Source organism: Stenotrophomonas sp. 10L48 (assembly GCF_056395105.1).
The window spans coordinates 1-57276 of record NZ_JBFTIX010000013.1 but is presented as its reverse complement, the minus strand read 5'-3'; the positions used below and the strand labels follow the sequence as shown (position 1 = coordinate 57276).

48 protein-coding genes (1 of these 48 only partly in view) are annotated in these 57276 nt (G+C 66.8%); 35 read left to right on the top strand and 13 right to left on the bottom strand.

Annotated elements, in window-relative coordinates:
* On the bottom strand, window positions 1-17 hold the 5' end (the start) of the coding sequence (locus AC1DCU_RS18510; RefSeq protein ID WP_442251979.1) for a penicillin-binding protein 1A. The gene continues 2410 nt to the left of window position 1, outside the view; the window shows 17 of its 2427 coding nt (coding positions 1-17); the start codon lies at window positions 15-17; its stop codon lies beyond the left edge, outside the window.
* A gap of 217 nt (window positions 18-234) precedes the next feature.
* Here AC1DCU_RS18510 and AC1DCU_RS18505 point away from each other — a divergent pair, with 217 nt between their 5' ends.
* The 13 genes from AC1DCU_RS18505 (at window position 235) to tkt (ending at window position 16187) form a co-directional block, all read left to right on the top strand.
* Complete coding sequence (locus tag AC1DCU_RS18505) at window positions 235-1293, top strand: pilus assembly protein PilM (RefSeq protein WP_032951624.1); 1059 nt, start codon at window positions 235-237, stop codon at window positions 1291-1293.
* Entirely contained in the window at window positions 1293-2174 is an 882-nt protein-coding gene (locus AC1DCU_RS18500; protein WP_442251981.1) for a PilN domain-containing protein, read from the top strand. Before AC1DCU_RS18505 ends, AC1DCU_RS18500 begins: the two co-directional genes overlap by 1 nt.
* A complete protein-coding gene (locus tag AC1DCU_RS18495) occupies window positions 2171-2827 on the top strand; it encodes a type IV pilus inner membrane component PilO (protein ID WP_025874231.1) in 657 nt (218 codons plus the stop codon). Before AC1DCU_RS18500 ends, AC1DCU_RS18495 begins: the two co-directional genes overlap by 4 nt.
* Before the next feature lie 26 nt (window positions 2828-2853).
* Complete coding sequence (locus tag AC1DCU_RS18490; RefSeq protein WP_051501657.1) at window positions 2854-3360, top strand: pilus assembly protein PilP; 507 nt, start codon at window positions 2854-2856, stop codon at window positions 3358-3360.
* Between the two features lie 21 nt (window positions 3361-3381).
* A complete protein-coding gene (locus AC1DCU_RS18485) occupies window positions 3382-5361 on the top strand; it encodes a type IV pilus secretin PilQ (RefSeq protein WP_478014244.1) in 1980 nt (659 codons plus the stop codon).
* 177 nt (window positions 5362-5538) lie between these two features.
* Entirely contained in the window at window positions 5539-6564 is a 1026-nt protein-coding gene (locus tag AC1DCU_RS18480) for an AAA family ATPase (RefSeq protein WP_032977204.1), read from the top strand.
* Window positions 6565-6572: 8 nt separating this feature from the next.
* Window positions 6573-7502, top strand: a complete 930-nt coding sequence (locus AC1DCU_RS18475; protein WP_442251983.1) for a DUF58 domain-containing protein — start codon at window positions 6573-6575, stop codon at window positions 7500-7502.
* A complete protein-coding gene (locus AC1DCU_RS18470; RefSeq protein ID WP_059064957.1) occupies window positions 7499-7948 on the top strand; it encodes a DUF4381 family protein in 450 nt (149 codons plus the stop codon). The genes AC1DCU_RS18475 and AC1DCU_RS18470 overlap by 4 nt, the downstream gene beginning before the upstream one ends.
* Complete coding sequence (locus AC1DCU_RS18465; RefSeq protein WP_059064955.1) at window positions 7945-8949, top strand: vWA domain-containing protein; 1005 nt, start codon at window positions 7945-7947, stop codon at window positions 8947-8949. The genes AC1DCU_RS18470 and AC1DCU_RS18465 overlap by 4 nt, the downstream gene beginning before the upstream one ends.
* Window positions 8946-10898 (top strand): tetratricopeptide repeat protein, encoded by a 1953-nt coding sequence (locus tag AC1DCU_RS18460; protein WP_442251984.1) that lies wholly within the window; start codon window positions 8946-8948, stop codon window positions 10896-10898. Before AC1DCU_RS18465 ends, AC1DCU_RS18460 begins: the two co-directional genes overlap by 4 nt.
* On the top strand, window positions 10895-12595 hold the full coding sequence (locus AC1DCU_RS18455) for a BatD family protein (protein WP_442251985.1): 1701 nt from the start codon (window positions 10895-10897) through the stop codon (window positions 12593-12595). The genes AC1DCU_RS18460 and AC1DCU_RS18455 overlap by 4 nt, the downstream gene beginning before the upstream one ends.
* A gap of 57 nt (window positions 12596-12652) precedes the next feature.
* Window positions 12653-13987, top strand: coding sequence for a dicarboxylate/amino acid:cation symporter (locus AC1DCU_RS18450; RefSeq protein ID WP_033831880.1), 1335 nt, complete (start codon window positions 12653-12655; stop codon window positions 13985-13987).
* A 202-nt stretch (window positions 13988-14189) separates the two neighbouring features.
* Window positions 14190-16187 carry a transketolase gene (gene tkt / locus AC1DCU_RS18445; protein WP_442251986.1) on the top strand — a complete coding sequence of 666 codons (1998 nt, stop codon included), beginning with the start codon at window positions 14190-14192 and terminating at the stop codon, window positions 16185-16187.
* A gap of 111 nt (window positions 16188-16298) precedes the next feature.
* On the opposite strand, the gene AC1DCU_RS18440 is transcribed toward tkt, so the two are convergent.
* From AC1DCU_RS18440 to AC1DCU_RS18430, 3 genes are read right to left on the bottom strand one after another with little or no spacing between them, the layout of a single operon-like run.
* The gene (locus AC1DCU_RS18440) at window positions 16299-16922 is read right to left on the bottom strand and encodes an NADAR family protein (protein WP_442251987.1); all 624 of its coding nucleotides are present in this window, start codon (window positions 16920-16922) and stop codon (window positions 16299-16301) included.
* A 24-nt stretch (window positions 16923-16946) separates the two neighbouring features.
* A complete protein-coding gene (locus AC1DCU_RS18435; protein WP_442251988.1) occupies window positions 16947-18899 on the bottom strand; it encodes an acetyl-CoA hydrolase/transferase C-terminal domain-containing protein in 1953 nt (650 codons plus the stop codon).
* A 32-nt stretch (window positions 18900-18931) separates the two neighbouring features.
* The gene (locus AC1DCU_RS18430) at window positions 18932-19489 is read right to left on the bottom strand and encodes a flavin reductase family protein (RefSeq protein ID WP_025874245.1); all 558 of its coding nucleotides are present in this window, start codon (window positions 19487-19489) and stop codon (window positions 18932-18934) included.
* A 117-nt stretch (window positions 19490-19606) separates the two neighbouring features.
* On the opposite strand from AC1DCU_RS18430, the gene AC1DCU_RS18425 reads away from it, so the two are divergent.
* From AC1DCU_RS18425 to AC1DCU_RS18415, 3 genes are read left to right on the top strand one after another with little or no spacing between them, the layout of a single operon-like run.
* Window positions 19607-19972 carry a BlaI/MecI/CopY family transcriptional regulator gene (locus AC1DCU_RS18425; RefSeq protein WP_025874246.1) on the top strand — a complete coding sequence of 122 codons (366 nt, stop codon included), beginning with the start codon at window positions 19607-19609 and terminating at the stop codon, window positions 19970-19972.
* A complete protein-coding gene (locus tag AC1DCU_RS18420) occupies window positions 19965-21179 on the top strand; it encodes a M56 family metallopeptidase (protein WP_478013633.1) in 1215 nt (404 codons plus the stop codon). Before AC1DCU_RS18425 ends, AC1DCU_RS18420 begins: the two co-directional genes overlap by 8 nt.
* On the top strand, window positions 21179-21739 hold the full coding sequence (locus AC1DCU_RS18415) for a hypothetical protein (protein WP_032977185.1): 561 nt from the start codon (window positions 21179-21181) through the stop codon (window positions 21737-21739). Before AC1DCU_RS18420 ends, AC1DCU_RS18415 begins: the two co-directional genes overlap by 1 nt.
* 41 nt (window positions 21740-21780) lie before the next feature.
* Here AC1DCU_RS18415 and AC1DCU_RS18410 read toward each other — a convergent pair whose 3' ends face one another.
* From AC1DCU_RS18410 to AC1DCU_RS18400, 3 genes are all read right to left on the bottom strand, one after another.
* Window positions 21781-22581, bottom strand: coding sequence for an MBL fold metallo-hydrolase (locus AC1DCU_RS18410; protein ID WP_442251990.1), 801 nt, complete (start codon window positions 22579-22581; stop codon window positions 21781-21783).
* Window positions 22582-22591: 10 nt separating this feature from the next.
* Window positions 22592-23410, bottom strand: coding sequence for a S1/P1 nuclease (locus AC1DCU_RS18405; RefSeq protein ID WP_442251991.1), 819 nt, complete (start codon window positions 23408-23410; stop codon window positions 22592-22594).
* Between the two features lie 543 nt (window positions 23411-23953).
* Window positions 23954-24583 carry an OmpW/AlkL family protein gene (locus AC1DCU_RS18400; protein WP_442251992.1) on the bottom strand — a complete coding sequence of 210 codons (630 nt, stop codon included), beginning with the start codon at window positions 24581-24583 and terminating at the stop codon, window positions 23954-23956.
* A 193-nt stretch (window positions 24584-24776) separates the two neighbouring features.
* Here AC1DCU_RS18400 and gap point away from each other — a divergent pair, with 193 nt between their 5' ends.
* The 8 genes from gap (at window position 24777) to AC1DCU_RS18360 (ending at window position 36530) form a co-directional block, all read left to right on the top strand.
* A complete protein-coding gene (gap, locus tag AC1DCU_RS18395; RefSeq protein ID WP_025874252.1) occupies window positions 24777-25781 on the top strand; it encodes a type I glyceraldehyde-3-phosphate dehydrogenase in 1005 nt (334 codons plus the stop codon).
* A gap of 127 nt (window positions 25782-25908) precedes the next feature.
* Entirely contained in the window at window positions 25909-28593 is a 2685-nt protein-coding gene (locus AC1DCU_RS18390) for a DUF2339 domain-containing protein (RefSeq protein WP_442251993.1), read from the top strand.
* The gene (locus AC1DCU_RS18385; protein ID WP_025874254.1) at window positions 28590-29966 is read left to right on the top strand and encodes a DUF3999 domain-containing protein; all 1377 of its coding nucleotides are present in this window, start codon (window positions 28590-28592) and stop codon (window positions 29964-29966) included. The genes AC1DCU_RS18390 and AC1DCU_RS18385 overlap by 4 nt, the downstream gene beginning before the upstream one ends.
* Before the next feature lie 624 nt (window positions 29967-30590).
* Window positions 30591-31766, top strand: coding sequence for a phosphoglycerate kinase (locus tag AC1DCU_RS18380; RefSeq protein ID WP_032975202.1), 1176 nt, complete (start codon window positions 30591-30593; stop codon window positions 31764-31766).
* Window positions 31763-32431, top strand: coding sequence for an HAD hydrolase-like protein (locus tag AC1DCU_RS18375; protein ID WP_051584904.1), 669 nt, complete (start codon window positions 31763-31765; stop codon window positions 32429-32431). Before AC1DCU_RS18380 ends, AC1DCU_RS18375 begins: the two co-directional genes overlap by 4 nt.
* Before the next feature lie 181 nt (window positions 32432-32612).
* On the top strand, window positions 32613-34079 hold the full coding sequence (gene pyk / locus AC1DCU_RS18370) for a pyruvate kinase (protein ID WP_032975201.1): 1467 nt from the start codon (window positions 32613-32615) through the stop codon (window positions 34077-34079).
* Window positions 34080-34277: 198 nt separating this feature from the next.
* Entirely contained in the window at window positions 34278-35282 is a 1005-nt protein-coding gene (locus AC1DCU_RS18365) for a class I fructose-bisphosphate aldolase (RefSeq protein WP_025874258.1), read from the top strand.
* 135 nt (window positions 35283-35417) lie between these two features.
* Window positions 35418-36530: an ABC transporter substrate-binding protein gene (locus tag AC1DCU_RS18360; RefSeq protein WP_312963262.1), complete on the top strand. Its 1113-nt coding sequence runs from the start codon at window positions 35418-35420 to the stop codon at window positions 36528-36530.
* 72 nt (window positions 36531-36602) lie between these two features.
* On the opposite strand, the gene AC1DCU_RS18355 is transcribed toward AC1DCU_RS18360, so the two are convergent.
* Both AC1DCU_RS18355 and cysK read right to left on the bottom strand, forming a co-directional pair.
* Entirely contained in the window at window positions 36603-37199 is a 597-nt protein-coding gene (locus AC1DCU_RS18355; RefSeq protein ID WP_025874259.1) for an O-acetyl-ADP-ribose deacetylase, read from the bottom strand.
* Window positions 37200-37520: 321 nt separating this feature from the next.
* A complete protein-coding gene (gene cysK, locus AC1DCU_RS18350; protein WP_032975199.1) occupies window positions 37521-38480 on the bottom strand; it encodes a cysteine synthase A in 960 nt (319 codons plus the stop codon).
* A gap of 208 nt (window positions 38481-38688) precedes the next feature.
* Here cysK and AC1DCU_RS18345 point away from each other — a divergent pair, with 208 nt between their 5' ends.
* From AC1DCU_RS18345 to AC1DCU_RS18300, 10 genes are all read left to right on the top strand, one after another.
* Window positions 38689-39672, top strand: a complete 984-nt coding sequence (locus AC1DCU_RS18345; protein ID WP_301910080.1) for a LysR family transcriptional regulator — start codon at window positions 38689-38691, stop codon at window positions 39670-39672.
* 610 nt (window positions 39673-40282) lie between these two features.
* Window positions 40283-40735 carry a DUF2946 family protein gene (locus AC1DCU_RS18340; protein WP_425513378.1) on the top strand — a complete coding sequence of 151 codons (453 nt, stop codon included), beginning with the start codon at window positions 40283-40285 and terminating at the stop codon, window positions 40733-40735.
* Window positions 40736-40807: 72 nt separating this feature from the next.
* Window positions 40808-42871, top strand: a complete 2064-nt coding sequence (locus AC1DCU_RS18335) for a TonB-dependent copper receptor (RefSeq protein WP_442252266.1) — start codon at window positions 40808-40810, stop codon at window positions 42869-42871.
* A gap of 317 nt (window positions 42872-43188) precedes the next feature.
* Window positions 43189-44295 carry an efflux RND transporter periplasmic adaptor subunit gene (locus AC1DCU_RS18330; RefSeq protein WP_025874264.1) on the top strand — a complete coding sequence of 369 codons (1107 nt, stop codon included), beginning with the start codon at window positions 43189-43191 and terminating at the stop codon, window positions 44293-44295.
* Window positions 44292-47417 (top strand): efflux RND transporter permease subunit, encoded by a 3126-nt coding sequence (locus AC1DCU_RS18325; protein ID WP_025874265.1) that lies wholly within the window; start codon window positions 44292-44294, stop codon window positions 47415-47417. The genes AC1DCU_RS18330 and AC1DCU_RS18325 overlap by 4 nt, the downstream gene beginning before the upstream one ends.
* A complete protein-coding gene (locus AC1DCU_RS18320) occupies window positions 47410-47949 on the top strand; it encodes a GNAT family N-acetyltransferase (RefSeq protein WP_025874266.1) in 540 nt (179 codons plus the stop codon). The genes AC1DCU_RS18325 and AC1DCU_RS18320 overlap by 8 nt, the downstream gene beginning before the upstream one ends.
* A gap of 234 nt (window positions 47950-48183) precedes the next feature.
* Window positions 48184-49701 carry an alanine/glycine:cation symporter family protein gene (locus tag AC1DCU_RS18315; protein WP_025874267.1) on the top strand — a complete coding sequence of 506 codons (1518 nt, stop codon included), beginning with the start codon at window positions 48184-48186 and terminating at the stop codon, window positions 49699-49701.
* Window positions 49694-50527, top strand: a complete 834-nt coding sequence (locus AC1DCU_RS18310) for a TrmH family RNA methyltransferase (RefSeq protein WP_025874268.1) — start codon at window positions 49694-49696, stop codon at window positions 50525-50527. Before AC1DCU_RS18315 ends, AC1DCU_RS18310 begins: the two co-directional genes overlap by 8 nt.
* A gap of 209 nt (window positions 50528-50736) precedes the next feature.
* A complete protein-coding gene (locus AC1DCU_RS18305) occupies window positions 50737-51729 on the top strand; it encodes a hypothetical protein (RefSeq protein ID WP_154880996.1) in 993 nt (330 codons plus the stop codon).
* 13 nt (window positions 51730-51742) lie between these two features.
* Window positions 51743-53194 carry an alanine/glycine:cation symporter family protein gene (locus tag AC1DCU_RS18300; protein WP_025874270.1) on the top strand — a complete coding sequence of 484 codons (1452 nt, stop codon included), beginning with the start codon at window positions 51743-51745 and terminating at the stop codon, window positions 53192-53194.
* A 78-nt stretch (window positions 53195-53272) separates the two neighbouring features.
* On the opposite strand, the gene AC1DCU_RS18295 is transcribed toward AC1DCU_RS18300, so the two are convergent.
* The 4 genes from AC1DCU_RS18295 to AC1DCU_RS18280 form a co-directional block, all read right to left on the bottom strand.
* Complete coding sequence (locus AC1DCU_RS18295) at window positions 53273-54694, bottom strand: M28 family peptidase (RefSeq protein ID WP_442252268.1); 1422 nt, start codon at window positions 54692-54694, stop codon at window positions 53273-53275.
* Window positions 54695-54918: 224 nt separating this feature from the next.
* Window positions 54919-55323, bottom strand: coding sequence for a large-conductance mechanosensitive channel protein MscL (gene mscL / locus AC1DCU_RS18290; protein ID WP_025874272.1), 405 nt, complete (start codon window positions 55321-55323; stop codon window positions 54919-54921).
* A 56-nt stretch (window positions 55324-55379) separates the two neighbouring features.
* Window positions 55380-56096, bottom strand: coding sequence for a fumarylacetoacetate hydrolase family protein (locus AC1DCU_RS18285; RefSeq protein ID WP_132824343.1), 717 nt, complete (start codon window positions 56094-56096; stop codon window positions 55380-55382).
* A gap of 70 nt (window positions 56097-56166) precedes the next feature.
* Complete coding sequence (locus tag AC1DCU_RS18280; RefSeq protein WP_442252270.1) at window positions 56167-56448, bottom strand: hypothetical protein; 282 nt, start codon at window positions 56446-56448, stop codon at window positions 56167-56169.
* 178 nt (window positions 56449-56626) lie between these two features.
* Between AC1DCU_RS18280 and AC1DCU_RS18275 the strand changes: the two genes are divergently transcribed.
* Complete coding sequence (locus tag AC1DCU_RS18275) at window positions 56627-56962, top strand: Rieske (2Fe-2S) protein (RefSeq protein ID WP_049469607.1); 336 nt, start codon at window positions 56627-56629, stop codon at window positions 56960-56962.
* Window positions 56963-57276: the final 314 nt, after the last annotated feature.

Sequence of the window (57276 nt, the reverse complement as noted above, 5' to 3'; positions counted from 1 at the left end):
CGGCGGAGACGGGTCATCGGTGTCAGATTCCGATTGCGAATTTCGTGGTCGCAGAGTATAGATTACGCAAGGTGGCGGCTGGGGCCGGCACTGGGGAGTGCAAGGGGACGCCAGGGGCTGCGTGTTCATCCTGTGAGGGATGTCACAGCAGGGCGGTTGCCATTTGCTAAGAATACGTTATTAATGCGCGGACGCAGCTCTTGCGTCCAAGTGCCCGTCGGCAGGGGAGAAACCGTGGGGCTCATCCCAAAAAGTCAGTCGCCGCTCATTGGCGTCGACATCAGTTCGACTGCGGTAAAGCTGTTGCAGCTTTCCCGCAGCGGCAACCGTTTCCGTGTGGAACATTATGCCGTGGAACCGCTGCCGCCGAATGCGGTGGTGGAGAAGAACATCGTCGAAGTGGAGGCCGTGGGAGAGGCCATCCGCCGGGCGATGAACCGTTCCGGCAGCAAGGCCAAGCTGGCCGCTGCGGCCGTGGCCGGTTCGGCGGTGATCACCAAGGTGATCCCGATGCCGGCCGACCTGGACGAGAACGACATGGAAGCCCAGATCGAGCTGGAAGCGGTCAACTACATTCCGTACCCGATCGAGGAAGTGAACCTGGACTTCGAGGTGATCGGGGCGATCCCGAACAACCCGGAAATGGTCCAGGTGCTGCTGGCGGCCTCGCGTTCGGAAAACGTCGAGCTGCGCCAGTCCGCACTGGAACTGGGCGGCCTGCAGGCCAAGGTGATGGACGTGGAGGCCTTCGCGGTCGAGAACGCCTTCGCCCTGGTGGCCAGCGAGCTGCCGGTGTCGGCCGAGGGCGTGGTTGCGCTGGTCGATATCGGCGCCACCATGACCACCCTCAACGTGCTGCGTGGTGGCCGTAGCCTGTACAGCCGCGAACAGGTGTTCGGCGGCAAGCAGCTGACCGACGAGATCATGCGCCGCTATGGCCTGAGCTACGAGGAAGCCGGTCTGGCCAAGCGCCAGGGCGGGCTGCCGGAAAGCTACGAGATGGAAGTGCTGGAACCGTTCAAGGAAGCCACGGTCCAGCAGATCAGCCGCCTGCTGCAGTTCTTCTACGCCGGCAGCGAGTTCAACCGCGTCGATCACATCGTGTTGGCTGGCGGCTGTGCTGCCCTTGCAGGCCTGCCGGAGATGGTCGAGGAACAGCTGGGCGTACCGACCGTGGTCGCCAACCCGCTGGCACAGATGACCCTGGGGCCGAAGGTGCAGGCGCACGCGCTGGCCCAGGATGCCCCCGCGCTGATGATCGCGACCGGTCTGGCGCTGAGGAGCTTTGACTGATGGCACGCATCAATCTATTGCCCTGGCGCGCCGAACGGCGCAAGCAGCGCCAGCGCGAGTTCGGCATCATGCTGGGCATGGCCGCCCTGGGTGGCCTGCTGCTGTCGCTGTTGATCTGGTTCTACTACGACATGCAGGTCAGCGGGCAGAATGACCGCAATGCTTACCTGCAGACCGAGATCGACAAGGTCAAGGAGCAGAACAAGGAAATCGACCGCCTCGACGAGCAGAAGAATCGACTGCTGGCCCGCAAGGCGGTGATCGAACAGCTGCAGGCCAAGCGTTCGCAGATGGTCCACCTGTTCGATGCGCTGGTCCGCACCATCCCCGATGGCGTGGTGCTCACCGCTCTGCAGCAGGAAGGCGACGTGCTGACCCTGGAGGGCCGCACCCAGTCCAACGCCCGTGTCTCGGCGTACATGCGCAATCTCGAAGTTTCCGGCTGGATGACCAATCCGGAGCTGGCGATCATCGAGGCGCGTGAGCCGGACAAGGACAAGGACGGGCGCGCGACCGGCCCGGTGGCTGACATCAAGGCATTGCCGTACGTGTTCAAGGTCAAGGTCAAGCTGCCTGCGCAGAGCGAGGAAGCAGGCGCCACGCCGGGCCTGAACCCGGATGGCAGTGTGGCCGGCACCACGCCGGCGGCACCGACGGTCGCACCGCTCAGCGCCGGGCCGGACGCCGCCGCACCGGCTGCTGCCGCACCGGCGTCGGGATCGACTCCGGCACCGGCAGCCGCGCCTGCAACTGCTCCGGCACAGGCCCCAGCACCGGCGGCAACGCCTGCGCCGGCCGCACCCGCACCCAAGCCTGAGGGCAGCCGCCTGGCGCAGCCTCCGCAGGCCTTCCACGCCCCGATGCAGGGGGATCGCGCATGAGCAAGAAAGTCGACATCAAGAACCTGGACTTCAACGACATCGGCAATTGGCCGAGGAACGCGAAGATCGTGTTCTGCTCGCTGATCGCTCTGGTGATCATGTTCGTGCTCTGGATGCTGCTGATCAGCGGCAAGCGCGAGGAGCTGGCGGGCCTGGAATCGCGGGAAACCGAGCTGCGTGCCGAGTTCACCAAGGAACAGGAACGCGCGGTCAATCTGGAGCCGTTGAAGCAGCAGCTGGCACAGATGGAGCAGGTGCTGCAGCAGATGCTGCGGCAGCTGCCCAGCAAGACCGAAATGCCGGACCTGATCATCGACATCTCGCAGACCGCGTTGTCCAGCGGCCTGGCCAACGAGCTGTTCGAGCCCGAACAGGAGCAGATCAAGGAGTTCTACGCCGAGAAGCCGATCAAGCTGCGGATGGTGGGCAGTTACCATCAGTTCGGCGCCTTCGTCAGCGGCGTGGCCTCGTTGCCGCGGGTGGTGATCCTGACCATGCACGACATCAACCTCAAGCCGAAGGACAAGACCGGCGGCAACATCCGCGCCGGTGCGCTGGAACTGTCAGGCACGGTCAAGACCTACCGTTACCTGGATGAGGCCGAGGTTGCCGAACAGCAGAAGGCTGAAGCGGGCAAGGAGGAAAAGAAGTGATCGGTTCCTTCATTGCACGTGGCGGGATGGTGCTGACGGTGCTGCTGCTGGCCGCCTGCGGCCGCGGCGTAAGCAGCACGCCGGGTGATGCACCCAATCTGGAAAAGTGGGTCGAGAGCGAGCGTGCGCGACCGGCGCAGCCGCTGGAGCCGCTGCCGGTGATGCAGCAGTTCGAGACCTTCGAATACTCCGCGCAGGGCATGCGCGATCCGTTTACCGATGCCTGGACCAACCCGCAGCAGGGGAATGGGGGACTGCGGCCAGATCCGAACCGGCGCAAGGAGCCGATGGAAGGCTTCCCGCTGGACGCGCTGGACATGGTCGGCACCATCGGAACAGGCGCCGGCACTGTGGCGCTGGTGATGGGGCCGGACAAGGTGACCTATCGGGTGCGTCCCGGTGGTTACCTGGGGCAGAGCGACGGGCGGGTCACCGCGGTCTTTGAAGACCGCGTGGAGCTGATCGAACTGGTGCCGGATGGCGCGGGTGGCTGGCTGGAACGTCCAGCAACGCTCGCGCTGGAAGATCAATGATCGTTTACTGGGGATAGCACGATGACCTTTCACCAAGCCAAGGGGCTGCGTCCCATCCGGCGCTCTACCTTGAACCGCATCAGCGCGCTGGGAGTCGCGTTGATGCTGGCCTGCGCTCCGGCGCTGGCCGCCGCACCGTCGGAAAAGCCGACCGGCACGGCGCTGGCCGCCACGCCGGCCGCTGCACCGGCAGGCCTGTCGGTCGCACGCATCGATTTCAAGCGTGGCGATGACGGCGCTGGCCGCCTGATCCTGCAGTTCGACGGCCAGGGCGCCATGCCCGACCTGCGCAGCCAGGGCAACAGCGTGGTTGTCGATGTCGGCAACGCACGCCTGCCGGCCAACCTGCAGAAGCCGATGAACGTCACCGACTTCGCCACCCCGGTGCAGCGCATCGACGCCAAGCCGTCCGGGGCCGGCACCCAGCTGGTGCTGAGCACGGGCGGTCCGGTCGAGTCGCTGGCCTACCAGAGTGGCAACGAGTATGTGGTGGAGATCAGCCCGCGGCAGGCCCAGGCCGCCGTTGGCGCAGTCACTGCCGGCAGCGTGACCCAGGCCGCCAAGGGCGTGCCGCAGCGCGGCTACGCCGGCAAGCCGGTGACCTTCAACTTCCAGGACGTGCCGGTGCGCACCGTGCTGCAGTTGATTRCCGAAGAGTCGAATCTGAACGTGGTGGCCTCCGACTCGGTGCAGGGCAATGTGACCCTGCGTCTGGTCAACGTGCCGTGGGACCAGGCGCTGGATATCGTGCTGCGTGCCAAGGGCCTGGACAAGCGTCGTGACGGCAGCGTGGTGTGGGTTGCGCCGCAGTCCGAGCTGGCCAAGTTCGAGCAGGAGAAGGAAGACGCGCGCATCGCGATCGAGAACCGCGAAGACCTGGTGACCGACTACGTCCAGATCAACTACCACAGCGCCACGCAGATCTTCAAAGCGCTGACCGAAGCCAAGGGAATCGGCGGTGGTGGTGGTGGTGGTGGCGGTGGCGGTGGCGGTGGTGGCAGTTCGCAGGAAGAAAGTGGCTTCCTCTCGGGACGCGGTCGCATCGTCGCCGACGAGCGCACCAACACGCTGATGATCAGCGACATTCCGAAGAAGATCGCGCGCATGCGCGAGTTGATCAGTGTCATCGACCGCCCGGTCGACCAGGTATTGATCGAAGCACGCATCGTCATCGCCACCGACACGTTCGCGCGCGAACTGGGTGCCAAGTTCGGCATCAGTGGCAGCCGTGACAACGTGTACTTCAGCGGCGACCTTGAGGCCAATCGGAAGACCCGCGAATCGCAGGTGGACACCGCCAGCACCAACGCCAAGGCTGAGCGCGATTGGATCGCCGGTGGCCGCGTGGGCCCGCCGCCGGTGTCGGTCGGTTCGGCCATCACCCGCGGCCTGAACTGGAACCTGCCGGTGGCAACGGCCAGCAATCCTGGTTCGCTGGCGCTGTCGATCCTCAATGCCGGCTATCTGCTTGACGTGGAATTGTCCGCCATGCAGGAAGAGTCGCGTGGTGAAGTGATTTCCAACCCGCGGGTGGTGACCACCAATCAGCGCGAAGCGCTGATCAAACAGGGCAAGGAAATCGGCTATGTCACCATCAGTGGCGGCGGCGCTGGCGGTGTAGCCACCCCGAACGTCCAGTTCAAGGAAGTGGTGCTGGAACTGAAGGTCACCCCGACCATCACCAACGACAACCGCGTGTTCCTCAACATGGCGGTGAAGAAGGACGAGGTCGATCAGCTGATCCAGCTGCAGGGCTACGGTACCGTGCCGTCCATCAACCGTCGCGAGGTCAATACCGCCGTGCTGGTGGAAGATGGCCAGACCGTGGTGATCGGTGGCGTGTATGAATTCACCGACCGCAACAGTGTCAGCAAGGTGCCGTTCCTGGGCGATGTGCCGTTCCTGGGCAATCTGTTCAAGAAGCGTGGTCGCAACAAGGACAAGGCCGAACTGCTGGTGTTCGTGACCCCGAAGGTCCTGCGCGTGGCCCGCCAGAACTGAGGCATCACATCTGTTGTATCCGACCGGGGCCGCCACGTGCGGCCCCGCGTCGTTTGCGCGGGAGGCCCGGTTGATCGGTCATGCGTGGAGGCTGTTCAGCCGTTCTTGATGCCAGCAGCCGGACGGCCTGCGATGATGTGGGGAACCCGAGCCATCCCGCGCCGGTCAAAGGCCCCCATGAACCTGCCTCCGCCGATGCCCGAATCCATTTCTCCGCCGCCTGCCCCCGTCACCTCGCGCCTGCATGCGGCCTTCAGCGATCTGCGCGATGCACTGTCGGCCGAGATCGTCGGCCAGGCGGCGCTGGTCGAACGCCTGCTCATTGCCTTGCTGGCCGATGGCCACCTGCTGGTGGAAGGTGCCCCGGGCCTGGCCAAGACCACGGCCATCCGGGCCTTGGCGGCGCGGCTGGAAGCAGACTTCGCGCGTGTGCAGTTCACCCCGGACCTGCTGCCTTCGGACCTGACCGGTACCGAGATCTGGCGCCCACAGGAAGGCCGTTTCGAATTCGTGCCGGGGCCGATCTTCCACCCGATCCTGCTGGCCGATGAAATCAACCGTGCGCCGGCCAAAGTGCAGTCCGCGCTGCTGGAAGCGATGGGCGAGCGCCAGGTCACCGTCGGTCGCCACACCTATGCGCTGCCGTCGCTGTTCCTGGTGATGGCCACGCAGAATCCGATCGAGCAGGAAGGCACCTTCCCGCTGCCGGAAGCGCAGCTGGATCGTTTCCTGATGCACGTACGCATTGGTTATCCGGACCAGGCGGCCGAGTCGGAGATTCTGCGGCTGGCCCGCGAGCGCGCCCGCGGCGCGCTTGGCGAGGCCGCAGCGACGCCGGAAAAACTGCCGATGCAGGATGTCTTCGATGCGCGCCGCGAGGTGCTGGAGCTCCACATGGCCCCCGCGCTGGAGCGCTATCTGATCGAGCTGGTACTGGCATCGCGTGATCCCTCGCGCTACGACGCCTCGTTGGCGCGCCGCATCGCGTGGGGCGCCAGCCCGCGTGGCTCCATCGCACTGGAGCGGTGCGCACGGGCGCGGGCGTGGTTGGCCGGGCGTGATTTCGTCACTCCCGACGACGTGCGTGCCGTGGCGGCCGATGTGCTGCGCCACCGGGTACTGCCCAGCTATGAAGCCATCGCCGAAGGCTGGGATGGTGAGCGCCTGGTGCAGGAACTGCTGGCCCGGGTACCGGCGCCCTGAGCGCGCGCATGACCGGCACGACCAACGGACCTGCTCCGGTTACCAGCGAAGGCGATGGCCTGCGACCGCAACTGGCCGAGCTGGTGGCATTGCGCCGCCTGGCACAGCGTCCGCCGCCGCCTCGTCGTGGGCGCGCGGGCAGCGCCGGGCAAGCGCCTTCGCCGCTGCGCGGACGCGGCATGGAATATGCAGAATCGCGCGAATACGTGGCGGGCGACGACGCGCGCCACATCGACTGGCGCGTCACCGCGCGCACCGGGCGCACGCACACCAAATTGTTCCAGGCAGAACGCGAACGGGTCACCCTGATCGTTGCCGATACTTCACCTGCGCTGTACTTCGGTACCCGCGTGCGCTTCAAGTCGGTGCAGGCAGCACGCGCTGGCGCGGTTGCGGCATGGTCCGCACAGCGCCGCGGCGACCGCATCGGTGCATTGCGCGGTAGTGATCGCGAGGCGCCGATCGCGCCGGCCGGCGGTGCCCGCGGCGTACTGCGCGTACTCGATGCACTCACGCGCTGGTACGCGCAGCCACCTGCCGATGACCTTGGCCTGGAACGCGCGCTGGACCATGCCGGTCGGGTGCTGCGCCCCGGCGCCCGGATGCTGGTACTGGCCGATCCGCAGCAGGCGATCCGGATTCCGCCGGCGCGCTGGAGCGCGTTGGCCCAGCACCATGACCTGAGTCTGCTGCTGCTGGTCGATCCGCTTGAGTTGCAGCCGCCAACGGCGCCCCTGCAGTTTCTCGCCGCGCAGAAGCGCATCGGCCTGGACCTGCGCCGCAGCGACGTGCAGGCGCACTGGCAGGCGCATTTCGTTGAACCCCTGCAGCAGCTGCGCAGCCAGCTTGCCGCGCGTCGCGTCGATGTGCAGGTGCTGTCCACCGATGCGGCAAGCGATGCCTGGCTGGCGCCGGCACCGACGGAGGTGCCGGCATGAGTGCCTCCCTGCCACTGCGCGACGTGCAGTTGCCGCCCTCGCCAGCGTGGTGGCCCCCCGCACCTGGCTGGCTGATGCTGATCGCATTGGTTCTGCTGTTGCTGGCCATCGTTGCTGCGGTGGCATGGCGTCGTCGTCGCCGCCGCCAGCAGTGGATGCGCGTGTTCGATAGGGAGATTGCGGCAGTGAACGGCGCGCCGTCGGAACTGGCAGCCATCGCCAGCCTGCTGCGGCGTGCGGCGCGTCAGGCACGCCCCGGTAGCGAAGCCCTGCGCGATGACGCGTGGTGGCAGTACGTCGATCCCAAGGACACCCTGTCGCTCGCGCAGCGCAACCTGCTGGCCGAGGGGGCGTATCGTCCAAGCGTGGATGCCGCTGCCGTGGCCGACGTGCGCGCGTGGGCGCGGGCACGCTACCTGGCGTTGCTGCAGGAGCGCCGCCGATGAGCGCGCTTGCAGCTTACTGGCCGTGGCCGGATCTGCAGCTGGCCTGGCCGCTGGCACTGCTGGCACTGCCGTTGCCGATCCTGATGCTGGCATGGAAGCGGCGGGCCGATCCGGGCGCTGCGTTGCGCGTGCCCTACGCCGCTGCCGAACTGGAAGCACTGGCTGGCGGCGGTCGTGTCGGCGTTTCCTGGCTGCGCAGCGGCTTGCTGTGGCTGGGCTGGCTGGCGCTGTGCCTGGCGATGGCGCGACCACAGCAACTGGGTGAGGCGATCACCCCGCCGCAGGAGGGCCGGCAGATGATGCTGGCGATGGACGTGTCCGGCAGCATGAGCGAGCCGGACATGGTGCTCGGTGCGCAGGCGGTGGAGCGCTTGACCGCAGCCAAGGCGGTGCTGGCCGATTTCCTGGACCGTCGTGCCGGCGATCGCGTCGGCCTGCTGGTGTTCGGTGATCGTGCCTACACACTTACACCGTTGACTGCGGATCTGTCCAGCGTGCGCGATCAACTGCGCGACAGCGTGGTTGGCCTTGCCGGGCGCGAGACGGCCATTGGTGACGCCATCGCGCTGGCGGTCAAACGCCTGCGCAATCAGCCCGAAGGGCAGCGTGTACTGATCCTGCTGACCGACGGCGTCAGCAACGCCGGTGTGCTGGAACCCCTGCGCGCAGCCGAGCTGGCACGTGCCGAAGGGGTGCGCGTGCACACCGTGGCGTTTGGCAGCGACGGTAGTGCGCGGTTCTTCGGCATTCCCGTGGCCGCCGACCGCGATCCGGTGGATGAGGCAACGCTGCGCAGGATCGCCGAGATGACCGGCGGCCGCTTCTTCCGTGCGCGTGACACCGACCAGCTGGCTGGCATCTATGCCGAACTGGACAGGCTGGAGCCAATCGCAGCGAAGGGACCGGCACTGCGTCCGCGCAACGAGCGCTATGCATGGCCACTGGCCGTCGCCTTGCTGCTGGGCGCATTGGCGTGGGCCTGGCCGGAACGTCGCCGATGAACGCCACTTTCCTGAAGATGCCCGACTGGAGCGCGTTCGAGTGGAGCACGTTCGATTGGAGCGCGCTGCATTTCCTGCGCCCGGATTGGTTGTGGATGCTGGCGGCACTGCCGTTGATCGTCGCGGTGGCCATCTACCGGCAACGGCGCAGCGACGCGTGGCGGCAGGCGGTCGACGCCCATCTGCTGTCGCAGCTCCTGGCGGGCGAGGGCAAGCGACGCACGCGCCTGCCATGGGCATTGCTGCTGGGCTGGACCCTGGCGGCACTGGCGATGGCTGGCCCCAGCTGGAGGCAGCAGGCGCAGCCGATCTATCAGGCCAGTGCGCCGTTGGTGGTGGTGCTGGATCTCTCCAGCCGTATCACCGCGACCGACCTGCCACCCTCGCGCCTGCTGCAGGCGCGGGCAAAGATCGGTGCTCTGCTGCGCGCCCGTCAAGGCGGACAGGTGGGTCTGGTGGTGTATGCCGAAGATGCCTATACCGTGGCGCCGTTGACCGACGACGCTGCCAACGTGGCGCTGTACCTGGACGCGCTGTCGCCGGAGGTGATGCCGCGTGATGGACAGCGCGCCGACCGTGGCATCGACTGGGCGGTCAGGTTGCTGCGGCAGACCGGTGCCCTGCGCGGCCAGATCCTCCTGGTCAGCGACCAGGCTGACAGCGAAGCGGCGCTTGCCGCAGCGCAGGCGCGTGGCCTCGGCCTGCAGGTGTCGGTGCTGGGCCTGGGCACACCATCCGGCGCCGCTTATCGCGATGGTCAAGGCCAGATCGCACAGGCCGCGCTGGATGAAACCAGCCTGCGCGCCGTCGCCACCGCAGGTGGCGGGCGTTACCAGCGCATCGCCAGCGATGATCGCGACCTGAAGGCATTGGACGTACTTGATGCCAGCGACGGCGGTGCGTTGCAGCGGCCCGGGCAGGCCCGGCAGTGGCAGGACGAAGGCTATTGGTTGTTGCCGCCGGTGATGCTGCTGGCACTGCTGGCGTTCCGTCGCCGCGCGGTGCTGGCGGCGGTGCTGGCCGTGGGTCTTCTGCCCTTGAGCGGGCAGTTGCAGGCACAGCCGCGCGCGCCCATGGCTGCGCCGACAGCGGGCACGATGTGGGAACGAGCCGACCAGCGTGAGCATGCACGCCTGGCCGAGGGTGTGCAGGCGTACCGTCAAGGTGATTTCGCCACTGCCCGCAAGCAGTTCGAAGGCATCGACAGCGATGCGGGCTGGTACAACCTCGGCAACGTGCTTGCCCGCCAGGGCGACTACGACGGTGCCATCGCCGCCTACGACAAGGCCTTGGCGCGCCACCCGCAGATGGCCGACGCCGTCGCCAACCGTGCGGTGGTCGACGCCGCGCGCAAGCGCAAGTCGTCGTCGAACAACAGCCAGGGGCAGGGTAAGGGGCAGCAGAAGCCGCAGCAGGGACAGCAGCAGAACCAGCAGGGCCAGCAAGGCCAACAAGGCCAACAAGGTCAGCAAGGTCAGCAGAATCAGCAGCAGGGCCAGCAAGGCCAGCAAGGTCAGCAGAATCAGCAGAATCAGCAGAATCAGCAGAATCAGCAGAATCAGCAGAATCAGCAGAATCAGCAGAATCAGCAGCAGGGCCAGCAAGGCCAACAAGGCCAGCAGGAACCGCAGGGCCAGAAGGGCCAGCAGAACCCGGCATCTGCAGGTTCCGGCCAGCAGGGGGCGAAGCAGGAGCCGCAGGCAGCCGACGCGCAGGCCCAGGCGCAGGCCGATGCCCAGCAGCGCCAGCGCATGCAGCAGGCCCTGCAGCAGGCGCGCGCCGGCGAAGCCGGCAAGGCAGCAGTGCGCGGCGATGGCGGTACACCGCAACAGCGCGAGGAGCAGCAGGCCGTGGAGGCGTGGATGCGGCGTGTGCCGGATGATCCGGGGGCACTGCTGCGGGCCAAGTTCCAGTTGGAAAACGAACGTAGAAAGAGGGAAGGGCGATGACAGGCATGGCGAGCAGGCAAATCCGGTGGCCTCTGCCTGTGCTGGCGATGCTGCTGCTGTGGCTGCCGATGGTGGCCATGGCGCAGACGCGCGCCTGGCTGGAGCAGGACAGCATCGCCGCCGGTGATGCGGTCACCCTGCACATCGAGACCGACCAGGGCGCGCCAGACTATGCACCGTTGAATGCCGATTTCGTGCTCAGTGCGCAGAGCAGCAACCGCCAGGTGCAGTGGAGCAATGGCGGCGTCCAGCAGCGCAACCTCTATACGGTTGCGTTGACGCCGCGCCGCACCGGTACGCTGCAGGTGCCTTCATTACAGGTAGGCGCAGCACGCACGGTGCCCTTGGTGCTGCAGGTAAGTGATGCCGTGGTGGCCACCCCGCAGAGCAATGCCACCGCCTTCATCGAAACCGAGGTGGATGACCCGACGCCCTACGTGCAGCAGAGCGTGGGCGTGGTGGTCAGGCTGTACTTCGCCTCGCAGCTGGCGTCGGGCGAACTGGTGCTCGACACACCCAGTGGCGCTTCGCTGCAGCGGGTGGGGGAGGATCGCAGCGACGTGCGCCAGGTCAACGGCCGTCGCTACAACGTGGTCGAACGTCGCTTCCTGCTGATCCCCGAGCGCAGCGGGGCGTTGCGCCTGCCGGGCGCGCGCTTCACCGGCCGCAGTGCAGGTGGATTCTTCGATGACTTCTTCGGGAGCGGTGGCGATGGCCGCATGAATGCCGTCGGTGCCGAACGCACGCTGCAGGTGCAGGCGCAACCGGCTCAGGCCGTGCAGCCGTGGCTGCCCCTGCACAGCCTGCAATTGCGCTACACCGCTGCACCCAGCAGTGCGCGCACGGGCGAAGCGGCCACCGTGATGGTCGAAGCGATCGCCAACGGCGCTACCCGGGCCCAGTTCACCGATCTGCCCGTGCCCGACCTCGGCGACGCCGCACAGGTGTTCGCCGAACCTGCCCAGTACGAGGAGACCTTCAACGGCAGCACGCCACGCCTGAAGATCACCCGTCGCTACTCGATCGTGCCGCGGCAGGTTGGATCCCTGCGCGTGCCGGGGCCGCGCGTGGCCTGGTGGAACGTGGACAGTGGCAGTGCCCAGCAGGCCAGCCTGCCGGATCTGGAACTGGCCGTGGCCGCAGGCCGGGCCGGCGCGCCGGCGGCACAACCGATCGATACCGATGCCGCGTTGCCGGGAGACGCCGCACCCGCCGCTGCATCCTCTCTTGCACCCACCGCAGCAGGTCCCCGGCCGTGGCCGTGGATGGCGGCCGCCGCAGGCCTGGCGCTGCTATGGCTGTTGACCCTGGCATGGGGATGGCGACGTGGCCGCCGTGCCGTCGTCCACACCCGTCCGGTTCCCCGGCCAGGAGCCAGTGCCCCTGCAACGTCCTCGCGTGCCAGCGTGGCCGAGTTGCGCCGGGCGATCGATGGCGAGGGCTTTGACCAGGTAGAGGCGCTGCTGTGTTCGATGGCCGGCGTGGAACGCCTGGAACAGGTGATCGAGCGCCTGGCCGATCCGGCCCAGCGGCAGACTCTGCAGGCGTTGCAGCAGGCGCGCTGGGGTGGGATGGGGGATGTCAGCGCGTTGCGGGCCCGCCTGCGCGAAAGCTTCCGTGACGGACCGCACTGGTCGGCCGCCGCCGGCGCCGTCGACACTGGGCTGCCGCCGCTGTATCCACCGCGGCAACCCTGAACCGGCGCGGCTTGCGCGCTTTGTTAGAGTAGATTCATTTTTCGAGGAATCCCGCGCATGACAGCAGCTGCTGCCGACAAGAAGAAGTTGCCCCTGCATTGGAAGATGGGCATCGGCTTTGCGATCGGCCTGGTCCTGGGACTGATCGTGCATGCCCTGGGCGGCAGCGTCGACGGCCTGCAGACCGGTGCCAAGTGGGTAATGGACTACGTCACCACCCCGGCGTCGGGCCTGTTCCTCAACCTGATCTTCATGCTGATCGTGCCGCTGATCTTCTCGGCGCTGATCATGGGCGTGTCGGAGATGGGCGACATCCGCGCCCTTGGCCGCATCGGCTGGAAGACGCTGGCCTACACCGTGCTGCTGTCCGGCATCGCGGTGGGTATCGGCCTGGTGCTGGTCAACCTGCTCAAGCCCGGTGCCGGCGTCGACCCGCAGGTGGCCGCGCTGATGCTGTCGGAGAATGCCGAGCGCAGCAAGGAAATCGTTGCTGGCATCCATGGCACGCCGAAGGGCATGGACATGCTGCTGTCGATCGTGCCGAGCAACGTGCTGCAGGCCGCCTCCGACAATGGCGCGATCCTGTCGCTGATGTTCTTCGCGCTGATGTTCGGCATCGGCATGGTGCTGACCGACGAGGCCAAAGTCGCCCCGCTGCGTCGCGCCATCGAAGGCGTGTTTGAGATCTCGATGACCCTGATCAACCTGGTCATCCGCCTGGCGCCGTATGCAGTGGCCTGCTTCATGTTCAACCTGGCCGCGCTGTTCGGTTTCGATCTGATCATCCGCCTGGGTGCGTATGTGGGCGTGGTGGTGCTGGCGTTGGGCCTGCACATGGTGGTGACCTACGGCACCGCGGTATGGCTGTCGGGCCGTTCACCGCTGGCGTTCTTCCGCCAGACCCAGGAGGCCACGGTGATGGCCTTCTCCACCGCCTCCAGCAACGCCACCCTGCCGACCGCGCTGCGCGTGGCCGACCAGATGGGCCTGCCGCAGCGCGTGTCGCGCTTCGTGCTGACCGTGGGCGCCACCGCCAACCAGAACGGCACGGCGCTGTTCGAGGGCGTGACGGTGATCTTCCTGGCCCAGTTCTTCGGTGTCGACCTGAGCATCGGCCAGCAGGTCATGGTGATGGCGGTCTGCATCCTTGGTGGTATCGGTACGGCCGGTGTGCCGTCCGGCTCGCTGCCGGTGGTGGCGATGATCTGTGCGATGGTCGGCGTCAATCCGCTGGGCATCGGCCTGATCCTGGGCGTGAACCACTTCCTGGACATGTGCCGCACCGCGCTGAACGTGACCGGCGACCTGGCCCTGACCACGCTGGTGGCGAAGGGCGAAGCGCCGGACACTCCGGCCGAGGCCGCTGCCGCCGCGGCCCGTCTGGACAACTGACCCAGTCAATGCCTGATCGGGGTCGGATCCCTTTCCGCAGGAAGGGGCTCCGACCCCTCTTCATATGCGGAATCCAGCGCAGATCACGACGTTGCCGGCCAACGGCCGGCACTAATGCCCTGGTCAACCTGACCCTGCCGGGCGTCTGTGGGACAATAGGCCGCCCGCAGTTCCGCGGCCGCCTCCCGATTCCGACAGAACCATGACGCAGCCTACCCGTCGCCAGTTGGCCAACGCCATCCGCTTCCTCGCCGCCGATGCGGTTGAAACCGCAAAGTCCGGCCATCCCGGCATGCCCATGGGCATGGCCGACATCGCCGAAGTCCTCTGGAACGACTACCACCGTCACAACCCGAACAACCCGCAGTGGTTCAACCGCGACCGCTTCGTGCTGTCCAACGGCCACGGCTCGATGCTGCAGTACGCGCTGTTGCACCTGAGCGGGTATGACCTGCCGATCGAGCAGCTGAAGGCATTCCGCCAGCTGGGCAGCCACACCGCTGGCCATCCGGAGCGTCACGAGACCCCGGGCGTGGAGACCACCACCGGTCCGCTGGGCCAGGGTTTCGCCAACGCCGTCGGTTTTGCCTTGGCCGAGAAGCTGCTGGCACAGCGCTTCAACCGCCCGGAGCTGGAAATCGTCGACCACCGCACCTGGGTGTTCATGGGCGATGGCTGCCTGATGGAAGGCATTTCCCACGAAGCCGCCTCGCTGGCCGGCACCTGGGGCCTGCACAAGCTGGTCTGCTTCTGGGATGACAACCACATCTCCATCGACGGCAACACCGAAGGCTGGTTCACCGACAACACCCCGGAGCGTTTCGAGGCCTATGGCTGGAACGTGGTCCGTGGCGTCGATGGCCATGATCCGGAGAGCATCAAGGCCGGTATCGAAGCGGCCCTGTCGCAGGACGGCAAGCCGACCCTGATCTGCTGCCGCACCACCATTGGTTTCGGCTCGCCGAACAAGTCCGGCAAGGAATCCAGCCACGGCGCACCGCTGGGCAAGGACGAACTGGAAGCCACCCGCAAGGCGCTGGACTGGAACTACGGTCCGTTCGAGATTCCCGAAGAGATCTACGCCGGCTGGCGTGCCGGCGGTACCGGCACCCTGCGTCAGGCCGAGTGGGAGCAGCAGTTCGACAAGTACGCTGCGCAGTACCCGGCCGAAGCCGCTGAACTGACCCGTCGCTCACATGGCGATCTGCCGGCCGACTTCATCGCAAAGGCCGACGCCTACATCGCCCAGGTTGCCGCCGAAGGCCAGACCATTGCCTCGCGCAAGGCGTCGCAGCTGGCCATCGAGGCGTTCGCGCCGCTGCTGCCGGAAATCGTGGGCGGTTCGGCTGACCTGGCGCACTCGAACCTGACCCTGTGGAAGGGCAGCAAGTCCGTCGCCACCGACGATGCCAATGCCAACTACGTGTACTACGGTGTGCGTGAGTTCGGCATGACCGCGATCGCCAATGGCCTGGCCCTGCACGGTGGTTTCATCCCGTTCGACGCCACCTTCCTGGTGTTCAGCGATTACGCCCGCAATGCCGTGCGCATGAGCGCGCTGATCCCGGCCCACGCCATCCACGTCTACACCCACGACTCGATCGGCCTGGGCGAAGACGGCCCGACCCACCAGCCGGTGGAGCATCTGGCCTCGCTGCGCTACATCCCGAACAATGACGTGTGGCGCCCGTGCGATGCCGTCGAGTCGGCCGTGAGCTGGAAGACTGCGATCACCCGTCAGGACGGCCCGAGCTGCCTGGTGTTCAGCCGCCAGAACCTGCCGCACCAGCCGCGCGACGCTGAGCAGATCGCACAGATCGAGCGCGGTGGTTACGTGCTGGCCGATGCTGCCGGCACTCCGGACGTGATCCTGATCGCCACCGGTTCGGAAGTCTCGCTGGCGACCGAAGCGAAGGCGCAGCTGGATGCGGCCGGCCTGAAGACCCGCGTGGTCTCGATGCCGTCCACCGATGTGTTCCTGCGCCAGGATGCGGCCTACCGCGAATCGGTGCTGCCGAACGCCGTGCGCAAGCGCGTGGCCATCGAAGCTGGCGTCACCGGCTTCTGGCGCCAGTTCGTCGGCCTGGATGGTGCAGTGATCGGTATCGACACCTTCGGTGCCTCGGCCCCGGCCGACAAGCTGTACCAGCACTTCGGCATCACCACCGCGCATGTGGTGGAAGCAGCCAAGGCGCTGTAAGTCCCGCTGCAATGGAAATAGGGAAAAGGCCGGCGAAAGCCGGCCTTTTCCTTGCCGGTCGATCCGTTTCGCCCGCCGTGCCCGTAGATCCACGCCACGCGTGGATGCGCGTTACATCGTGTCCCGCACTTCCATCAGCGCAAACCCCAGCAGATTCAATCCGCGCCACCGCGCCGGGTTGTGCGCATCGGCGTGATCCTTGGCCAGGCCGATTCCCCAGATAAAATCCACCGGACTGGCTTCCACCAGAACCTGGTCTGCCGTGGCGCGCAGAAAATCACCCAGCGCCGCATTCTGCGAGAACTTGGCCCGATTGCCTTCGACCACCAGGGCGTAGCGCGCCTGCGCCCAGAGAGCCTCGTCGAAGCCGTCGATCTTCCGGCCCAGCGCTTTCACCTTGTCAGGCGTGCGGCTGGCGAGAACCTGTTCGAGGATGTCGGTGGCACCAAACAGTCGCGCTTTGCCGGCCATCATGAAGTGCTCGGCAGTGGGGTAGTGCACGCCGTCGATGTTGAAACCTGCGTCGTACCACTGGCTGAAACACGACGCCGCCACGCCCATGCGCGGCGGCTGGTGGCCCCAGAAGCACAGATAACGCAGGTGCTCGCCATCGGCTTGGCGGCGTTGCAGGTCATGCAGGAAACGGGAATCGTCGTTCATCGGTACAGGATAGCGCGCCGCGCCAATGCGGTAGGTGCCAACCTTGGTTGGCACTGATCGTTGTCCGCCGGGCATGGCCCGGCGCTACCCTCCGCGCGATCACGCGGTGCGCGCCAGGGCCAGCCTCAACAAGCGTGCATTGAGCCGTTCGCCGAAGTCCTTGGGCGACTGCAGTTCCATCCGCTGCAGATACACCGCGTCACCATCACCTGCAGGCTGCCACAGCGCGTCCCACACGGTACGCAGCTTGCTGCCGCGCGTCTGTGTATTGGCCTTCAGCCAGCCCAGTGCCTTCACCAGTACCTGTTCGATCTCGGTGAAGTCGCTGCCCAACGGGTAATCGGGCAGGGTGCCATCGTTGCGGAACGGCACCAGCGCCGCCGCCAGCGCCTGGGGTGTGTTGCGCTGCTGCCGCTGCGCATCAGGTTGCGCCGTGGCGGCCAGCTTGCGTGCCGAAAAGGCCTGCTGCAGCAGGGCGCCCTGGAACGGTGCTTCGGTGATGGCCGTCATCGCGTGCACGCAGTCGTCGTCGGTCAGGCCACGCACGTCGGCGATGCCGTACTCGTTGAGATAGATGTCACGCAGGTGGCGCGGAATGGTCGTGTGCCCGTAGTTCCAGCGCACATTGGATTCGCGCTGGCCGCGGTCATCACGGGCAGCGCGGAACATCAGCACACTGCGCGCTTCCGGCAGGGCGTGCGCCATCGCCACGAAGTTGTACTGGCCACCCACGCCGGAAACCACACGGCCATCCTCCAGCGCGTCGGATACCGCCGCGCCCAGCGCGGTGGCCATCATGCAGGAATTGAAGAAGCGGGCGTGACGGCGCTGCAGGCGCTCCAGCGTTTCGTTGCCACCGTACAGCTGGTTGATCTCGCTGATGCGGCGCATGCCGATCGCCCGGCATTCGTCCTCGGGCAGGGTGCGCAGCCATTCGTAGAATTCGGATGAGCCCAGGTAGAACGCGCCGTGCAGGTATTCGCCCTCGGCCTCCAGCGTGGCATGGTCGATGGACAGCGTGCTGCCGTTCTCGATGCGCTGCATCAGTGCCAGATCGTCATGCACCTTGCGCTTGATCACACCGGTCTGCACCAGCCGGCGGAAGCCCTCGTTGAGCATTTCGCTGCAGCCGTACAGGCCGATCTCGAACGGGTCCAGTCCGCCGATCTCCTGTACCAGCGGATGGCTGGCCAGTTGCGGATCCAGCGCGTTCAACACGCGGCGGTAGCGTGCGTTGTCGGTGTGGCGCAGTACCAATGCGTGGCTGAGTGCATCGGCCAGGGTGCCGATGCCGATCTGCAGGGTGCCACCGTCGCGCACCAGGGTGCTGGCATACAGGCCGATGGCGTAGTCGGCGTCGGCCACCGGTTGCCGTGGCAGGCCGAACAACGCCGGATACGGCGCTGGCGGGGTGATGACCAGATCGAAGAAGGACACGTCCACCGTGGCCGTGCCGCCCAGATAGGGCAGCTGCGGATCGATCTCGGCGACCAGCAGCGGGCGCGGCAGGCCGCGTGCGGTCATCGCGTCCAGCGTGTCCTGGGTGATGTCGTTGTTGCAGGACAGCGAAAGGCGTCGGTCGTCCGGGCGCATCGCCACTTTCTGCACGATCACCTGCGGCGCGCGCTGCGCTACCGCGTCGGCAGCGTGGGTGTAGTTGAGGCTGGTGTAGCTGGATTGCGCCTGTCGCGAACCGAGCAGGGCACCGGACTGCATGTAGAACTCTTCCACCCGCACGTGTGCCGGCAGCGCGTCGCGGGCGATTGCATCGGCGTAGGCCAGGCGCGGGAAGTCTTCACCGAAATGGCGGGCCGCGAACGGCGCCAGGAAACGCGCTTCCAGGCCGTTGCCCTTTGCCTGCGGCGGGTTCAGTGACAGTGCGGTATACAGCTGCAGCGGCCGCGACGGGTCCTGTTCGACGCGCGCATACAGGGCGTTGAGCAGGCGGTGTGGTTTACCCAGCGCCAGCGGCGCACCGATCCGCAGCGGCCCATCCACGCGCGCAAACAGCCAGTCAACGGCGGCGTCGAGGTCGGTGAGGTGTTCGGTCATCCGGGGCGGTCCTGCTTGGGGGAGTGCTGGCATTACAGCATGTCGGGCTTGAACCGCCGTCGACGCGAGACTTCGGCGCCGGACACCATGAATTGCCCATCACCCCGGTAATGCACCGTGCGCGGCAGCTTTGGGCGAGGCGCAACATGGGCGCGCACGATTTCCCAGATGAACAGGTTGCTCGATTCGACCTGACTGTCGTCATGCAGGCGGCACTCGAAGCTGGAATGGCACTGGCCCACCAGCGGTGCCCCCACCTCCCGCGCAGGCATCGCATCCAGGCCGAACCGTTCGAACTTGTCCACGTCACGGCCGCTGCAGTTGCCGATATCGACCACCGTGTCCAGCAGCTCCACGCCCGGGATGTTGATCACGCATTCGCCGCTGCTGCGGGCCAGGCTGAAGCTATGGTTCTCGTTCCACAGGTAGGTGGCCACCAGCGAGGGCGAGAAGCCCATCACCATGTGCCAGCCCATCGTCATCAGGTTGCGCTGGCCTTGCCAGGCGGTGCTGACCAGCACGATCGGACCGGGTTCGAGGAAGCGCCGGGCCTGCTCAACCGGGAAGTCACGTTTGCGCAAGGGCTTCATGCCGATACCTGCGGTGGAGGCCCCCATGCTGGCGCAGGCGTGATGAATTACCGGTCGAGGGGTTGACAGTCGATTCGATTACGCGCGTAATCGAATCGTCGATTACGGATGTAAACCATGACCCCTATCAGCGAAGCTGAAGCCGTTGTGATGGAGGTGCTGTGGCAGCAGGCACCGCGCAGCGCCGACGAGGTGGTGGCCGCACTGGCGCACCGCGACTGGGCTGAGCCGACCATCAAGACCCTGCTCAACCGCCTGCTGACCAAGAGCGCGATCGCCGCCGAGCGCGATGGCCGGCGCTACCTGTACCGGCCGCTGCTGCAGCGCCAGGCCTGGGTGGAGGCGCAGAGCCAGGACTTCATCGGCCGTGTCTTCGAAGGGCGCGTGGCACCGCTGGTCGCGCACTTCAGCGAACGCGGCCAGCTCAGCGCACAGGACATCGCCGAACTGAAGAAGCTGATCCAGGAGCTGGACCATGAATGAGCTGCTCGACGGACTGTGGCAGGCCAGCTTGTGGCTGGCGGTGGGCGTGGTCCTGCTGGCGGTGACGCGGGCGTTGCTGGTGCGATTGGGCGGCGCCGGGCTGGCCTACCGCAGCTGGTGGCTGCTGCCCCTGCTGTTGGCCACGCTGTTGATTCCCCTGCCACAGGTCGCGCTGTTGCAGCATGTGCCGACCTTGCCGCTGAAGGTCGTGCCGGAAGCAGTGGAGGGCCTGCCTGCGTCATCTCTGCAATGGCCCTCGCTGCTGTTGGTGGTGTGGGCGCTGGGCGCGGGCGTCTGCCTGTTGCGCGACCTGCGCGCACAGCGCCGCTTCGAACGCGGCATGGGCGCCCTGCAGGCACGCGCCGATGGCAGCTGGCAGGCCAGTGGCGATCCCGGGCTGCCGGCGCTGGTGGGCCTGTGGCGGCCGCGCATCGTGGTCGGCCCCGATTTCGACCAGCAGTTCACTGCACAGGAGCAGGCGCTGATCCTGCAGCACGAGCACAGCCATCGTCGCAATGGCGATCACTGGGCCAACGGCGTATTGCTGCTGATGCGCGCGGTGTTCTGGTTCCATCCGCTGCTGCCATGGGCCGCACGCCGCTTCCTGCGTGACCAGGAACTGGCCTGCGACGCCCGCACCATTGCCCCGCAGCCTGCGCTGCGCGGCCTCTACGCCAGCACGCTGCTGAAGGCGCAGCTGGTCCATCCGGTTGCGCCGGCGGTATGCCACTGGCGCAGCCAGCCTGTGTTGAAGGAGCGTATCGCCATGTTGAAGCTGTCCAAGCGGAAGGCATTGCCGTGGGTGTCGGGGCAGGTGCTGGTGGTCGGGTTGTGCCTGGGGATGGGGGCGGTGGCGTGGGCCAGCCAGTGTGGAGCAATGGCGGCCGGCCCAACCGTGGCCGTCATGGATCGCGAGATCCGGGTCGACAGGATGCCACCACCGAGCTACCCGAAGAGCGCGTTCGAGCAGAGCCAGACAGGCGTGGTGGTGCTCCGCGTCGACGTTGATGCGCAGGGTGCTGTCAGCGATGTGCGTGTAGTGAGCGCCACCAATCCGGGCGTGTTCGAAGCGGTATCGATTGCAGCAGCGCGAAGCTGGACCTATCGCCCGGCGCTGAAGAACGGCAAGCCGGTGGCGGGCGCTGTACGCATTCCGATCACCTTCGCCATGGATGAGAGCGACGAAGTGACGGAGACCGCCAGGTGATGCGCATCGCGCTGCTGTTGGCAGTGGGGATGCTGGCAGGCTGCGCCACCCAGGAACGGTTGACCACCGTCGATACCCGCAATGAGAGTGTCGGCCATCAGCGCCTGCATGCGGAAGGGAAAGGCGGCAGCGGCCAGGTGCAGGCGTACACGCTGGGAGCGACCGAAGGCTATCGGATGCCGCAGCTGTATGCGGCGCCGGATCCGCAGATCGGTGATCGTGACCCGCGCACCGAGCTGGCGCCGACCACGATCTGCCTGCAGGTGGTGATCGATGCCGAAGGCGCTGTCGAGCGAAGCCTGGCGCTGGTCGACCGCAGCGAATGCGCGGCAGGCGCGGCGAGCGAGAATGCGCCGCTGTTGCAGGCTGCGCAGGAGGCGGTGGCGATGTGGAAGTATTCGCCCGCCGCGGTCTGCCACTTCGCCCCCGGCAAGGTGCCGAGCGACCGTGGCGACTGCCAAGGCGCCGAGCGCGTCGAACCGGTGCCGGTGAGCCTGCTGTATGCCTTCACCTTCGAGATCGTGAAGGGCCAGCATGTGGTGCGCACGCAGGGTAAATGACGCGGTGTCATTGCTGGCGCGATGAGGCGACCGTGCGGGCCCTACGCGCCGCCCTGGATGTTGGCCTTCACCGCTGGCTGCATCAGCTGCGGTTCTGCCAGGGTCGCATCACGCGCCTGGCGCACGCTGACGAACTTCGCCTCGGCCACGCCCTCATGCACGTGGATGTTGTGCGCGCGCTGTTCACCAATGGTGGTTTCGTTGGCGAAATCGCGTCCGCCCGGGCCGTAGTCGTGGCAGACGAATACGCGGGTGGCATCGGGCAGGGCCAGCAGGCGCTGGATCGAGCGGTACAGCTGCGCAGCATCGCCGCCGGGGAAATCGCAGCGTGCGGTGCCGCCATCGGGCATGAACAACGAATCGCCGGTGAACAGCGCATCGTCGATCAGATAGGCGATGCTGTCGCTGGTGTGGCCGGGTACGGCGATGATGCGCCCCTGCAGTTCACCCAGTGCGAAGGTCTCGCCATCAGCGAACAGGTGATCGAAGACGGCATGTTCCTCGGGCAGCTGCAGGCCATAGCGCGGTGCAAACGTGGCCTGCACCGCACGGATGCCTTCGCCGATGGCCAGCGTCGCATGCGGGAACCGTTGCTTGAGCCGACGTCCTGCCGACACGTGGTCGGCATGGGCGTGGGTTTCCAGCAGCCAGCGCACGTGCAGCTGCTGTTGCGCGATGGCATCGAGCATCGCCCGCACCGGCGATTCGCTGCTGGCGTCGGTATCCGGGTCGTAATCCAGTACCGGGTCGATCAGCGCGGCCTCGCTGCTGGCCGGGTCGCTGACCAGGTAGCTGAAGGTGTTGCTGTCACGGTGGAAGAACGATTGCACCTGGACCGACATCGGGCACTCCTCAGCGTGTGGCGAGCACGCGGTTCAGCAACTGCGCCAGGTTTTCACCGGCCAGTCGCAGCTGCGCTTCGGCCACCGGCCGGTAGCGCGTGGTGTAGTCGTCGCCGATCTTACGCGAGGCAGGGTAAACGCCAGGTTGCACCGAAATGCGGCAGCTGGCTTCAGCCCAGCTGACCGGATCGCGCTGCGGGTTGGACTGGCGTGCCAGCTTCGGCGCCGGCAGTGCGCGCAGCACCGGCAGGTAACCGGCATCGTCGACCTTGCGGGTATTGAGCATGCCGCTGTCCCACAGCGAGTGAAGGTTGGTACCGCGGTTGCCGAACTGCAGCTGGAAATCGTTGCCGCCCTTGTCGTGGCCGTAGCCGGCGTGCATCGGCTGGTGGATGTCACCGACCAGATGCACGACGAATTTCAGCGCCTGCAGGCGCTCGCCATCGGTCAGGCTGCGGTCGCCGAGGATCGCGCTCTGCGCCTTCAGCGCTTCGACGATGCAGTTGCCGCTCTTGCAGTGCTTCGGCGCCTCGTAGTGGCAGCCATCTTCGGCGATGTTGACGTAGTGCCAACCGGCCGAGCGACGGCCCAGGCCCGGGTCCTTGGCGCGCAGCTGGTCGGCCCAGGGCGCGATGCTGGCAAGGGTGGCGCCGGGTTCGGTGGCCAGCAGGCGGTGGACTTCAGCGCGCGTGGTCGGGTTGAGGCGGCTGTCGGCGACTTCGGCGACCAGGCGGTGGCCTTGCGCGCCCCAGGCATGGGCGGGTGCGGACAGGGTCAGCAGGGCCGGCGCGAGTGCGGCGGCGAGGAACAGGGAGTGCAGTGCTTTCATCCGCTCATTCTAGCCAGCGGGGGAGATGGGTGGTTGATGGAAAGCGGCGCGTTCATTGTCGTCGGTGTGTGTGCGGCCGGGGCAGGCAGTGCGGGACACGCCGTAAACCCATCCTTGGGGGCTCGATGGCGCCATCCATGGCGCCAACGGTCCCGCTCTACCTGCCCCGACCGCACACCTCCAACATGGCCGCGGTGGCGGATGCAAACGTCAGAAGCAGAATCAGAGTCAAATGCTGGGTCGCATCCGGCCGATGTCAACTGGGTCATGCGGGTGCCGGCTTCTGCTTGCGCCTGCGCGCGCGGAAAAATGGAAGGGGTGGGGCAAGTGGGTTGCTCAGGACCGTTCGCCGCATGGATGCGGCGATCGAGCCTACATGGACGTATTTACGGCGTGTCCTGAGCAACTCACTTGCCCCACCCAAACGCAGATCCGCGCTTTGCACCAACAAAAAAGCCCCGGCACACACATACCGGGGCAACATGCTGCGAGGGTTTTGCCTGTAGCGGGGGAGCGGGGGCGCAGCCCCCGCCAATCAACCCCTTAGAACTTGAAGACGTAGGACGCGCCGTAGACCAGCGGATCGATGTTGACCGTGCCGATCTTCTCGCCATCCAGCTTCACCTTGCTGTCGATGTCGATCCAGCGCATGTCCACGCGCAGGGCGCCCTTCTCGCCAATCGCAAAGTCGATGCCCGCATGCGCGGCCAGGCCCCACGAATCCTGCAGCTTCAGCTTGCTGCCCGCCAGCGCACCGGTGGTGTCTTCGCTGAAGAAGGTCGTGTAGTTCAGGCCGGCGCCCACGAACGGCGACACCTTGCCCTTGCTGTTGAAGTGGTACTGCAGGGTGACCACCGGCGGCAGCTGCTTGGTGCTGCCCACGCGGCCCAGGCCGTTGATGTTGATGTCGTGCTTGAACGGCAGCGCCGCCAGTACTTCGATGCCCAGGTTGTCGGCGATGAAGTACTCACCGGTGATGGTCGGCTTGACGTCGTTGTCGACGTCGACCTTCAGGGTGCCGCCGGCCAGCCAGCCGTTGTTCGACTTCGGGGCGACCTGGTGCACGCCAGCGGAAAGGGTCCAGTCGCCCTTGGACTGGGCCATGGCCGGGGCAGCGGCCAACGACAGGGCGGCGGCCAGGCTGGCCACGATCATGGGGGAGGTCTTGCGCATGGGGGGGATCTCGTTGCTGGGTGGATGTGGCCAGTCTCGGCCTCACACCGCGCTAACGCTTTGATCCGGATCAAATCCTGTCCGGCCCCCGTCCCGGCGGCGGGCTTGGCCGGCGGTGGTCAAGGCCGGCCTGCTAGACTTGTGGGCCCTATCCACCCCGCCGCACCTGTCGCGGCTGCAGGAGCTTGAGAACATGGCAATCAAGGTTGGTATCAACGGTTTCGGTCGCATCGGGCGTAACGTCCTGCGCTCGGCGGTGCTGAACTTCGGCGACGACATCGAAATCGTGGCCATCAACGATCTGCTGGAGCCGGATTACCTGGCCTACATGCTCAAGTACGACTCCGTGCACGGCCGTTTCAAGGCCGACGTAGCCGTCGATGGCAAGGATCTGCTGGTCAACGGCAAGAAGATCCGCCTGACCCAGGAACGCGATCCGTCCAACCTGAAGTGGGACGAAGTCGGCGTTGACGTCGTGCTCGAAGCCACCGGCCTGTTCCTGGACAAGGTCAGTGCGCAGAAGCACATCGATGCCGGCGCCAAGAAGGTCATCCTGTCGGCACCGTCGAAGGACGACACGCCGATGTTCGTGTTCGGCGTGAACGACAAGACCTACGCTGGCCAGGCGATCATCTCCAACGCCTCGTGCACCACCAACTGCCTGGCGCCGCTGGCCAAGGTCATCAATGACAAGTGGGGCATCAAGCGCGGCCTGATGACCACCGTGCATGCGGCCACCGCCACGCAGAAGACCGTCGATGGCCCGTCCAACAAGGACTGGCGCGGCGGCCGCGGCATCCTGGAGAACATCATTCCGTCCTCCACCGGTGCGGCCAAGGCCGTCGGCGTGGTCATCCCGGAACTGAACAAGAAGCTGACCGGCATGAGCTTCCGCGTCCCGACCTCGGACGTGTCGGTGGTCGACCTGACGGTCGAGCTGGAAAAGGAAGCCACCTACGCCGAGATCTGCGCCGAAGTGAAGGCACAGAGCGAAGGCGCGCTGAAGGGCATCCTGGGCTACACCGAAGACAAGGTAGTGGCCACCGATTTCCGCGGTGAAACCCACACCTCGGTGTTCGATGCAGACGCCGGCATCGCGCTGGACGGCACCTTCGTCAAGCTCGTGTCGTGGTACGACAACGAGTGGGGCTATTCCAACAAGTGCCTGGAAATGGCCAAGGTCGTCGCAGCCAAGTAAGGCCTGCGAAGATCGTCGCGCGAACCCCGGCCTGGCCGGGGTTCGTCGTTTAAGGGGCCCGGCCTGACGTAGCATGGGCCCGTCGACCGCCGCCATCGTGGCGCGGGATCGCATTGGAAGGCGAGGAATGGAAGCACTCTTGGTCCTGGCAGTACTGGTCCTGCTGGCGATACCGCTGCTGCTGGTGGTGGCGCTGGTGATGATTGCCGGCCTGCGCCGGCGGGTCGCCGCGCTGGAGGCCGCACAGAGCGTGCAGGCCGCGCCCACTTCGGCAGAGACGCTTGGCCGTGCGCCCACGGCAGTGGCCGCGCCGCCGCGCGCGCCTGCGGCAACACGTGAACCCGGCAGCGAGCCCTCGTTCCTGCGGCCCACGGCGGCCACGGCCCCGCCTCCGGTTGCCGCCCGCGAGGAGCTGCCGCCACCGGCCCAACCCGCGCGTCCGTCGCCGCCACCGCCGTTGCCACCTGAGCCCACATTGCCGCCCTTGCCAGCGGAACCAGCCCTGCCGAACCTGGTCGAGCGCGCGATCGGTGCGGTCAAACACTGGTTCACCCAGGGCAATGTGCCGGTGAAGATTGGCATGCTGGTGCTGTTGGCCGGCGTTGCTGCGCTGCTCAAGTACGTCAGCGACCAGGGCTGGCTGGTGGTGCCGGTCGAGCTGCGGCTGGCGGGCATCACCGTCGGTGCGCTGGGCCTGCTGGCCTTCGGCTGGCACCAGCGCGAACGCCGGCGGATGTTCGCGCTGGCCCTGCAGGGGGGCGCCATCGGCGTACTGCTGCTGACCATCTTCGCTGCCTTCAAGCGTTTCGATCTGCTCGCGCCCGGCTTCGCCTTTGCCAGCTCGATCGCGCTGGTGGCGGGGCTGTGCGTGCTGGCGGTCGTGCAGAACTCGCGCACGTTGGCAGTGCTGGGCATCCTGGCCGGCTTCATGGCGCCGCTGTGGCTGTCCACCGGCAGTGGCAACCACGTCGGGCTGTTCAGCTACTACGCCGTGCTCAACGCGGGCATTTTCGCCATTGCCTGGTATCGCCCGTGGCGTGTGCTGAACCTGCTGGGTTTCGCGTTCACCTTCGGCATCGGCACCTTCTGGGGCGTGCTGCAGTACGACGCGGCCAAGTTCGCCAGTACCGAACCGTTCCTGCTGCTGTTCTTCGCCTTCTATCTGCTGATTCCGTTGTTGTATGCGCGCCGGCAGCCGGCCGGGCGTCGCGATCTGGTCGACGGCAGCCTGGTGTTCGGCACGCCGCTGATCGCCTTCTCGTTGCAGGCCGGCATGCTGCACGAACAACCGATGACGCTGGCCCTGTGCGCGCTGGGCCTGGCAGCGATCTATGCGCTGCTGGCACGGGCCCTGATCGCACGCGCGTCGTATACGGTGCTGGCGCAGTCGCATGCAGTACTGGCGGTGGGCTTTGCGACGCTGGCGGTGCCGCTGGCATTGTCGGCGCGGGCCACCGGTGCGGTGTTCGCGCTGGAAGGTGCCGGCCTGGCGTGGCTGGGGTTGCGCCAGAAGCGCTGGTTGCCGCAGGTGACCGGTGCGCTGCTGCAGCTCGCCGCCGCATTCGCGTTCGTGGTGGGGGCCGACCATTGGCACCAGGACCAGCGTTTCCTGCTCAACCCGACCGCGATCGGCGCACTGCTGCTGGCCGTGGCGGGTTTCGCGGCGGCGTGGAGCTATCAGCGCAGGCAGCGCCATGACATCGCCCTGGCGTACTACCTGTGGGGCCTGCTGTGGTGGTTGGGCGGTCTGGTGCATGAAATCGGCCGCTTTTTCCAGCATTCGGCGCAGGCCGACGCGGTGTTGGTGCTGGCCGCCGTTACCGCCTGGCTGGCCTCGGAGGTGCAACGCCGCATGCCGGCACGTGCGCTGGGCGTGACCGCGTTGGCGATGCTGGCCGCCGGCTTCCCGCTGGCCCTGCTGCAGAGCGATGCCCACCAGCAGCCGTTTGCCGGCTATGGCGCATTGGCATGGGCAGTGTTCGCCGTGCTTGGCGTGCGCAGCCTGCTGTGCCTGCGCCAGGGCAGCGGCGGCGTGGCCCGTATCGCGCAGTTCCTGTGGTGGCTGCTGTGGCCGTCGCTGCTTTCGCTGCTGGCCCTGTGGGGTGGCGGCGACGCGCGCCTGGCGCAGGGTTGGACGGCATTGCTGGTCACGTTGCCGTGGCTGCTGCTGGCGGCGCTGTCGCTGTGGCGCTGGAACGTGCTGCGCTGGCCGCTGGGTGCTGCGTTTGACCCGGTGCGCCTGCCGCTGCAGTGTGTGATTTTCGCGCTGCTGGCGCTGGCCTGGTTGTTCGGCCTGACCCTGGCGGGCGACGCCACGCCGTTGCCGTGGTTGCCGCTGCTCAATCCTGCCGAACTGGCACAGTGGGTCAGCCTGCTGCTGATCGCGCGCTGGCTGTATGACCCGCAGGGACCAGCGCAGCTGCAGCGGTTGCGTGTGCCGGTGCTGGCCGTGGCCGGTTTCATCGCGTTGACCAGCACCGTGCTGCATGGCGTGCATCATTGGGGCGGTGTGGTCTGGGATCCGACGATGGCCCGCTTCAGCCTGGCCCAGACCAGCCTGACCGTGTTGTGGAGCGTACTCGGCGTGATCGCCTGGGTGTGGGGCTCGCGTCGCGGCCAGCGTGTGCTGTGGATGGTTGGTGCCGTGTTGATGGCCGTGGTGCTGGCCAAGCTGGTGCTGATCGACCGCCAGCATCTGGGCAACCTGCTGGGAATCGCATCGTTCATCGCCTACGGCCTGCTGTGCACCGTGGTGGGCTACCTGGCGCCCGCGCCGCCGAGCGCGCCGCCAACCGTGGAGGAAAACCAATGAGGAAGTGGAGCCGAGCGTTGCTGCCGGTCTTGTTCGGCGTGGCCGGTGCGGTTGCCGCGCAGGCCACGGACTACCGCGCGCAGTACGCCGAACAGTGGCCGCTGAGCCTGTCCAGCGCGCAGTCCGGTGCCTATCGTGTGGTGCTGGAGCCGGCGATCTACCGCCGCGCAGGCGCCGCTGATCTGGGCGATCTGCAGGTGTTCAACGCTGCCGGCCAGGCATTGCCATCGGCGCTGCTGGCGCCGGACCAGCCGTTGGCGCAGCCGCCGGTGCAGCGCGAACTGCCGTGGTTCGCGCTGCCACCACTGGCCGAGGCCCAGCGCAACGACCTGCAGCTGCTGACCGAGCGCGATACCGACGGCCGTGTGCGCCGGGTCGAGGCCAGGCTTGGTGGTGGTGCGGTGGCGAACGGGCAGGGCGGCTGGTTGATCGATGCCAGCGTGCTCGGCCAGCAGCCGCTGGCAGCGCTGGTGCTGGACTGGGCCGAAAGTGGCCAGCCGCTGCAGGCGCAGGTACAGCTTGACGCCAGCGATGATCTGCAGCGCTGGCAGTCGATCGCCCGTGATGTCCCCCTGGTGGACCTGCAGCGTGCGGGCAAGCGCCTGCTGCAGCGACGCCTGCAGGTCGACAGCAATGTGCGCTACCTGCGGATCCTGCCGCAGGGCGAGGCGCGCCTGCCAGAGCTGCGCAGTGTATTGGCCGAACTGCCGCCGGCACCGGCAACGGTGCCCTGGGAGTGGCTGTCGCTGACACCGACCGCGCAGGGCAAGGGGGAATTCACCTTTGAACTGGATGGTCGATTCCCGGTGACCCGCGCCGACGTGGCCAGCACCGACAACAGCCTGGTGCAGTGGACCCTGTTCAGCCGCGACGACGAAAGCGCCGAATGGCAGCGCCGCAGCGCGCCCTGGATCGCCTATCAGCTGCAGCAGGGGGCACCGGGCCAGCGCCAGCAATCGGCGGCACAGCCGTTGGGCGGCATGTACCGCGACCGTTACTGGAAGCTGGTCGCGAGCCCGGTGGAGACCACCAGCGCCCCGACCCTGCGCCTGGGCTATCAACCGGAGGTGATGGTGTTCCTCAGCCAGGGCGCAGCGCCCTACGCGCTGGCCGTGGGCAGTACGACCGCGCGCCGCGCGGAGGCGCCGATCACGGTGCTGATCGAGGAACTGCGGCAGCGCAATGATCCGTCGTGGCAGCCGACGCTGGCACGCTTGGAGGGCAGTCCGGAGACGCTCGCCGGTGACGCAGCGCTGAAGCCGCAGCACGACTGGAAGGCGTGGTTGCTGTGGGCGTTGCTGGGGCTGGGCGTGCTGGTTGTGGGTGGACTGGCGTTGAGCCTGCTGAAGCAGAAGCCGTCGCCTTCGGCGTAGTTTGCAGCGAACGGCGCAGCCCCTCGTGGGTGGCCGGTTTGTGAATCATGGGTTGGGCCGGGCGGGTGGGCTGGGCAGGGGACGCCGTGAATCCGTCCCTGGAGGCTTGGCAGCCGCATCCATGCGGCTGACACCCCTGCCCAGCCCACCCGCCCGGCCCCTGACAGTTTCCGTGTGCGTCCACCCACGGAAGAGAAAAAAGAAGAGCAGGAGCCAAAGCGGGTCGCTTCGCTCCACGGCCATCGGGGTCGGAGCCTTTTTCCGCAGGAAAACGGCTCCGACCTGTTCTTTCTTCACCCGACACCAGAAACCGTCTTTGCTTTCGCCTTTGCCATCCGCTCCGCCTCATGAACCTGTCGTGGCCGGGGTGGTGGGGTCGCGGGGGCGTAAGCGCCAAGGATGGCGCGCCCGAGCCTCCAGGGATTGATTCACGGCGTCCCCCGCGGGCCCACACCGCCCCGGCCCACCCACAGCACCACGAAGCGCCAGTGCTTCGGCCGTTGCCGTTGCTGTTGCCGTTGCTTCGAAGCCTGCCGCAGGCAGCGGCGCGGCCGCCAGCCGCACCCGATACAATGACCGTCTGCCGCACGCCGGCATCCCATCTCCAGAGCCAAAGAGTTGCCCATGTCCATCGTCCGCATGACCGACCTCGACCTCTCCGGCAAGCGCGTGCTGATCCGCCAGGATCTGAACGTGCCGATCGAGAATGGCCGCATCACCTCCGAACAGCGCATCACCGCTTCCCTGCCGACGCTCAAGCGCGCGCTGGAGCAGGGCGCGGCGGTGATGGTCACCTCGCACCTGGGCCGCCCCAAGGAAGGCGTGTGGAGCGAGGCCGATTCGCTGGCGCCGGTGGCCGAGCGCCTGTCGGTGCTGCTGGGCCGCGAGGTGCCGCTGGTGCGTGACTGGGTCGACGGCGTCGACGTGCAGCCGGGCCAGCTGGTGCTGCTGGAAAACTGCCGCATGAACGTTGGCGAAGGCAAGGACGATGAAGCCCTGTCGAAGAAGTACGCCGCTCTCTGCGATGTGTTCGTGATGGATGCGTTCGGTACCGCGCACCGTGCGCAGGCGTCCACCCATGGCGTGATCCGTTTCGCCCCGGTCGCTGCCGGTGGCCCGCTGCTGATGGCCGAGCTGGATGCGCTGGCACTGGCGCTGGATGCGCCGGCCAAGCCGCTGCTGGCCATCGTCGCCGGCAGCAAGGTCAGCACCAAGCTGGAGCTGCTGGCCAACCTGGTCGGCAAGGTCGACCAGCTGATCGTCGGTGGCGGCATCGCCAACACCTTCATCGCGGCGGCCGGCTACAAGGTCGGCAAGTCGCTGTACGAGCCGGACCTGCTGGATACCGCCCGGAAGATCGTGGCCGACGCCAAGGCGCGGGGTGCGGACATCCCGCTGCCGGTGGACGTGGTCACCGCCAAGCAGTTCCTGCCCGACGCGGCTGCAGAAGTGAAGGCCGTCGATGCGGTGGCCGAGGATGACCTGATCCTGGACATCGGCCCGCAGACGGCCGCGCAGTACGCACAGCTGATCGCCAAGGCCGGCACCGTGGTCTGGAACGGCCCGGTCGGCGTGTTCGAGTTCGAAGCCTTCAGCAAGGGCACCGAAGCGCTGGCCCGCGCCATCGCCAGCTCGCCGGCGTTCTCCATCGCCGGTGGTGGCGACACCCTGGCCGCGGTCGACAAGTTCGATATCGCCCAGCAGGTCAGCTACATCTCCACCGGTGGCGGCGCGTTCCTGGAATTCCTGGAAGGCAAGACGCTGCCGGCGGTAGCCGCCCTGGCCGCGCGCGGCGCATGAGCGTCGATCCGCGGGTGGACGGAGAAGAGCGTGCAACGCTCTTCTTCGACATGGACGGCACGCTGATCGATTCGGAAGTGGGCATCACCACCTGCATCGCCTATGCGCTGCAGAAGATGGATCACCCGGTGCCGCCGCAGGAAACGTTGCTGGGCTGGATCGGCCCATCGCTGCGTACCACGTTCGCGCCGCTGTTCGGTGATGCCGAACGGGTGGAGCAGGCCGTGGCCTTCTATCGCGAGCGTTTCGACGTGGAAGGCTGGCGCGAGCATACGATCTACCCGGACATCGAAGCGGTGGTACGCGCGCTGCACGCACGCGGCCATCGCCTTGCGGTGGTCACCGCCAAGAACGAGCCGCATGCCCGCCGCATCGTCGAGCATCTGCCGTTCGGTGGCCTGTTCGAGGACGTGATCGGTTCAACCCCGGATGGCTCGCGCAGCAGCAAGCAGCAGCTGGTGGGCGAGGCGCTGCATCGCCTGCAGCTGGCGCCGGAACGCTGCTGGATGATCGGCGACCGCCGCATGGACATCGAGGGCGCCCGTCACCACGGGCTGCGCAGTGTGGGCGTGCTGTGGGGCTTTGGTGGCGAGCAGGAGCTGACCGAGGCCGGTGCCGGGCAGCTGGCCCGTGATCCGGCGCAGCTGCTGGCCTTGCTCGCCTGAGTTGGACGATGCCGCGCGCCGGGCCTTGCCCGGCGGCGTTTCCGCTGCCATAGACCAGCGTATGTCCGGAACATGTCCATGCGATGTCCCGCAGAGTCAGGCAGCACAAGGCTGTAACCGTATACATGGGACGTGAAGGATGTGCTAATTTCCGTCCTTTAACGGGAGAGGCCCATCCATCATGTTCGAGCGTCAGCGTCGCACCAAGATCCTTGCCACCCTCGGTCCGGCTACCGATCCGCCGGGCGTGCTGGAGGATCTGTTCCGCGCCGGCGTCAACGTGGTGCGCCTCAACTTCAGCCACGGTGACCCGTCCGGCCAGGCCAAGCGTGCCGCCGATGTGCGCGCCGCCGCGCAGCGTGTGGGTGTGGAAGTGGGCATCCTGGCAGACCTGCCGGGCCCGAAGATCCGCATCGAGCGCTTCGCCGAGGGCAAGGTGCATCTCAAGGCCGGTGACCGCTTCGACCTGATCGCCAGCACCGATGCCGGCCCCGGCGATGCCACCCAGGTGGGCGTGAGCTACCTCGGCCTGCCGCAGGACGTGACCGCCGGTGACGTGCTGCTGCTCGACGACGGCCTGATGCAGCTGCAGGTGGTGGAAGTGCAGGGCGAGCGCATCATCAACACCGTGCTCAACGATGGTCCGTTGTCCGATCGCAAGGGCCTGAACAAGCAGGGCGGTGGCCTGTCGCTGGGCGCGCTGACCGAGCGCGACAAGGAACTGATCGGCATCGTCGCCAAGATCGGCGTGGATTTCATCGCCGTATCGTTCTGCCGCAATGCGCAGGACATGAACGATGCGCGCGAGATCGCCGAATCGCACGGCTGCTACGCCGCGCTGGTGTCCAAGATCGAGCGCACCGAGGCCATCGAGAACCTGGAAGAGATCGTCGACGCCAGTGACGTGGTGATGGTGGCGCGTGGCGACCTGGGCGTGGAAATCGGCGATGCCGAACTGCCGGGCCTGCAGAAGAAGATCATCAAGGCCTCGCTGGCGCAGAACAAGGTGGTGATCACCGCCACCCAGATGCTGCAGTCGATGGTCGAAAGCCCGATCCCGACCCGTGCCGAAGTGCTGGACGTGGCCAACTCGGTCATCGACGGTACCGATGCGGTGATGCTGTCGGCCGAAACCGCCGCCGGTGCGTATCCGGTCAAGGCGGTCGAAGCGATGGCGCGCATCTGCCTGGGTGCCGAGCGCCAGTTCCAGACCGAGACCGACTTCGGCGCTTCGCCGCGCAACCTGGAACGTGCCGACCAGGCCATTGCCATGGCCACCATGTTCCTGTCCCAGCACGTGGGCGTGCGCGCGATCGTGGCGATGACCGAATCCGGTGGCACCGCGCGCTACCTGTCGCGATTCCGTGCCTCGGCACCGGTGTTCGCGGTCACCCGCCACGACGGCGCCCGCCGGCAGATGGCGCTGATGCGCGATGTGTTCCCGATCAACTTCGACAGCCGGGGCTTCACTCCGCGCGAAGCCGCACGCGGCAGCATCCGACTGCTGGTGGAGGGCGGCATGCTGCAGGCCGGCGACCGTGTGGTGTTCACCAGCGGTGAGCACATGGAAACCCACGGCGCGACCAATACCCTGCGCCTGCTGGAAGTGGGCGAAGACGGCCGCGCCAGCGGTCTGGGCGACCTGTAAGAGGTGGCCACATCGGGTCGGAGCCGCGGGCGCGGATCCGACCCGGGGTCAGATCCCCGAAAGGGGCTCTGACCCGATCCGGCAGGACATTTCCTGTCCCGCACAGACAGTGGAACCGGTTCCATCCGAGCCTCCACGTCGGGGCAACGGATAGCGGGGCTATACTTACGTTTTTCCCGCACCCGCCACAGGAAGTACATGAGCATCGAACAGCTGGCTGAAACCGCCCAGGCCATGGTTGCCCCGGGCAAGGGCATCATCGCGATCGACGAATCCACCGGTACCATCGCCAAGCGCTTTGCCAGCGTCGGCATCGAGAACACCGAAGAGAACCGTCGCGCCTACCGCGAACTGCTGCTGACCACGCCGAAGCTCAACGAGCACATTTCCGGCGCCATCCTGTACGACGAGACCATCCGCCAGTCGACCAAGGACGGCGTGCCGTTCGCCAAGTACATGTCCGACCACGGCATGATCCCGGGCATCAAGGTGGACAAGGGTGCGCACCCGCTGGCCGGCTGCCCGGGCGAGCTGGTCACCGAGGGCCTGGACGGCCTGCGCGAGCGCCTGCAGGAGTACTACAAGCTGGGCGCGCGCTTTGCCAAGTGGCGTGCGGTCATCAACATCGGCGAGAGCATTCCGTCGGGCACCTGCATCGAGTCCAACGCGCATGCGCTGGCCCGCTACGCCGCGCTGTGCCAGGAATGCGGCCTGGTGCCGATGGTCGAGCCGGAAGTGATCATGGACGGCGAGCACGACATCGAGACCTGCTACGAAGTCACCGAAGCCACCCTGCGTTCGCTGTTCGACGCGCTGTACCAGCAGAACGTGCTGCTGGAAGGCACCATCCTGAAGGCTTCGATGGTCATCTCCGGCAAGGGCTGCGACGAGCAGGCCGATGTCGAGGAAGTGGCCGAATCGACCGTGATGTGCCTGAAGAGCACCGTGCCGGCGATCCTGCCGGGCGTGGTGTTCCTGTCCGGTGGCCAGAGCGATGAGCAGTCCACCGCCCACCTCAACGCCATGAACCAGATGGGCAACCTGCCGTGGCCGCTGAGCTTCTCTTATGGCCGTGCCATGCAGCAGGCGGCACTGAAGCTGTGGGCCAAGGACATGAAGGGCAACTACGCCGCAGCACAGAAGACCGTCTACGAGCGCGCCAAGGAGAACGGCCAGGCCGCGCTGGGCAAGTGGAACGGCTGATCCGCCGTTGCGCAGCATGAACTGAACACGGCAGCGCCGGCATCATGCCGGCGTTTGCTTTTGCCGGTATCGTTGCCGCCTCCCGCACGCCAGGCCAGTGCGGGGGGCATACATGGAAGGCCAAGGAGAAGGAACATGCGTATCACCGCAATCACGCTGGCCGTGGCCACGGTGCTGGCTGTCGGCGGCTGCAACCGGATGGGTGGCAGCACGGACATGGGCAAGGCTCCCTCGCTGGAGTTCGACAAGCCGGTCTCCGGCGAAATCACCTCGCGCAGCGGCGTCAATTTCAACGATGGCAGCCACCATCAGCTGTACCAGCTGAAGCTGGAAGACAAGCAACTGGCCGGCATCACGTTGACCGGTGCGCTTCGCGGCTCGATCGCCGTGTTCAACAATGGCGTGCTGGTGGCCAGCAGCAACTCGGACTACGAGCGCGGCAACGACGTTTCGCTGGCGTTCCGCGCCAACGGCACTGGCAGCTACCAGGTGGCCATCAATGCCGACGGCCCCTCAGCCTTCGGTCCGTACCGCCTGCGCGCCGAGAAACTGGTGCCGTATGACGGCAAGCCGATGGTGGCCGAAGGTGAGATCGCCGACCTGCTGGTCTCCAAGTCGCAGGATTACACCCTGCAGGTGGACAAGGCGGGCATGTACGAAATCCGCCTGGAATCGAAGGCGTTCGATACGGTGCTGAAGCTGGATGGCAACGGCGTCCAGTCGGAGAACGACGATGGCGGTGATGACACCAATTCGCGCATTGGCATGCCGCTGGAACCGGGCAAGTACACCCTGCGCGTGCGCAGCCTGGATGAAGCCAGTACCGGCGCTTTCAAACTGACGGCCAAGCGCACCGAGCTGCCGGCCAACATGGTCATGCGTGATGGCACCTCCCTGCCGAACACCGGCAGTGTGTTTGCCATGCTCGATGGCGAAGGCCGCCGCCGCTTCCTGCTGAGCCTGCCGCGTGCGGCCGATGTGCGCCTGGACGCCATTTCCAGCCAGGTGGATACGGTACTGCGCGTGGTCGGCGGCGACGTGGAGCTGGTCAATGACGATGGTGGCAACGGCACCAACGCACGCGTGGAAGAATCGCTGCCGGCCGGCCACTACACCGTGGACGTGTCCAGCCTGAGCGATGAAGCGGGCATGGTGGAAGTGCGCGTGCAGATCGACGGCGCCGCGTCGGCCGCGGCATCAGCTGCTGCTACGGCGGCCGCCGACGCTGCCGCTGAAGCGACGGACTGACGCCGCCACGAGGACGCAAACGAAAAGGCCGGGCAATGCCCGGCCTTTTTTTTTTCCACGTCCGTCGTTGTTTCAATGCGCCGGCACGAAGCCGGTATCGCCCAAGGGCGACAGCAGCGAACCGCGCCCGCTGTCGGCGACCTGGCCTGCGGCCGACAGTGCCTGCTGGTAGGCCTTGGCGGTCGCCGTGTTGAACGCCACCAGCACGATCCGCATCGGCTGGGCGTGGCTGCGCTGCCAGGCGAGTGTTTCGGTGACCGCGATCTGTGCGGCCTGGTACAGCGGATAGCCATACACACCGCAGCTGATGGCCGGGAACGCGATCGACTGCAGGTTCAGTGATTCGGCCAGCTGCAGCGACTTCCAGTAGCAGTTCGCCAGCAATGCCGGTTCGTCGCGCTGGCCGTCGTGCCAGACCGGACCGACCGTATGCAGTACGTGCCGTGCCGGAAGCGCATAGGCATCGGTTGCGCGCACCTCACCGGTCGGGCAGCGCACACCGGGGCGCAGCTCCGGCAGACGCTCGCACTCGGCCAGCAGGCCAGGGCCGGCCGCACGATGGATGGCGCCGTCGACACCGCCGCCACCGAGCAGTGATTCATTGGCCGCGTTGACGATCGCATCCACCGCCAGGGCCGTGATGTCGCCCTGCCACACTTCGATCTTCATGCGTCCGTCTCCTGCCTGTAGTTGTTGCGCGCCGTGCCCACGCTGGCTGCACCCGCATCTTGCGGGACAGGGCATCGATGCTGCGTCATGACCGTCTCATGCACTGCGATCCGCGCTGTTCATGCACGATGGCCGGCGGCGCCTTCACGCAGGCTGAAGCGAGCGCCGCACGCGGCAAAACGAAAGTTTTCGGGGTGAATCTCTTATGATTTCTGGGGAAAGCTGTCCGCTTCCGTCGGCAATACCCAGACAGGATCACCCAAATAGCAAACGCCCACCGCGAGGGTGGGCGTCATCCTGCTGTCATCGACAACGCGGCGATCAGGGCAGACCGGCCAACCAGTCGTCGTCCGAACCTTCATTGACGTCGGCGAACAGCGGCGTGGAGAAGTAGCGTTCACCGGTGTCCGGCAACATCGCCAGGATCACCGCGCCCGGTTCGGCGCGATCTGCCACGTCCAGTGCGCTCGCAACCGTGGCACCGGCGGAGATGCCGACGAAGATGCCTTCCTCCGCCGCCAGCCGGCGGGCGGTGGCGATCGCGCGGTCATCTTCCACCGTCACCAGTTCGTCCACCACATTGCGGTTGAGTACATCGGGCACGAAGTCCGGGGTCCAGCCCTGGATCTTGTGCGGCTTCCAGTCATCGCCCTTCAGCAAGGCGGCGCCGGCCGGCTCGGTGGCGATGATGCGGGTGTCCGGGCGGGCGACCTTCAGTACTTCGCCGACGCCGGTCAAGGTGCCGCCGGTTCCCCAGCCACTCACGAAGTAGTCCAGCCGCTTGCCGGCGAAATCACGCAGGATCTCCGCGGCGGTGGTGTTGCGGTGGTAGGCCGGGTTGGCCGGGTTGGCGAACTGGCTGGCCAGGAACCAACCGTGTTCCTCGGCCAGCTCGCGCGCCCTGCGCACCATGCCGCTGCCGCGCTCGGCGGCCGGGGTCAGGATGACCTTCGCGCCGTAGGCCCGCATCAACTTGCGGCGTTCCACCGAGAAGGTCTCGACCATGGTCGCCACGAACTTGTAGCCGCGTGCGGCCGCCACCATCGCCAAGGCGACGCCGGTGTTGCCCGAGGTGGCTTCGACGATGGTGTCGCCCGGCTTGAGCAGGCCACGCTGTTCGGCATCGAGGATGATCGCCAGCGCCAGGCGATCCTTCACCGAGCCGCCCGGATTGAAGGACTCGACCTTGGCGTACAGGGTCACGCCCTGCGGCGCCAGTCGCTGCAGCTTGACGATGGGGGTGTTGCCGATGGTGTCGAGGATGGAGTCGTACAGGGCCATGGGAGCGCTCCAGGAACAGGCCGCGCCGGGCTCGGCGGGCGGAAAGGAAGTGGGCTGGCTGTTCAGGCCAGCGGCTGCCGGCTGACCGTAGCGCCGGCATATGACGCCCGGAAATGACCAGATACCTTTCTTAAACAACCTTTGGTTATAAGCTGGTGACGGCAATTGACCCTAGAGTGGACCTCCGCCCCCACATCGCCCGCCTGCCATGACGCTGACCCAGCTGCGCTACCTGGTTGCCATCGCCGACGCCGAGCTGAACATCACGCTCGCCGCCTCGCGCGTGCATGCCACCCAGCCTGGGCTGTCCAAGCAGCTCAAGCAGCTGGAGGACGAACTGGGCTTCCTGCTGTTCGTACGCAAGGGGCGCAGCCTGGAGTCGGTCACCCCGGCCGGCACCGAAGTGATCAGCCGCGCCCGCGCGGTGCTGTCCGAGGCCAACAACATCCGCACCTACGCGGCCAACCAGCGTCGCGAGAGCCAGGGCCAGCTGATCCTGACCACCACCCACACCCAGGCGCGTTTCGTGCTGCCGCCGGCGGTGGCGCGCATCAAGCAGGCCTATCCGCAGGTCAGCGTGCACCTGCAGCAGGCCGGTGAGGCCGATGCGCTGGACCGGCTGAACCAGGGCGATGCCGATATCGCGATCATCAGTACCGCCGGCAGTGAACCCAGCGATGGCATCGCCGTGCCGCTGTTCCGCTGGCGGCGGCTGGTGGTGGTGCCCAAGGGCCATCCGCTGGATCGCGCCGGGCGCGCACCGGACCTGGCGGCATTGGCGCGACAGCCGTTGATCAGCTACGAATCCTCGACCCGTCCCAACTCCTCGTTGCAGCGCGCCTTTGCCGCGCAGAGCCTGGTACCCGATCTGGCGCTGACGGCGCTGGATGCGGACCTGATCAAGACTTATGTGCGTACGGGTCTGGGGGTAGGTCTGCTGGCCGAGATGGCGATCAGCGCCAACGACGAGGATCTGCGGGTATGGCCAGCGCCGGCGCCGATCACCGAGTGCGTCGCCTGGGCGGTGCTGCCGCGCGACCGGGTGCTGCGCGACTACGCGCTGGAGCTGGTGCATGTGCTGGCCCCGCAGATTGATCCGCGCGACCTGCGGCGGGTGCTGGATGGCAACCAGGCCGCGTCCTGGCCGGTGCCGCCGACCTGGGAATCGCTGACCCAGACCATCACGGTGTGAGGTTGGTCGAGCAGGGCTGCGCCCTGCACCTGCTACGACATTCAAGCAACAGCAACGGCAACAGCAACGGCAACAGCGGGCATTCCGTGGGATGGCGGGGCGGTGTGGGTAGGCAGGACACGCCGTAAACCCGTCCATGGGGGCTCGATGGCGCCATCCATGGCGCCAACGGTCCTGCCTACCCACTCCGCCCCGCCTCTGACAGATTCCGGCGGCCGTTGATAGGTGTCGACCTTGGTCGACACGGTAAAATCCACGCGATGCGTGGATGAATCTCCATGGAAATCGAATGTTTCGACAATTGATCGAAGAGCATCCACGCATGGCGTGGATCTACCGCAGATCGCGGAAAACTGTCGAAGGCGGGGTGGGTACGGTTGCGGGGGCGTGAGCCGCATGGATGCGGCGACCGAGCTTACATGGACGTACTTGCAGCGGCCCCCGCAACCGGACCCACCCCGCCTACCCACAGGAAGCCAGCTTTTGATGTTGCTTCGGCTCTTGCCGTGGACGTGGCCTCTGCGGGTGCAGGGCGCAGCCCTGCCGATAAACCCCCTCCTGCGACGGTTCGTCGCACGGTGCCTTCTGGAGGCACCTCTACACTAGCGCGGTGATCCGTACCGGCTGCCTGCGTCGAACCCTGCTCCAGCTCGCCTTCATCGCGACGCTGTTGATGGTGCTTGCGCCGCTGGTCAGCCGTGCGCTGCAGGCGCCGCAGGGTCAGATCCCTTCACCACAGGGAAGGGCTCTGACCCCATCCACAATGCATGGCGGCATGGACCATGCCCACATGCATCACGGCGACATGGCTGAGGGTCAGAGCCCTTTGCCGGGGCAAAGGGATCCGACCCCACCCGCCGATCCCCACGCCATGCACGGGGAGGCCTGCGAGTACTGCGTGCTGGCCATGCGCCTGCTGCCGTGGCTGGCCGTGCTGGTGCTGCTGCTGCCCTTGCTGTGGCGGCCGAAGCCGATGTTCCCATGGTCGCAGCCGCGACTGCCGCTGCTGCATTGGCCGGCACATGCCGCGCGTGGCCCGCCGCTGATCTCCACCGTCCGCTGATTTCCCTATCGAATCCGCCGCACGAGGCCTGCAAGGGCGTCGTGCGCGCGTGCGTACCTTGGAGCTGTTTCCATGAAAATGACTTTCCCCGCTGCGGGCGCCCGTGCGCGCCTGCCGTTTGCGCTTGGCGCTGCCCTGGCTGCTCCCTTCGCCCATGCCGCGCCCGCTGAAGAAGCGCGGACGCTGGATACGCTGGTGGTCACCGCCGCCGCGCCGTCCTCGCCGCTGCATTGGGTGACCGATCCGCGCCTGCCGCGGCAGCCTGTGCCAGCCAGCGATGGCGCCGATTACCTGAAGACCGTTCCCGGCTTCTCCGCCATCCGCAACGGCGGCACCAACGGCGACCCGGTGCTGCGTGGCATGTTCGGTTCGCGCCTGAACATCCTCAGCAACGATGGCAATCTGATTGGCGCGTGTCCCTCGCGCATGGACAACCCGCTGTCCTACATATCGCCGGAGAGCTTTGACCGGCTGACCATCATCAAGGGCCCGCAGAGCGTGCGCTGGGGCGCGGGTGCCTCTGCGGGCACCGTGCGCTTCGAGCGTGATACCCCGCGTTTCGATGCGCCCGGGCTGCGTGCCGATGCCAGTGCACTGGTCGGCTCACGCAACCGCAACGACCAGGTGCTGGACCTGACCCTGGGCAATCCAACGGGCTACGTGCGTGCCAGCGGCAATCGCTCCGAAGCCGATGACTACAAGGACGGCAACGGCGATGTGGTTCCGTCGAAATGGCGCAAGTGGAATGGCGACGTAGCGGTGGGCTGGACGCCTGACGCCGATACCCTGTTGGAGGTCTCCGCCGGTGCCGGCGATGCGATCGCGCGCTACGCGGGGCGCGGCATGGATGGGGCCGCGTTCGAACGCACCAGTTACGCCGCACGCTTCGAGAAGCGCAATCTGCCCGGGGCGTGGAACACGCTGCAGGCGAACGTGTACTACAACGAAGCCGACCACGTGATGGACAACTACACGCTGCGTACGCCGAACCCACACAGCATGATGCCGATGCCGATGGCGTCGAACGTGGATCGCCGCACGCAGGGCGGGCGCATCAGCGCCGAATGGCGCTGGCAGGACGTGCAGCTGGTGGCCGGCATCGACGGCGAAGACAGCCGGCATCGCGGCCGCATGGGCATGGGGCGCGATACCTACAAGCAGGCGGACTGGAACACCGACGCCGATTTCCGCCGCTACGGTGCATTCACCGAACTGACCTTCGGCGTGGACACCGGGCAGCGTTGGATCGGCGGGCTGCGCATCGATCGTGCCAGCGTGCGCGATGCGCGTGCCGACATCGGCGGCATGATGATGGCCATGCCCAATCCCACCGCCGGCCAGCGCCGCAGGGAATGGCTGGGCAGTGGTTTCCTGCGCTACGAACAGGACCTTGCCGACGGCCTGACCTGGTATGCCGGGCTGGGCCACAGCCAGCGCATGCCCGACTACTGGGAACTGTTCTCGCCCGATCAGGGGCCGGCAGGTGCGGTGAACGCGTTCGCTGGCATCCAGCACGAGCGCACCACCCAGCTCGACGTCGGCCTGCAATACAAGGGCCCGCGCGTGCAGGCCTGGGTCTCGGCCTATGCGGGGCAGATCCAGGACTACATCCTGTTCACCTATCGCGGCAGCGGCATGATGGGCATGAGCCGGGCTGACAATGTGCAGGCGCGCATCGCCGGTGCCGAGGCCGGCCTGCAGCTGCGGCTGGACGAGCAATGGAAGCTGGGGGGCACCCTGGCCTATGCCTGGGGCGAGAACCGCGATCAGCATCGACCGTTGCCGCAGATGCCGCCGCTGGAAGCACGCTTGAGCGCTGACTGGGAAGGCCAGCGCTGGAGTGGCGGTGCGCTGGTGCGCGCGGTCACCCATCAGCATCGGGTCGCGGACGGGCAGGGCAACGTGGTCGCGCAGGACCTCGGGCCGAGCAGCGGCTTTGCCACGCTGGCGCTCAACGCGGCCTATCGTTTCAGTTCGCAGCTGCAGCTCAGCGCCGGTGTCGACAACCTGTTCGACCGTGCCTACAGCGAGCATCTGAACCTGGCCGGCAGCGCCGACTTCGGCTTCCCCGCTGACCCTGTGCGCATCAACGAGCCCGGCCGCAGCCTGTGGATGAAGGTGAACTACCGGTATTGATCCGCCGGGCATGGCCCGGCGCTACCGGTGCGCCGCGCACAGAAGGCCTGCGTCCAAAGAAAACGGGGTCGGATCCCCGCCAGGTTCCGACCCCGCCCGGCGCCCTCGGCCAGGCCCCTCGACTGTACGACGGCATCGCCCCTGGCGGGATGGCCTGATACATCCCGACATACGCCGACACTGCGTCGGTGCCCCCTGCATGGAATGGGCACACGGCGCTATCGCAGCCCCCGTTCCACGCCGGTAAACGCTTGGCACATACCGCTTTTGCGGGGCCTTGCCTACACTCGGCGGCCGTGTACCACTCAGGACGCTTCATGTTGGCTCGTATCGCTTCGACCCTGGCCCTTGGCCTCAGCCTGGCCGTGCTGGCCGGGTGCGCAGGCAAACAGGAGGCCGCCGCGCGTCGGCAGGGCGAAGCCGTGCCGGTCACCGCGCAGGTCGTGCAGGCGGTGCAGTGGAACGACACGCTGCAGGCGCTGGGCACGGCCAAGGCGCGCGAGTCGATCAGCGTGACCGCCAAGGTGAGCGAGATCGTCGAGCGCGTGCACTTTGAAAGTGGCCAGCAGGTCGCCGCCGGTGCGCCCCTCGTGACACTGCGCGGGCAGGCCCAGGAGGCCGCATTGGTGCAGGCGCAGGCGACCTTCCGCGAAGCCGACCAGCTGTACAAGCGCCAGCGCGAACTGGCGGCGCAGCGGTTGGTATCCAGTGCCACCCTGGACACGCAGAAGTCGATCCGCGACGCCGCCGAAGCGCGGGTGGCACAGATGCAGTCGGACATCGGCGACCGTCGCGTGCGCGCGCCGTTCGCCGGCGTACTTGGCATTCGCCAGATCAGCCCGGGCACGCTGCTGACGCCGACCACGGTGATCGCCACCCTCGACGACGTCGAGCGCATGCACGTCGATTTCCAGGTGCCGGAAGTGGAACTGGCGTCGCTGACCACTGGCGACAAGGTGCAGGCCACCAGCGTGGCCTGGCCGGGCCGCACCTTCGAGGGCGAGGTCAGCACGATCGATGCACGCATCGACCCGGCCACTCGTGCGGTGACCGTGCGTGCCGACTTCGCCAATGGCGACCATGCGCTGCGGCCGGGCATGCTGCTCGACGTGCGCCTGTTCCATCCTGATCGACCGGCCCTGGTGGTGCCGGAAATCGCGGTGGTGCAGGTCGGTCGCGACAGCTTCATGTACCGCATCAAGGCCGATGACACCGTCGAACGCGTGGACGTGGTCACCGGTGCACGCCGCGCCGGCGTGGTCGAGATCAAGCAGGGCCTGCAGGCAGGCCAGCGCATCGTGGTGGACGGCACCGGCAAGCTGCGGGCGGGCCTGAAGGTGGCAGCCTCCGACGCCGCGCCCGCCAGCGGCGCGCAGCCGGCGACGGTTGAAGCACCTGCAGCCGCCGAGGGTCACGGCGGATGAAGCTGTCCGACATCTCCATCCAGCGGCCGGTGTTTGCCGTGGTGATGAGCCTGTTGCTGCTGGTGCTGGGCGTGATGTCCTTCACCCGGTTGACGCTGCGCGAACTGCCGGCCATCGACCCACCGATCGTTTCGGTCTCGGTGGATTACACCGGCGCCTCGGCAGCGGTCATCGAGAGCCGCATCACCCAGGTGCTGGAAGACGCGCTGGCCGGCATCGAAGGCATCGATACGATCAACGCGCGCAGCACCAACGGCCGCTCGCAGGTCAGCATCGAATTCACCTCCAACCGTGACATCGAAGCGGCGGCCAACGACGTGCGCGACGCGGTCAGCCGCGTGGCCGACCGCATGCCCGAGGAGGCACGGCCACCGGAGATCGCCAAGGTCGAGAGCGATGCCGACCCGATCATCTGGTTCAACATGGTCTCCTCGACCATGGATACGCTGGAACTGAGCGACTACGCCGACCGCTACGTGGTCGACCGCTTCTCCAGCCTCGATGGCGTGGCCCAGGTCCGCATCGGTGGCCGCCAGCGCTATGCGATGCGCATCTGGCTGGACCGCGACCAGCTGGCCGCACGTGGGCTGACCACCGGCGATGTGGAAACCGCGCTGCGCAACGAGAACGTGGAACTGCCGGCCGGCCGCATCGAATCCACCGACCGCGATTTCACCCTGCGCGTGGAGCGCAACTACATCAAGCCGGAAGACTTCGCGACCATCCCGCTGGGCAAGGGCAGTGATGGCTATGTGGTGCGCATGGGCGATGTGGCGAAGATCGAGCTGGCCTCGGCCGAGCGTCGCGCCTACTACCGCAGCAACGGCGAGCCCGGCATCGGCCTGGGCATCGTCAAGACCTCCACTGCCAACTCGCTGGATGTGGCGCGCACCGCGCGCGCCGAGGCCGAACGTGTCGCGCTGACCCTGCCCAAGGGCACGCAGATCTTCGTTGCCTTCGACAACACCACCTTCATCGAGGCTGCCGTCGACCGCGTGTACGCCACCCTGGTGGAGGCGATGATCCTGGTGCTGGCGGTCATCTGGCTGTTCCTCGGCAGCTTCCGCGCGGCGTTGATTCCTGCGGTCACCGTGCCGGTATGCCTGGTGGCGGCGTTCATCGCGCTGTACGCGTTCGACTTCTCGATCAACCTGCTGACCCTGCTCGCGCTGGTGCTGTGCATCGGCCTGGTGGTGGATGACGCGATCGTGGTGGTGGAAAACGTGCAGCGCCGCATCGACCTGGGCGAACCGCCGCTGGTGGCGTCCAAGCGGGGTACCGCGCAGGTGGCGTTCGCGGTGATCGCCACCACCGCCGTGCTGGTGGCGGTATTCCTGCCGGTCGGCTTCCTGGAAGGCAATACCGGGCGCCTGTTCCGTGAACTGGCGGTAGCCCTGGCCGCCGCTGTCGCGCTGTCGGCGTTCGTCGCGCTGACGCTGACGCCGATGATGGCCTCCAAGCTGCTCAAGCCGCATACCGGGCAGGCACCGCGCGGGCTGCACGGCTTCATCAACCGCAATCTGGAACGCCTGGCCGGCGCCTACGGCCGCGTGCTCGATCATCATGTCGATCGCACGTGGATCTACCTGCTGGTGATGGCCGCTGCGTTGGCGGCCAGCTGGCTGCTGATCAAAGTGCTGCCTTCGGAACTGGCCCCCGCCGAAGACCGTGGTTCGTTCCAGATCATGATCGACGGCCCGGAAGGCGCCGGCTACGACTACACCGTGCAGCAGGTGCAGCAGGTCGAAGCGCTGCTGGCACCGCATGTCGGCGCGGACAAGCCGATCGTGCGCGCCAACCCGCGCGTGCCCGGCGGCTTCGGCGCCAGCGAGGAAATGCACACTGGCCGCGTCAGCGTGTTCCTGCAGCCGTGGCGTCAGCGCAGCGAAGGCACGCCGGAAGTCGCCAACGAACTGCAGAAGGAACTGGACACCATCCGTGGCGTGCGCGTACGTACCCAGGTCGGTGGCGGCCTGGTGCGCAGTGGCGGGCAGCCGTTCCAGATCGTGCTGGGTGGCCCGGAATACGCCGAGATCGCGCAGTGGCGCGACCGCATCCTGCTGCGCATGGCCGACAACCCCGGCCTGGTCGGCCCGGACTCGGACTACAAGGAAACCCGTCCGCAGATGCGGGTGAACATTGACCGCCAGCGTGCGGCCGACCTCGGCGTGCCGGTCACCGCGATCGGTTCGGCGCTGGAAACGATGATGGGCTCGCGCCGCGTCACCACCTTCGTCGACAACGGCGAGGAGTACGACGTGCTGGTGCAGGCCGGCCGTGATGGCCGCGCCAGCCCCGCCGATCTGGCCGCTATCCGCGTGCGTGCGACCTCTGGCGAGCTGGTGCCATTGTCCAACCTGGTCACGCTGAGCGAAGTGGCCGAGGCCGGAACCCTGAACCGCTTCAACCGCCTGCGCTCGATCACCATCAGTGCCGGCCTGGCACCGGGTTATCCGCTGGGCGAGGCCATCGCCTGGGCCCAGCAGGTGACCGGCGAAGAGCTGCCGCAGTACGCGCAGGTGAACTGGAAGGGCGAATCGCGTGAGTACCAGAGTGCGGGCGGCGCGGTGCTGCTGACCTTCGCCATGGCCCTGCTGGTGGTGTATCTGGTGCTGGCCGCGCAGTTCGAGAGCTTCATCCACCCGCTGACGATCATGCTGACCGTGCCGCTGGGCGTGCTCGGCGCGCTGGTTGGCCTGTGGCTGAGTGGCGGCACGGTGAACCTGTTCAGCCAGATCGGCATCGTCATGCTGGTCGGCCTGGCGGCCAAGAACGGCATCCTGATCGTCGAATTCGCCAACCAGCTGCGCGACGATGGCCGCAGCGTGCGCGAAGCGATCATCGAATCGGCGATGGTGCGCCTGCGTCCGATTCTGATGACTTCGATCGCCACCGTGGTCGGCGCCATCCCGCTGGTGGTGGCCGGTGGCCCGGGCTCGGCCAGCCGTGGCACCATCGGCATCGTGATCATCTTCGGCGTCACCCTGTCCACCTTCCTGTCGCTGTTCGTGGTGCCGGCGTTCTACGCGCGGCTGGCCCCGTACACCCGCTCGCCGGAGGCGGTGAAGCGCGAGCTGGAGAAGCAGGAGGCCGACTCGCCGTCGGTGGGTGGTCATGCCTGAGCCGGCGCGGATCCTGCACGGCGCAGGCTTCCTGCTGCGCCCCTGGCGCAGTGATGACCTGCAGTCGCTGCTGCATCACGCCAACGACGCGGACGTCTCGCGTGGGCTGCGTGACCGCTTCCCGTATCCGTACACCCGCGAGGATGGCGAAGCCTTCCTGGGCGGGCGCGTACTGGCCCCAGGCACGCTGAACCTGGCCATCGAGATAGAGGGCCAGGCCTGTGGCAGCGTTGGCGCCCAGCAGGGCGTGGCCGAGCGCGGGCATACCGCGGAACTGGGCTACTGGCTCGGCCAGGCTCATTGGGGGCAGGGCCTGATGACCGCTGTGGTCGGCCTGTTCGCGCCCTGGGTGATGGATGAGCTTGGCCTGTTCAGGCTGCAGGCCACGGTGGTCGACTTCAACCTGGGCTCGGCCCGGGTACTGGAAAAGAACGGTTTCCAGGAGGAGGGCGTGGAGCGCTGCGCCGTCTACAAGCGCGGCGTCCTGCATGACCTGCGCCGCTTCGCCCGGGTACGCAGGCAGCTGCCCTGATAGGCCGCCGGGCATGGCCCGGTGCTACCGTGGGGGCACGGTCATTGCCGGTCGCCGGGCATGGCCCGGCGCTACCCGTGGTGCGGCGGCATACCCGGTAGCGCCGGGCCATGCCCGGCGGAGAACACGCCCCCACATCCGGCGCTATCGCAGCGACCTTCGATCAGGGAGAATCGACCGGTCCCTTCCAGCCGACGGGACGTCCTCACAACCCGCCGACTGGAGAGAGCGCGCGTGGAAGCTACCGTACATTTCATCAACAGCATCATCTGGAGCAAGGCGCTGATCTTCATGTGCCTGGCCGCCGGCCTGTTCTTCAGCCTGCGCACCCGCTTCATGCAGATCCGTGGTTTCGTCGAGATGTGCCGCCTCACCGTGTCCGGTGAGAAGTCCGACGCCGGCGTGTCCTCGTTCCAGGCCCTGGCCATGTCGATGGCCGGCCGCATGGGCATCGGCAACATCGCCGGCGTGGCCACCGCCATCGCCTTCGGCGGCCCCGGCGCGATCTTCTGGATGTGGGTGATGGGCTTCCTCGGCGCCTCCACCTCGTATGTGGAATGCACCCTGGCGCAGATCTACAAGACCAAGGATGCCGAAGGCCGCTACCGCGGTGGCCCGGCCTACTACATCGAAAAAGCGATGGGCCTGAAGTGGTATGCCATGGCTTTCGCCATCGCCACGATCATCGCCGCCGGTTTCCTGATGCCCGGCGTGCAGGCCAACGCGATCGCCGACAGCGTCATCAACGCCTGCCGCGGTACCGCGCTGTGCGGTCCGCTCGATGGCCAGGCCTTCGGCATGGAATCGGCGCAGGCGCTGAAGCTGGGCATCGGCATCGTCGTCGCCCTGCTGCTGGGCGTGGTGATCTTCGGTGGCGTCAAGCGCATCGCCAACTTCGCCGAAGTGGTGGTGCCGTTCATGGCCGCCGGCTTCATCCTGATGGCCATCGTCATCATGATCATCAACTACGACCGCGTGCCGGAAATGTTCGGCATCATCTTCAAGAGCGCGTTCGGCACCCATGCCGCGTTCGGCGCGATGATGGGCCTGGCGGTGGAGTGGGGCATCAAGCGCGGCATCTACGCCAACGAGGCCGGCCAAGGCTCGGGTCCGCACGCTGCGGCGGCCTCGGAGGTCTCGCACCCGGCCAAGCAGGGTTACGTGCAGGCGTTCGCCATCTACTTCGACACCATGATGGTGTGCACCGCTACCGCCTTCCTGATCCTGGCCAGCGGCACCTACAACGTGTATTCACCGGTCGCCGGCGCCGCGCCGATCTTCCAGGGCTTGGCCGGCATCCCCGAAGGTGCGGGCTACGCGCAGGCGGGTGTGGAAGCGGTGCTGCCGGGCTGGGGCTCGGCCTTCGTGTCGGTGGCGATCTTCTTCTTCGCCTTCACCACGATCATGGCCTATTACTACATGGCCGAAACCAACCTGACCTACGTCAACCACAACAAGCGCCGGCCGCTCACCGTGCTGCTGCTGCGCCTGGGCATCATCGGCATGGTGGTGTTCGGTGCCTTCCACAACGCCACCCTGGCCTGGGCGCTGGGTGATATCGGCGTGGGCCTGATGGCCTGGCTGAACATCATCGCCATCCTCATCGTGCAGAAGCCGGCCATGCTGGCCCTGCGCGATTACGAACGACAGAAGAAGCTCGGTCTCGACCCGATCTTCGACCCCGATGCCCTGGGCATCAAGAACGCCGATTTCTGGCGTCAACGCAAGCTGGAGTTGTCCCGTAGTGAATGATCCCTGGAAGAATGCCCGCCGCCCGTCGTCGCGACCGCCGCGGGCCACCCCGCTGCCACCGCGTGAGGGCGGCACCCCGCCACCGCCGGGGCGGGGCAACGACGAACTTCGCCTGTACGGATGGAACGCGGTGCAGGCGCTGTTCGCCAAGCGTCCGCAGGCGCTGCGCAAGCTGTACCTGGTGGAATCGCTGATTCCGCGCATGCAGCCGGTGCTGAAGTGGTGCGTGGCCAACCGCGTGGGCTATCGCGTGGTGGAGGAGGGCGACCTCAACAAGCTGGCTGCCACCACCCACCATGAAGGCCTGGTGGCCGACGTGCTGCGCGCGCCGGTGTTGCCGCTCGCGCAGTGGCTGGCCGAACTGGGCGAAGGCCCGGCGCTGGCACTGTGGCTGGATGGCGTCGGTAATCCGCACAACTTCGGTGCGATCCTGCGCTCTGCCGCGCATTTCGGCGCCAAGGCGCTGCTGCTGCCGGCCAGCAGTACGCTGGCGTTGTCCGGCGCGGCCGCACGCGTGGCCGAGGGCGGCGCAGAGTCGGTGCCGCTGGTGCAGTTGCCTGAGGATGCAGAAGCGATGGCGCAGCTGCGCGCGGCCGGTTTCGGCCTCGCCGCGACCCTGGTCGAGGGTGGCGATGACGTGTTCCGCGCGTCGTTGCCGGCCCGCCTGGTCTACGTGATGGGCGCGGAAAGCGAAGGCATGGATCGCGGCCTGGCCAGCCAGTGTGACCAGCAGCTGTCGATTCCCGGCAGTGGCGCGGTTGAAAGCCTGAATGTCGCTTCCGCCACGGCCGTGTTGCTGGCGCAGTGGGTCAGCCAGCGCGGCTGATGGGCGTGTCTGCGGGCACCGCAAACCGGTGCCCGCACAGCGCAGTTCCATGTCGAACGGGACTTCCCGGCAGCCGGGCAACGTCTGGCGGTTTTCCTGGCAGTGCCATGCGCAAAGCATGCATGACGAATTGAAAGTTTCCTTATTGGTGTGCCGTTCCCGGCGACGCAGGGTGGAAGTCCATCCAACGTCGTACAGGAGCGGTTCCCATGCATCATCCTCCTCGCAGTGCGGTGCGTGTCTGCCTGGTACTGGCACTCAGTGCGCTTGCCGTCGTTTCCGCGCAGGCCAACGAGCGCACGCTCGACGGCGTCAACTTCACCGGCCCGCTGATCACGCCCAATCCTGCCGGCATGCCAGCGGGTCACTGGTACGTCGAACCCTATCTGGTGCGGGTCGACAGTTCCTCGTCCTTCGACCACAACGGCGACCGCCAGCGCAGCAGCGAACGCAGCGGCGCGTGGGCGATGGTGGTGCCCATCGCATACGGCTTCAGCGAACGGGTGACCGGCCAGGTCAACCTGAGTGCATCACGCGCCGAATCCGGCAACGCACGCAGCCGAGGCTTCCGCGCCGGTGATACCACCGCACGCCTGCAATACCTGTTGCAGGCCCCCAGCGCCGATGGCACCACGCCGGCGGTGTCGATTGCCCTGGTACAGCGCTTCAGCACCGGCAGCCACGACCGCATCACCGGCAATCCGCTGGATGCGCAGGGTGATGGCGTGCAGCGCACCGTCGCCGCGTTGGCCGTGCAGCAGGTGCTGTGGCTGGGCAACGATCGGCCGCTGCGCTGGCGGGCGCAGTTCAGCGCGGGGCCGGCGCCATCGCGAACGGCCATCTCCGGCACCAGCGTGTACGGCACCGAGGACGGCTTCCAGGGCCATATCGCGCGGGGCTCGGTACTGGGTCTTTCCGTGGGCGCCGAATACAGCTTCAACGAACGCTGGGTCGGCGTGATGGAAGTTGCCGCCAGCCGCGAGACCGGCCAGCGCCTGACCGGTTTCGCGCCCGACGCTGCAGGTGGCGTCCGGCCCATCAACGAACACCGCCCGGCCAGTCGCAACCTGACCTTCGCGCCCGCTGTCGAGTACCACTTCAGCCCGTCGCTGGGGCTGATCGCCGGCGTCGAATTCACCGTTGCCGGCCGCAATACCGGCCGCATCATCAGTCCCCAGGTCGCCCTGGGGATGTTCTTCTGATGGGGGCCCTGCGATGAATGTCGAATCGATCGTCAATGCCGTGCTTGCCGTTGTCTGGAGCCCGTATCTGGTGGTGCTGTGCCTGGCAACGGGCCTGTACTTCAGCGTGCGTACCCGCTTCGTGCAGTTGCGCGCGCTGCCGGACATGCTGCGCCTGATGTTCCGTCACGAGCGCTCCGATGCCGGTGTCTCGCCATTCCAGGCGTTGTCACTGTCGCTGTCCAGCCGGGTGGGCGTGGGCAACATCGCCGGTGTCGCCATGGCCATTGCCTTCGGCGGTCCGGGCGCGATCTTCTGGATGTGGATCGTCGCCTTCCTCGGTGCTTCCAGCGCGTTCATCGAGTCCACCCTGGCGCAGATCTACAAGGATCGCGACGCCAAGGGGCAGTATCGCGGTGGCCCGGCGTACTACATCGAGAAGGGGCTGGGCCAGCGCTGGTACGCCGTGCTGTTCGCGCTGGTCACGGTGCTGGCGGGGGCGATGCTGGCGGGCACGCAGTCCAACGCCATCACCAGTGCGGTGAACGAAGCGTGGGACGTTCCGGTGATGGTCACCACCGGTGTGCTGCTGGTGGTGTTGGCGGCGATCCTGCTCGGCGGCGTGCGTCGCATCGCGCGGGTCGCCGAATGGGTGGTGCCGGTGATGGCCGTGGCCTATCTGCTGGTCACTGCGGTGGTGATGGTACTCAACGTCGAGCGCGTGCCTGAGGTCATCGCCCTGGTGCTGCGCAGCGCCTTCGGTGTTGACGCCGCATTCGGCGCGATGATCGGGACCGCGATCCAATGGGGGGTACGTCGTGGCGTGTTGTCCAATGAAGCTGGCATGGGCAGTGGCGCGCATCCTGCCGCTGCAGCAGAAGTGTCGCACCCGGTGAAGCAGGGGCTGGTGCAGTCGTTCTCGGTGTACATCGACACCATGGTCGTGTGCAGCGCGACGGCCTTCCTGATTCTCTCCACCGGGCTCTACAACGTCTACGACCCGGCGGTGAACGGTGTACCGGACGAGGCGCGCCTGCTGCTGGGCAACCTTCCCGGCGTGGAAGCAGGGCCACGCTTCGTACAGCACGCGGTGGAGTCGGCCTTGCCCGGCTTCGGCAAGTCGTTCGTCGCGCTGGCGATCCTGCCATTCGCGTTCACCACCATCCTGGCCCTGTACTACATGGCCGAAACCAACGTCAGTTACCTCTGCCGCGATCGTCCCCGAGGGTGGGTGATGGGCACCTTCCAGCTGTTGTTCCTGGCCGCTACGGGCTACTCGGCGATGAACAGTGCGACAGTGGCGTGGGCGCTGGGCGACATCGGCGTAGGCATGATGAGCTGGCTGAACATCATCGCCATCCTGCTGCTGCAGAGGCCCGCGTTGGCCGCGCTGCGCGACTACGAAGATCACCGGCGTCACGGGCGTGACCCGTTGTTCAACCCGAAGCTGCTGGGGGTTCGCAATACCAGCGTGTGGGCGCAGTAAGCGCCCAGGCGGGTAGCGCCGGGCATGGCCCGGCGCTACCCGGTCATGAGTCACTCCACGCACAGCGTGGAAGTGGACTCACTCGTTGGGCGGCGTGGTTGCCTTGGCTTCGCTACCGAAGTTGCCATCGGCCTCGGCCGCCAGGTAGGCAAACACGGTATAGGCCGCCACGTTCTGCGCCAGCGCCTTCGGATCGATCTTGTCGAGGGTGTCGTCGGCGGTGTGGTGCAGGTGGAAGTAATCCGAGCCATCCTGCGCCAGCCAAGCCCATGCGCCACCCTTGGCGGCCAGCGGACCGACATCCGGCCCCGGGCCACCCTTGTCGGCGGCGTACTCGATGCCCAGCGGCTTCATCACCTCGGCAATCTGCCTGGTTGCCTCGCGCGAGCCTTCCGGGTTCGGCGAACCGGTGTTGAAGGCGTAGATGCGGCCAGCACCGAAATCGCTCTCGGCGGCCAGCTGGTGCAGGGCTACGTCCTTGGCATGCGCCTCGGCGTAGGCCTTGCCGCCATACAGGCCCTGTTCTTCGTTGGCGAAGGCGACCACGCGGATGGTGCGCTTCGGCGCCTGCTTCAGCTGGCCGATCAGATGACCGGCGGCCATGGTGATGCCCACGCCTGCGCCGTCATCGACCGCGCCGGTGCCCAGGTCCCACGAGTCCAGGTGTCCACCGATCACCACCACTTCCTTCGGCAGCGTGCGGCCGGTGATCTCACCGATCACGTTGTACGAGGTCGCCGTGCCATCCCAACCGCAGTCCAGTGCGACCGTCACCGTGGTTGCGCCACGGGCAAGCAGGCGCGCCAGCTGGTCGGCGTCGGGCACCGACAGCGCCGCCGACGGCACCGGGGTCAGGCCGTCATCGAAGCGGGTGATGCCGGTGTGCGGCACGCGGTGCGAATCGGTACCGGCCGAGCGCATCAGGAAACCGATCGCGCCCTTGCGGATGGCCTCGGACGGGCCCTTGCTGCGGATCGCGCCGCCACGGCCATAGTCGCGGCCATCGCGGAACGGCAGCATCTGGTAATCGACGAAGGCGATCTTGCCCTTCAGCGAACCCGCCGGTGCGGCCTGCAGCGCGGCCAGATCGGCAAACCGCACCACCTCGGCTTCGACCGTACCGCCCGGGCTGCCACCCAGCGCGGTGATCTGCAGCGGTTGCGGGTTCCTGCCGGTCACGGCGGCGTGTTCACTGCGGCGCTCCCATTTCGGGAAGGTCACCGGTTCCTTCCACACCTTGTCAAAACCCAGTGCCTTGAACTTGGCTTCGGCCCAGGCCACGGCACGGGCGTCGGCCTCGCTGCCGGCGATGCGAGGGCCGATCTCGGTGGTCAACGATTCGACCACCTTCCAGCCGGTGTCATCGGCCAGCGCCTGGTCGCGCAGCTGCGCGGCGGTGGCCAGCGAAGCCGGCGGCAGGGTGGTGGCACGCGGCGCCGCGAAGGCCGGCGCGGCCAGCAGGGCGAGGGAGGATGCGATGGCAAGGACGCGGCGACGCATGGACAGCTCCGGGAAGGGTGTAAGCCTTGGAGCTTAACAGTCGTTCAGCGCCGCGCATGGGCGGGAGGTCATGGCCGGCGCGGATGCTGTTTTCCGCCAGATGCAGCAAAGCGAAAGCCCCGCCGGAGCGGGGCTTTCGCAGGCCTCTGCGGTAGCGCCGGGCATGCCCGGCGAGCGCAGCGGCAAGATGGCGTTCCGCCAGGCATGGCCCGGCGCCACCAACCTTATTTCTTCAGGCTGTCGCGGATCTCGCGCAGCAGCACCACTTCCTCGGCCGGCGCTGCCGGTGCCGCTTCCTTCTTGCGCGACAGGCGGTTGATCACCTTGATCACCAGGAAGATGGCGAACGCCACGATCACGAACTGGATCAGCGTGTTGATGAAATCACCGTAGCCGATCACCACGGCCGGGATTTCCTTGCCATCAGGCCCGATGCTGGCCGGCGACAGTGTCCACGCAAGCTGGGAGAAATCGACCTTGCCGATCAGCATGCCCAGCGGCGGCATGATGATCTTCTCCACCAGCGCGGTGACGATCTTGCCGAAGGCAGCGCCAATCACCACGCCGACGGCGAGGTCGATGACGTTGCCGCGCATCGCGAATTCCTTGAACTCGGTGAGCATTCCCATTGTTGTTTTTCTCCTGAGGGCGAGGGGGGACAGCGCGAAGGGTAGCGCAGGTGATGTCAGCCGGCGATCACGCCGTGGCGTTCGGCCACGTTCTCAAGGCGTGCACTGAAACGGTCGCCGGGCTTCAGTGCGGCCACGCCGGACGGCGTGCCCATGAACACCAGATCGCCGGCGCGCAGCTGCCACAGCTTGGACAGCTCGTGCAGGATCTCCGGCACGTTCCAGATCATCTGGTCGAGCAGGGACTGCTGGCGGACTTCGCCATTGATCTCCAGCGACAGATTGAGGGCGGCCAGATCGCCGACTTCACCGGCGTGCACGATCTCGCTGATCGGTGCAGAGGCATCGAAACCCTTGGCCGAATCCCACGGGTGGCCCTTCTCCTTGGCGGCCGCCTGCAGGTCGCGGCGGGTCAGGTCCAGGCCCACGGCATAGCCATAGACCAGGGCCTCGGCGTCGGCCACGGCCAACTCGCCGGTGGGCGCGTCACGGCCGATCGCCACCACCAGTTCCACCTCGTGATGCAGGTTGCTGGTGGCAGGCGGGTAGGGGATCACATCGTCGTGGCCGACCACGATGGCGTCGGCCGGCTTGGTGAAGAACATCGGGCGGCCGCGATCATCTGCTGCGGGCACGGCAGCACCCATCTCACGCGCGTGGTCGGCGAAGTTGCGGCCGACGCAGTAGATGCGGTGCACGGGAAAGCTGCCGCCACCAACCACCGGTACACGCGGCGTGGCTGCAGCAGGGATCACATCGGAGACATCGGACATGCGGGCATCCAGGAAGGGAGTGCCCGCAGTCTAGAACGCAGCAAGGCCCGCCGTCAGCGGGCAGCGTCGATCAGCGCGAGGACGGCAGCGCCGACTTGCGCACCACGTGGTACTCGCCCTCGACCACGTTCGGGTCGACCGGGCGGCTCGGGCCGGGCTTGCGCGAAGCCAGCAGCTTCCACGCCAGGCCCACCAGGATCATGGCTGCACCGACGAATACGCCGATGAACACCATCGCGGCCAGGATCGCCAGGCCGAGCAGGCCCACGGCAACGCGCACCAGCGGATGGCGCGGCTTGCGCGGGGCAAACAGGGTGCGGAACTGGTGGAAGGCGAAATCGCGATTGAACATGGTGGCTCGATAGGCTGGAAATCAGCGAGCCATGAGTATCGGCAGGTGCCACTGTCATTGAGTGAAAAACTCGTTAAATATAGCCTTGGCTTATTACGGATCAATGACTTGTGTTCATGTCGCAGCTAGTCACATGACCAGGCGTGCGACAATGCGCGATTCCGTCCGAGCCTTCGCCATGACTGCCGCTGTTGCCCTCATCACCCTGGATGCCATTGCCGATGGTGCGTTTGCCGAGGTTGAAGCGGTGGTCGATGGCGATGCCGAGTCGCTGCTGCTGTACCGCGACGGTGAGCAGGTGCGGGCGTTCCTGAACATCTGCCCGCACGCGGGCCGCCGCCTGGATTGGGCGCCCGGCCAGTTCCTTAAGAGCCGCGAAGGCCATCTGGTCTGCGCCGCCCACGGCGCCTCGTTCGCGCTGGACAGTGGCGACTGCATCGCCGGCCCCTGCAAGGGCGACCGCCTGCGCGCAGTGCCGGTGGATGTGCGGGATGGACAGGTCTACCTGGCCTGAGGCATCGGTGTGCGGACCAACGGTCCGCACCCACCGAGTTCAGAACCCACCACATCAGCGAAACATCCAGGAATCCATCCACGCATGGCGTGGATCTACCGTGTCGACCAAGGTCGACACCCACCCACAGCATCACAGAATGCCGTTCCGACAGCGCGCGGAAATCTGTCGAAGGCGGGGTGGGTCCGGTTGCGGGGGTGTCCGCGGCATGGATGCCGCGGCCAAGCCCCCAAGGGTGAGGGCGCTTTGCTTGCGAAGCACTGCTTCGCAAGCGCCCGAACGCACAGCCGCCAGCGGCTGGGCCGGTCTGGGGG

What these genes read in the sequence shown, in the direction of transcription:
- AC1DCU_RS18405 (WP_442251991.1), bottom strand. Translation starts at nt 23,410, where the DNA reads ATGAAAGCACTGCACTCCCTGTTCCTCGCCGCCGCACTCGCGCCGGCC.
- AC1DCU_RS18450 (WP_033831880.1), top strand. Translation starts at nt 12,653, where the DNA reads ATGACAGCAGCTGCTGCCGACAAGAAGAAGTTGCCCCTGCATTGGAAG.
- AC1DCU_RS18365 (WP_025874258.1), top strand. Translation starts at nt 34,278, where the DNA reads ATGAGCATCGAACAGCTGGCTGAAACCGCCCAGGCCATGGTTGCCCCG.
- AC1DCU_RS18470 (WP_059064957.1), top strand. Translation starts at nt 7,499, where the DNA reads ATGAGTGCCTCCCTGCCACTGCGCGACGTGCAGTTGCCGCCCTCGCCA.
- AC1DCU_RS18305 (WP_154880996.1), top strand. Translation starts at nt 50,737, where the DNA reads ATGCATCATCCTCCTCGCAGTGCGGTGCGTGTCTGCCTGGTACTGGCA.
- AC1DCU_RS18330 (WP_025874264.1), top strand. Translation starts at nt 43,189, where the DNA reads ATGTTGGCTCGTATCGCTTCGACCCTGGCCCTTGGCCTCAGCCTGGCC.
- AC1DCU_RS18495 (WP_025874231.1), top strand. Translation starts at nt 2,171, where the DNA reads ATGAGCAAGAAAGTCGACATCAAGAACCTGGACTTCAACGACATCGGC.
- AC1DCU_RS18475 (WP_442251983.1), top strand. Translation starts at nt 6,573, where the DNA reads ATGACCGGCACGACCAACGGACCTGCTCCGGTTACCAGCGAAGGCGAT.
- tkt (WP_442251986.1), top strand. Translation starts at nt 14,190, where the DNA reads ATGACGCAGCCTACCCGTCGCCAGTTGGCCAACGCCATCCGCTTCCTC.
- AC1DCU_RS18410 (WP_442251990.1), bottom strand. Translation starts at nt 22,581, where the DNA reads ATGTCGGTCCAGGTGCAATCGTTCTTCCACCGTGACAGCAACACCTTC.
- AC1DCU_RS18390 (WP_442251993.1), top strand. Translation starts at nt 25,909, where the DNA reads ATGGAAGCACTCTTGGTCCTGGCAGTACTGGTCCTGCTGGCGATACCG.
- AC1DCU_RS18325 (WP_025874265.1), top strand. Translation starts at nt 44,292, where the DNA reads ATGAAGCTGTCCGACATCTCCATCCAGCGGCCGGTGTTTGCCGTGGTG.
- AC1DCU_RS18425 (WP_025874246.1), top strand. Translation starts at nt 19,607, where the DNA reads ATGACCCCTATCAGCGAAGCTGAAGCCGTTGTGATGGAGGTGCTGTGG.
- AC1DCU_RS18465 (WP_059064955.1), top strand. Translation starts at nt 7,945, where the DNA reads ATGAGCGCGCTTGCAGCTTACTGGCCGTGGCCGGATCTGCAGCTGGCC.
- AC1DCU_RS18280 (WP_442252270.1), bottom strand. Translation starts at nt 56,448, where the DNA reads ATGTTCAATCGCGATTTCGCCTTCCACCAGTTCCGCACCCTGTTTGCC.
- pyk (WP_032975201.1), top strand. Translation starts at nt 32,613, where the DNA reads ATGTTCGAGCGTCAGCGTCGCACCAAGATCCTTGCCACCCTCGGTCCG.
- AC1DCU_RS18380 (WP_032975202.1), top strand. Translation starts at nt 30,591, where the DNA reads ATGTCCATCGTCCGCATGACCGACCTCGACCTCTCCGGCAAGCGCGTG.
- AC1DCU_RS18455 (WP_442251985.1), top strand. Translation starts at nt 10,895, where the DNA reads ATGACAGGCATGGCGAGCAGGCAAATCCGGTGGCCTCTGCCTGTGCTG.
- AC1DCU_RS18295 (WP_442252268.1), bottom strand. Translation starts at nt 54,694, where the DNA reads ATGCGTCGCCGCGTCCTTGCCATCGCATCCTCCCTCGCCCTGCTGGCC.
- AC1DCU_RS18375 (WP_051584904.1), top strand. Translation starts at nt 31,763, where the DNA reads ATGAGCGTCGATCCGCGGGTGGACGGAGAAGAGCGTGCAACGCTCTTC.
- AC1DCU_RS18275 (WP_049469607.1), top strand. Translation starts at nt 56,627, where the DNA reads ATGACTGCCGCTGTTGCCCTCATCACCCTGGATGCCATTGCCGATGGT.
- AC1DCU_RS18320 (WP_025874266.1), top strand. Translation starts at nt 47,410, where the DNA reads ATGCCTGAGCCGGCGCGGATCCTGCACGGCGCAGGCTTCCTGCTGCGC.
- AC1DCU_RS18435 (WP_442251988.1), bottom strand. Translation starts at nt 18,899, where the DNA reads ATGACCGAACACCTCACCGACCTCGACGCCGCCGTTGACTGGCTGTTT.
- AC1DCU_RS18430 (WP_025874245.1), bottom strand. Translation starts at nt 19,489, where the DNA reads ATGAAGCCCTTGCGCAAACGTGACTTCCCGGTTGAGCAGGCCCGGCGC.
- AC1DCU_RS18285 (WP_132824343.1), bottom strand. Translation starts at nt 56,096, where the DNA reads ATGTCCGATGTCTCCGATGTGATCCCTGCTGCAGCCACGCCGCGTGTA.
- AC1DCU_RS18420 (WP_478013633.1), top strand. Translation starts at nt 19,965, where the DNA reads ATGAATGAGCTGCTCGACGGACTGTGGCAGGCCAGCTTGTGGCTGGCG.
- AC1DCU_RS18345 (WP_301910080.1), top strand. Translation starts at nt 38,689, where the DNA reads ATGACGCTGACCCAGCTGCGCTACCTGGTTGCCATCGCCGACGCCGAG.
- AC1DCU_RS18490 (WP_051501657.1), top strand. Translation starts at nt 2,854, where the DNA reads ATGGTGCTGACGGTGCTGCTGCTGGCCGCCTGCGGCCGCGGCGTAAGC.
- AC1DCU_RS18360 (WP_312963262.1), top strand. Translation starts at nt 35,418, where the DNA reads ATGCGTATCACCGCAATCACGCTGGCCGTGGCCACGGTGCTGGCTGTC.
- AC1DCU_RS18400 (WP_442251992.1), bottom strand. Translation starts at nt 24,583, where the DNA reads ATGCGCAAGACCTCCCCCATGATCGTGGCCAGCCTGGCCGCCGCCCTG.
- AC1DCU_RS18300 (WP_025874270.1), top strand. Translation starts at nt 51,743, where the DNA reads ATGAATGTCGAATCGATCGTCAATGCCGTGCTTGCCGTTGTCTGGAGC.
- mscL (WP_025874272.1), bottom strand. Translation starts at nt 55,323, where the DNA reads ATGGGAATGCTCACCGAGTTCAAGGAATTCGCGATGCGCGGCAACGTC.
- AC1DCU_RS18440 (WP_442251987.1), bottom strand. Translation starts at nt 16,922, where the DNA reads ATGCCCGGCGGACAACGATCAGTGCCAACCAAGGTTGGCACCTACCGC.
- AC1DCU_RS18415 (WP_032977185.1), top strand. Translation starts at nt 21,179, where the DNA reads ATGCGCATCGCGCTGCTGTTGGCAGTGGGGATGCTGGCAGGCTGCGCC.
- AC1DCU_RS18335 (WP_442252266.1), top strand. Translation starts at nt 40,808, where the DNA reads ATGAAAATGACTTTCCCCGCTGCGGGCGCCCGTGCGCGCCTGCCGTTT.
- AC1DCU_RS18355 (WP_025874259.1), bottom strand. Translation starts at nt 37,199, where the DNA reads ATGAAGATCGAAGTGTGGCAGGGCGACATCACGGCCCTGGCGGTGGAT.
- AC1DCU_RS18385 (WP_025874254.1), top strand. Translation starts at nt 28,590, where the DNA reads ATGAGGAAGTGGAGCCGAGCGTTGCTGCCGGTCTTGTTCGGCGTGGCC.
- gap (WP_025874252.1), top strand. Translation starts at nt 24,777, where the DNA reads ATGGCAATCAAGGTTGGTATCAACGGTTTCGGTCGCATCGGGCGTAAC.
- AC1DCU_RS18460 (WP_442251984.1), top strand. Translation starts at nt 8,946, where the DNA reads ATGAACGCCACTTTCCTGAAGATGCCCGACTGGAGCGCGTTCGAGTGG.
- AC1DCU_RS18480 (WP_032977204.1), top strand. Translation starts at nt 5,539, where the DNA reads ATGAACCTGCCTCCGCCGATGCCCGAATCCATTTCTCCGCCGCCTGCC.
- AC1DCU_RS18500 (WP_442251981.1), top strand. Translation starts at nt 1,293, where the DNA reads ATGGCACGCATCAATCTATTGCCCTGGCGCGCCGAACGGCGCAAGCAG.
- cysK (WP_032975199.1), bottom strand. Translation starts at nt 38,480, where the DNA reads ATGGCCCTGTACGACTCCATCCTCGACACCATCGGCAACACCCCCATC.